General features: G+C 72.3%; 64 protein-coding genes (2 of these 64 only partly in view). 7 read left to right on the top strand and 57 right to left on the bottom strand.

What is annotated here, in order from left to right; genetic code table 11:
- The 20 genes from ACFQQJ_RS05695 to mraZ all read right to left on the bottom strand — a co-directional run.
- On the bottom strand, positions 1-766 hold the 5' portion of the coding sequence (locus tag ACFQQJ_RS05695; RefSeq protein WP_377104985.1) for an RluA family pseudouridine synthase. The gene continues 149 nt to the left of window position 1, outside the view; the window shows 766 of its 915 coding nt (coding positions 1-766); the start codon lies at positions 764-766; its stop codon lies beyond the left edge, outside the window.
- Positions 759-1301 carry a signal peptidase II gene (locus tag ACFQQJ_RS05690; protein WP_377104983.1) on the bottom strand — a complete coding sequence of 181 codons (543 nt, stop codon included), beginning with the start codon at positions 1299-1301 and terminating at the stop codon, positions 759-761. The genes ACFQQJ_RS05695 and ACFQQJ_RS05690 overlap by 8 nt, the downstream gene beginning before the upstream one ends.
- A gap of 17 nt (positions 1302-1318) precedes the next feature.
- Positions 1319-1759: a TraR/DksA family transcriptional regulator gene (locus ACFQQJ_RS05685; RefSeq protein ID WP_377104981.1), complete on the bottom strand. Its 441-nt coding sequence runs from the start codon at positions 1757-1759 to the stop codon at positions 1319-1321.
- A 103-nt stretch (positions 1760-1862) separates the two neighbouring features.
- On the bottom strand, positions 1863-2849 hold the full coding sequence (locus ACFQQJ_RS05680; RefSeq protein ID WP_377104979.1) for a DivIVA domain-containing protein: 987 nt from the start codon (positions 2847-2849) through the stop codon (positions 1863-1865).
- 133 nt (positions 2850-2982) lie between these two features.
- The gene (locus ACFQQJ_RS05675) at positions 2983-3264 is read right to left on the bottom strand and encodes a YggT family protein (RefSeq protein WP_377104977.1); all 282 of its coding nucleotides are present in this window, start codon (positions 3262-3264) and stop codon (positions 2983-2985) included.
- 12 nt (positions 3265-3276) lie between these two features.
- A complete protein-coding gene (locus tag ACFQQJ_RS05670; protein WP_377104975.1) occupies positions 3277-3750 on the bottom strand; it encodes a cell division protein SepF in 474 nt (157 codons plus the stop codon).
- Positions 3751-3852: 102 nt separating this feature from the next.
- Positions 3853-4560 (bottom strand): polyphenol oxidase family protein, encoded by a 708-nt coding sequence (locus ACFQQJ_RS05665; protein ID WP_377104973.1) that lies wholly within the window; start codon positions 4558-4560, stop codon positions 3853-3855.
- A gap of 9 nt (positions 4561-4569) precedes the next feature.
- Positions 4570-5718, bottom strand: a complete 1149-nt coding sequence (gene ftsZ / locus ACFQQJ_RS05660; RefSeq protein ID WP_377104971.1) for a cell division protein FtsZ — start codon at positions 5716-5718, stop codon at positions 4570-4572.
- 183 nt (positions 5719-5901) lie between these two features.
- Positions 5902-6618, bottom strand: coding sequence for a cell division protein FtsQ/DivIB (locus ACFQQJ_RS05655; protein ID WP_377104969.1), 717 nt, complete (start codon positions 6616-6618; stop codon positions 5902-5904).
- Complete coding sequence (gene murC / locus ACFQQJ_RS05650; RefSeq protein ID WP_377104967.1) at positions 6615-8024, bottom strand: UDP-N-acetylmuramate--L-alanine ligase; 1410 nt, start codon at positions 8022-8024, stop codon at positions 6615-6617. Before murC ends, ACFQQJ_RS05655 begins: the two co-directional genes overlap by 4 nt.
- Before the next feature lie 4 nt (positions 8025-8028).
- On the bottom strand, positions 8029-9129 hold the full coding sequence (locus tag ACFQQJ_RS05645; RefSeq protein WP_377104965.1) for a glycosyltransferase: 1101 nt from the start codon (positions 9127-9129) through the stop codon (positions 8029-8031).
- A complete protein-coding gene (ftsW, locus tag ACFQQJ_RS05640) occupies positions 9130-10395 on the bottom strand; it encodes a putative lipid II flippase FtsW (RefSeq protein ID WP_377104963.1) in 1266 nt (421 codons plus the stop codon).
- A 15-nt stretch (positions 10396-10410) separates the two neighbouring features.
- Entirely contained in the window at positions 10411-11901 is a 1491-nt protein-coding gene (gene murD / locus ACFQQJ_RS05635; protein WP_377104961.1) for a UDP-N-acetylmuramoyl-L-alanine--D-glutamate ligase, read from the bottom strand.
- A complete protein-coding gene (mraY, locus tag ACFQQJ_RS05630) occupies positions 11883-12950 on the bottom strand; it encodes a phospho-N-acetylmuramoyl-pentapeptide-transferase (protein WP_377104959.1) in 1068 nt (355 codons plus the stop codon). The genes murD and mraY overlap by 19 nt, the downstream gene beginning before the upstream one ends.
- On the bottom strand, positions 12947-14356 hold the full coding sequence (gene murF / locus ACFQQJ_RS05625; RefSeq protein WP_377104957.1) for a UDP-N-acetylmuramoyl-tripeptide--D-alanyl-D-alanine ligase: 1410 nt from the start codon (positions 14354-14356) through the stop codon (positions 12947-12949). The genes mraY and murF overlap by 4 nt, the downstream gene beginning before the upstream one ends.
- The gene (locus ACFQQJ_RS05620; protein ID WP_377104955.1) at positions 14349-15863 is read right to left on the bottom strand and encodes a UDP-N-acetylmuramoyl-L-alanyl-D-glutamate--2,6-diaminopimelate ligase; all 1515 of its coding nucleotides are present in this window, start codon (positions 15861-15863) and stop codon (positions 14349-14351) included. Before ACFQQJ_RS05620 ends, murF begins: the two co-directional genes overlap by 8 nt.
- Positions 15864-15869: 6 nt before the next feature.
- Entirely contained in the window at positions 15870-17672 is a 1803-nt protein-coding gene (locus ACFQQJ_RS05615) for a peptidoglycan D,D-transpeptidase FtsI family protein (protein ID WP_377104953.1), read from the bottom strand.
- 62 nt (positions 17673-17734) lie between these two features.
- On the bottom strand, positions 17735-18322 hold the full coding sequence (locus ACFQQJ_RS05610) for a hypothetical protein (RefSeq protein WP_377104951.1): 588 nt from the start codon (positions 18320-18322) through the stop codon (positions 17735-17737).
- On the bottom strand, positions 18319-19293 hold the full coding sequence (gene rsmH / locus ACFQQJ_RS05605) for a 16S rRNA (cytosine(1402)-N(4))-methyltransferase RsmH (RefSeq protein WP_377104949.1): 975 nt from the start codon (positions 19291-19293) through the stop codon (positions 18319-18321). Before rsmH ends, ACFQQJ_RS05610 begins: the two co-directional genes overlap by 4 nt.
- A 154-nt stretch (positions 19294-19447) precedes the next feature.
- Positions 19448-19876 (bottom strand): division/cell wall cluster transcriptional repressor MraZ, encoded by a 429-nt coding sequence (gene mraZ, locus ACFQQJ_RS05600; protein ID WP_377104947.1) that lies wholly within the window; start codon positions 19874-19876, stop codon positions 19448-19450.
- 132 nt (positions 19877-20008) lie between these two features.
- Between mraZ and ACFQQJ_RS05595 the strand changes: the two genes are divergently transcribed.
- Genes ACFQQJ_RS05595 through ACFQQJ_RS05585 form a run of 3 tightly spaced genes read left to right on the top strand, consistent with a single transcriptional unit; the run spans position 20009 to position 24325 of the window.
- On the top strand, positions 20009-21004 hold the full coding sequence (locus ACFQQJ_RS05595) for an AAA family ATPase (RefSeq protein ID WP_377104945.1): 996 nt from the start codon (positions 20009-20011) through the stop codon (positions 21002-21004).
- 1 nt (position 21005) lies between these two features.
- The gene (locus ACFQQJ_RS05590; protein ID WP_377104943.1) at positions 21006-22205 is read left to right on the top strand and encodes a DUF58 domain-containing protein; all 1200 of its coding nucleotides are present in this window, start codon (positions 21006-21008) and stop codon (positions 22203-22205) included.
- The gene (locus tag ACFQQJ_RS05585) at positions 22202-24325 is read left to right on the top strand and encodes a transglutaminaseTgpA domain-containing protein (protein ID WP_377104941.1); all 2124 of its coding nucleotides are present in this window, start codon (positions 22202-22204) and stop codon (positions 24323-24325) included. The genes ACFQQJ_RS05590 and ACFQQJ_RS05585 overlap by 4 nt, the downstream gene beginning before the upstream one ends.
- 3 nt (positions 24326-24328) lie before the next feature.
- Here the strand turns inward: ACFQQJ_RS05585 and ACFQQJ_RS05580 are convergent, their stop codons facing one another.
- The 3 genes from ACFQQJ_RS05580 to ACFQQJ_RS05570 all read right to left on the bottom strand — a co-directional run bounded on the left by ACFQQJ_RS05580 (position 24329) and on the right by ACFQQJ_RS05570 (position 26360).
- Positions 24329-24697, bottom strand: coding sequence for a DUF3040 domain-containing protein (locus tag ACFQQJ_RS05580; protein ID WP_377104939.1), 369 nt, complete (start codon positions 24695-24697; stop codon positions 24329-24331).
- A gap of 92 nt (positions 24698-24789) precedes the next feature.
- Complete coding sequence (gene dinB, locus ACFQQJ_RS05575) at positions 24790-25980, bottom strand: DNA polymerase IV (protein WP_377104937.1); 1191 nt, start codon at positions 25978-25980, stop codon at positions 24790-24792.
- Positions 25977-26360: an SAV_6107 family HEPN domain-containing protein gene (locus ACFQQJ_RS05570; RefSeq protein ID WP_377104935.1), complete on the bottom strand. Its 384-nt coding sequence runs from the start codon at positions 26358-26360 to the stop codon at positions 25977-25979. The genes dinB and ACFQQJ_RS05570 overlap by 4 nt, the downstream gene beginning before the upstream one ends.
- Before the next feature lie 288 nt (positions 26361-26648).
- Here ACFQQJ_RS05570 and ACFQQJ_RS05565 point away from each other — a divergent pair, with 288 nt between their 5' ends.
- Together ACFQQJ_RS05565 and ACFQQJ_RS05560 are read left to right on the top strand one after the other, a co-directional pair.
- A complete protein-coding gene (locus tag ACFQQJ_RS05565; RefSeq protein ID WP_377104933.1) occupies positions 26649-27230 on the top strand; it encodes a DUF4126 domain-containing protein in 582 nt (193 codons plus the stop codon).
- Entirely contained in the window at positions 27227-28330 is a 1104-nt protein-coding gene (locus ACFQQJ_RS05560; protein ID WP_377104931.1) for an FAD-dependent oxidoreductase, read from the top strand. The genes ACFQQJ_RS05565 and ACFQQJ_RS05560 overlap by 4 nt, the downstream gene beginning before the upstream one ends.
- Here ACFQQJ_RS05560 and ACFQQJ_RS05555 read toward each other — a convergent pair.
- From ACFQQJ_RS05555 to ACFQQJ_RS05530, 6 genes are all read right to left on the bottom strand, one after another.
- Positions 28314-29159: a transglutaminase N-terminal domain-containing protein gene (locus tag ACFQQJ_RS05555; RefSeq protein ID WP_377104929.1), complete on the bottom strand. Its 846-nt coding sequence runs from the start codon at positions 29157-29159 to the stop codon at positions 28314-28316. The genes ACFQQJ_RS05560 and ACFQQJ_RS05555 overlap by 17 nt on opposite strands.
- Positions 29159-30085: an alpha-E domain-containing protein gene (locus tag ACFQQJ_RS05550; protein ID WP_377104927.1), complete on the bottom strand. Its 927-nt coding sequence runs from the start codon at positions 30083-30085 to the stop codon at positions 29159-29161. Before ACFQQJ_RS05550 ends, ACFQQJ_RS05555 begins: the two co-directional genes overlap by 1 nt.
- Entirely contained in the window at positions 30079-31659 is a 1581-nt protein-coding gene (locus ACFQQJ_RS05545; protein WP_377104925.1) for a circularly permuted type 2 ATP-grasp protein, read from the bottom strand. Before ACFQQJ_RS05545 ends, ACFQQJ_RS05550 begins: the two co-directional genes overlap by 7 nt.
- 74 nt (positions 31660-31733) lie before the next feature.
- A complete protein-coding gene (locus ACFQQJ_RS05540; RefSeq protein WP_377104923.1) occupies positions 31734-32984 on the bottom strand; it encodes a DEAD/DEAH box helicase in 1251 nt (416 codons plus the stop codon).
- A 7-nt stretch (positions 32985-32991) separates the two neighbouring features.
- On the bottom strand, positions 32992-34710 hold the full coding sequence (locus ACFQQJ_RS05535; protein WP_377104921.1) for a DEAD/DEAH box helicase: 1719 nt from the start codon (positions 34708-34710) through the stop codon (positions 32992-32994).
- A gap of 42 nt (positions 34711-34752) precedes the next feature.
- Positions 34753-35280 (bottom strand): RDD family protein, encoded by a 528-nt coding sequence (locus ACFQQJ_RS05530; protein ID WP_377104919.1) that lies wholly within the window; start codon positions 35278-35280, stop codon positions 34753-34755.
- A 68-nt stretch (positions 35281-35348) separates the two neighbouring features.
- Between ACFQQJ_RS05530 and ACFQQJ_RS05525 the strand changes: the two genes are divergently transcribed.
- Positions 35349-36479 (top strand): GNAT family N-acetyltransferase, encoded by a 1131-nt coding sequence (locus tag ACFQQJ_RS05525; RefSeq protein WP_377104917.1) that lies wholly within the window; start codon positions 35349-35351, stop codon positions 36477-36479.
- A gap of 46 nt (positions 36480-36525) precedes the next feature.
- Here ACFQQJ_RS05525 and ACFQQJ_RS05520 read toward each other — a convergent pair whose 3' ends face one another.
- The 25 genes from ACFQQJ_RS05520 to rpsJ form a co-directional block, all read right to left on the bottom strand.
- Positions 36526-37452, bottom strand: coding sequence for a ketopantoate reductase family protein (locus tag ACFQQJ_RS05520; RefSeq protein ID WP_377104915.1), 927 nt, complete (start codon positions 37450-37452; stop codon positions 36526-36528).
- Entirely contained in the window at positions 37452-38294 is an 843-nt protein-coding gene (map, locus tag ACFQQJ_RS05515; protein ID WP_377104914.1) for a type I methionyl aminopeptidase, read from the bottom strand. The genes ACFQQJ_RS05520 and map overlap by 1 nt, the downstream gene beginning before the upstream one ends.
- Before the next feature lie 25 nt (positions 38295-38319).
- Positions 38320-38892, bottom strand: coding sequence for an adenylate kinase (locus ACFQQJ_RS05510; protein ID WP_377104912.1), 573 nt, complete (start codon positions 38890-38892; stop codon positions 38320-38322).
- Positions 38889-40211, bottom strand: coding sequence for a preprotein translocase subunit SecY (gene secY / locus ACFQQJ_RS05505; protein ID WP_377104910.1), 1323 nt, complete (start codon positions 40209-40211; stop codon positions 38889-38891). The genes ACFQQJ_RS05510 and secY overlap by 4 nt, the downstream gene beginning before the upstream one ends.
- Before the next feature lie 840 nt (positions 40212-41051).
- The gene (gene rplO, locus ACFQQJ_RS05500; RefSeq protein WP_377104908.1) at positions 41052-41492 is read right to left on the bottom strand and encodes a 50S ribosomal protein L15; all 441 of its coding nucleotides are present in this window, start codon (positions 41490-41492) and stop codon (positions 41052-41054) included.
- A 1-nt stretch (position 41493) separates the two neighbouring features.
- Complete coding sequence (gene rpmD / locus ACFQQJ_RS05495) at positions 41494-41676, bottom strand: 50S ribosomal protein L30 (RefSeq protein ID WP_377104906.1); 183 nt, start codon at positions 41674-41676, stop codon at positions 41494-41496.
- Positions 41676-42296, bottom strand: coding sequence for a 30S ribosomal protein S5 (gene rpsE / locus ACFQQJ_RS05490; protein ID WP_377104904.1), 621 nt, complete (start codon positions 42294-42296; stop codon positions 41676-41678). Before rpsE ends, rpmD begins: the two co-directional genes overlap by 1 nt.
- A 22-nt stretch (positions 42297-42318) precedes the next feature.
- A complete protein-coding gene (gene rplR / locus ACFQQJ_RS05485) occupies positions 42319-42696 on the bottom strand; it encodes a 50S ribosomal protein L18 (protein WP_377104902.1) in 378 nt (125 codons plus the stop codon).
- Positions 42696-43238: a 50S ribosomal protein L6 gene (rplF, locus tag ACFQQJ_RS05480; protein ID WP_377104900.1), complete on the bottom strand. Its 543-nt coding sequence runs from the start codon at positions 43236-43238 to the stop codon at positions 42696-42698. The genes rplR and rplF overlap by 1 nt, the downstream gene beginning before the upstream one ends.
- A gap of 18 nt (positions 43239-43256) precedes the next feature.
- Positions 43257-43664, bottom strand: a complete 408-nt coding sequence (gene rpsH, locus ACFQQJ_RS05475; protein ID WP_377104898.1) for a 30S ribosomal protein S8 — start codon at positions 43662-43664, stop codon at positions 43257-43259.
- Between the two features lie 82 nt (positions 43665-43746).
- Complete coding sequence (locus ACFQQJ_RS05470; protein WP_377104896.1) at positions 43747-43932, bottom strand: type Z 30S ribosomal protein S14; 186 nt, start codon at positions 43930-43932, stop codon at positions 43747-43749.
- Between the two features lie 8 nt (positions 43933-43940).
- The gene (gene rplE / locus ACFQQJ_RS05465; RefSeq protein WP_377104894.1) at positions 43941-44570 is read right to left on the bottom strand and encodes a 50S ribosomal protein L5; all 630 of its coding nucleotides are present in this window, start codon (positions 44568-44570) and stop codon (positions 43941-43943) included.
- On the bottom strand, positions 44570-44947 hold the full coding sequence (gene rplX, locus ACFQQJ_RS05460; RefSeq protein WP_377104892.1) for a 50S ribosomal protein L24: 378 nt from the start codon (positions 44945-44947) through the stop codon (positions 44570-44572). Before rplX ends, rplE begins: the two co-directional genes overlap by 1 nt.
- Positions 44948-44949: 2 nt before the next feature.
- Entirely contained in the window at positions 44950-45318 is a 369-nt protein-coding gene (gene rplN / locus ACFQQJ_RS05455; RefSeq protein WP_020488551.1) for a 50S ribosomal protein L14, read from the bottom strand.
- A 16-nt stretch (positions 45319-45334) separates the two neighbouring features.
- Positions 45335-45607, bottom strand: a complete 273-nt coding sequence (rpsQ, locus tag ACFQQJ_RS05450; RefSeq protein ID WP_377104889.1) for a 30S ribosomal protein S17 — start codon at positions 45605-45607, stop codon at positions 45335-45337.
- 5 nt (positions 45608-45612) lie between these two features.
- Positions 45613-45843, bottom strand: coding sequence for a 50S ribosomal protein L29 (gene rpmC, locus ACFQQJ_RS05445; protein WP_377104887.1), 231 nt, complete (start codon positions 45841-45843; stop codon positions 45613-45615).
- The gene (gene rplP / locus ACFQQJ_RS05440) at positions 45843-46262 is read right to left on the bottom strand and encodes a 50S ribosomal protein L16 (RefSeq protein ID WP_377104884.1); all 420 of its coding nucleotides are present in this window, start codon (positions 46260-46262) and stop codon (positions 45843-45845) included. The genes rpmC and rplP overlap by 1 nt, the downstream gene beginning before the upstream one ends.
- A gap of 2 nt (positions 46263-46264) precedes the next feature.
- Positions 46265-47083, bottom strand: coding sequence for a 30S ribosomal protein S3 (gene rpsC, locus ACFQQJ_RS05435; RefSeq protein WP_377104883.1), 819 nt, complete (start codon positions 47081-47083; stop codon positions 46265-46267).
- 2 nt (positions 47084-47085) lie between these two features.
- Positions 47086-47484 (bottom strand): 50S ribosomal protein L22, encoded by a 399-nt coding sequence (gene rplV / locus ACFQQJ_RS05430; RefSeq protein ID WP_377104881.1) that lies wholly within the window; start codon positions 47482-47484, stop codon positions 47086-47088.
- A 26-nt stretch (positions 47485-47510) separates the two neighbouring features.
- The gene (rpsS, locus tag ACFQQJ_RS05425) at positions 47511-47792 is read right to left on the bottom strand and encodes a 30S ribosomal protein S19 (protein ID WP_377104879.1); all 282 of its coding nucleotides are present in this window, start codon (positions 47790-47792) and stop codon (positions 47511-47513) included.
- Positions 47793-47812: 20 nt separating this feature from the next.
- Complete coding sequence (gene rplB / locus ACFQQJ_RS05420; RefSeq protein WP_377104877.1) at positions 47813-48649, bottom strand: 50S ribosomal protein L2; 837 nt, start codon at positions 48647-48649, stop codon at positions 47813-47815.
- Positions 48650-48676: 27 nt separating this feature from the next.
- Positions 48677-48985 (bottom strand): 50S ribosomal protein L23, encoded by a 309-nt coding sequence (rplW, locus tag ACFQQJ_RS05415; protein WP_377104875.1) that lies wholly within the window; start codon positions 48983-48985, stop codon positions 48677-48679.
- Positions 48982-49653 (bottom strand): 50S ribosomal protein L4, encoded by a 672-nt coding sequence (gene rplD / locus ACFQQJ_RS05410; protein ID WP_377104873.1) that lies wholly within the window; start codon positions 49651-49653, stop codon positions 48982-48984. Before rplD ends, rplW begins: the two co-directional genes overlap by 4 nt.
- The gene (rplC, locus tag ACFQQJ_RS05405) at positions 49650-50306 is read right to left on the bottom strand and encodes a 50S ribosomal protein L3 (protein ID WP_377104871.1); all 657 of its coding nucleotides are present in this window, start codon (positions 50304-50306) and stop codon (positions 49650-49652) included. Before rplC ends, rplD begins: the two co-directional genes overlap by 4 nt.
- An 11-nt stretch (positions 50307-50317) precedes the next feature.
- The gene (gene rpsJ / locus ACFQQJ_RS05400) at positions 50318-50629 is read right to left on the bottom strand and encodes a 30S ribosomal protein S10 (protein ID WP_020488540.1); all 312 of its coding nucleotides are present in this window, start codon (positions 50627-50629) and stop codon (positions 50318-50320) included.
- 261 nt (positions 50630-50890) lie between these two features.
- Here rpsJ and ACFQQJ_RS05395 point away from each other — a divergent pair, with 261 nt between their 5' ends.
- A complete protein-coding gene (locus ACFQQJ_RS05395; RefSeq protein ID WP_377104868.1) occupies positions 50891-51880 on the top strand; it encodes a DMT family transporter in 990 nt (329 codons plus the stop codon).
- An 8-nt stretch (positions 51881-51888) separates the two neighbouring features.
- Here ACFQQJ_RS05395 and ACFQQJ_RS05390 read toward each other — a convergent pair whose 3' ends face one another.
- The 3 genes in view from ACFQQJ_RS05390 to ACFQQJ_RS05380 are tightly spaced (each overlapping or abutting the next) and all read right to left on the bottom strand, a layout consistent with a single transcriptional unit that may run on beyond the window.
- Positions 51889-52083, bottom strand: coding sequence for a ferredoxin (locus ACFQQJ_RS05390; RefSeq protein WP_377104866.1), 195 nt, complete (start codon positions 52081-52083; stop codon positions 51889-51891).
- A complete protein-coding gene (locus tag ACFQQJ_RS05385) occupies positions 52058-53230 on the bottom strand; it encodes an NADH-ubiquinone oxidoreductase-F iron-sulfur binding region domain-containing protein (RefSeq protein WP_377104864.1) in 1173 nt (390 codons plus the stop codon). Before ACFQQJ_RS05385 ends, ACFQQJ_RS05390 begins: the two co-directional genes overlap by 26 nt.
- Positions 53227-53335 carry the final stretch of a ferric reductase-like transmembrane domain-containing protein gene (locus tag ACFQQJ_RS05380; RefSeq protein ID WP_377104862.1) on the bottom strand. The gene runs 434 nt beyond the window's last position, so the window shows 109 of its 543 coding nt (coding positions 435-543); its start codon lies off the right edge, out of view; it ends in the stop codon at positions 53227-53229. Before ACFQQJ_RS05380 ends, ACFQQJ_RS05385 begins: the two co-directional genes overlap by 4 nt.

Raw genomic sequence — 53335 nt, 5'->3', positions numbered from 1 at the left:
GGTCCCCGCCGTAGGTAGGATCGCCGACGCACGGGTGGCGGATGGCCTGCATGTGCACGCGGATCTGGTGCGTCCTGCCGGTCTCCAGGTGGATCTCCAGGAGGGTGACGGCCGGGAACGCCTCGAGCATGGTGTAGTGCGTCACGCTGTGCCGTCCGCCCGCGGTCACCGCCATCTTCCAGTCGGCGCCCGGGTGCCGCCCGATGGGCGCCTCGATCGTGCCCTCGAACGGGTCGGGATGACCCTGGACGAGTGTGTGGTAGGTCTTCTCGACCTCGCGGGACTTGAACGCCCGCTTCAGGGCGGTGTAGGCGGGCTCGCTCTTGGCCACGACCATCAGTCCGGACGTGCCCACGTCGAGGCGCTGGACGATGCCCTGCCGCTCCGCCGAGCCCGACGTGGAGATCCGGAAGCCGGCGGCGGCGAGGTGCTCGACGACCGACGGCCCGTCCCAGCCCAGGCTCGGGTGGGCGGCCACCCCTGCGGGCTTGTCGACGACGACGATGTCGGCGTCGTCGTGCACGATCCTGATGCCGGCCACCTCGCTGGGGACCACCTCCACGGCGGGTGCGGTGGTGATCTCGACCTCGAGCAGGTCGCCGCCGCGCACCCGGTGCGACTTGGGCACAGGGACGTGGTTGACCAGGACGCCGCCGGCGGCGGCGAGGTCCTCGATCCGGCTGCGCGACAGCCCCGTCATCCGGGCGGCCGCCGCGTCGACGCGGTCCCCGTCCAGGCCGTCGGGCACCAGCCAGACGCTACTCATCCGCCGCGCCGGCCCGCTCCTTGAGCCGGACGCCTCCGAGCGACACCTGGGTGATCATCGACAGCCAGATCACGAGCACGGCCGCGCCGGTGATGAAGATGTCCGCGACGTTGAAGATGGCGAAGTAGGGCAGCTGGATGAAGTCGATGACGTGGCCGTGGAACGGCGCCGGCTCACGGAACAGCCGGTCGGCCAGGTTGCCGGTGATGCCGGCGAGCAGCATCCCGATCGCGACAGCCCACCCGATGTGCCGGATCCGCGGGACGACCCAGCCGAGCACCCCGACCAGGGCGGTGATCGCGACGAGCGTGAGCACGACGGTGAAGTTCTCGCCCATGCTGAACGCCGCACCGGGGTTCCGGATGAGCTGGAGCGTGACCAGGCCACCCAGCAGCGGGATGGGCTTCTCCGGGTCGAGCGTGGCCAGCACCAGGTTCTTCGTGAGCAGGTCGGCGACGAAGCCGGCCACGGCGATCGCGAGGCACAGGGCCCGCAACCGCCGGACGTCGACGGTGCCGGTGGACGCGGTGTCCACCACGACCTCCTCCTCGGCTATCGCCGTTCCTCCCGCTGCTTGCAGGTGACGCACATCGTCGCGCGCGGGAACACCTGGAGCCGGTCCTTGCCGATCGGCTGGCCGCACGACTCGCAGGAGCCGTAGTTGCCGGCCTCGAACAGGCGGTAGGCCAGCTGGGCCTGCTCCAGCATGTCGCGCGCGTTCTGGGCCAGCGACATCTCCTGGTCCCGCTCGAAGTTGGACGAGCCCACGTCGGCCGGATCGCGGCCCGCTCCGTCGGAGCCCTCCTCGAAGAGGTCGGCCAGGCCGGCCTCGGCCACCTCGATCGCCCGCTCCATGCGCGCGATGTCGGCGAGGAGCTCCTGGCGGATCTCCTCGATCTCCTCCTCGGTCCAGGGATCCTCGCCCTCGGCAACCGGGAACGAGACGACCCTGCCTACGACTTTCTCGTTCTCACTGGTGCGTGCTGACGCCATCGCAACACTCCTCCTGCCGATGCTTGAGCAGGGAGAGTACCACCTGCCCACCGCGTGCCAGACCGAATCGCCGGACGCCACCGGCGGGCGCGGTCCGCCGGTGTCAGTTGCCTTCGTTGAGCAGCGCGTCGAGGCGCGGGGTCGCGGACTCCGGCGCCGGCTCGTCGAGGATGGCCGGGGTGTCGCCGGGCTCGATCGCCGCCTCGGTGAGGGCCTTGATCTGGCTCTGCAGGTGGCTCGCCATGTTGTTGCGGAAGGAGGCCTCGAAGCTGCGCAGGTGGTCGACCTTGCCGCGCAGCACGTCCCGCTCCTGCTCAAGGGCGGTGAACAGCTCGGCGCGACGGGCGTCGGCCTCGCCGTTGACGGCGTCCGCACGGGACTGGGCGTCGTTGGTGACCCTCTCTGCGTTCACGCGGGCCTCGGACTCGATCCGGTCGGCGCGCGTGCGGGCGTCGGTCAGGGTCTCGTGGGCCTTCTTGTTGGCGTTGTCGATGACGCTCTCCGCCTCGGCGCGCGCGGAGGACACGATGCGCTGGGCCTCGACCTGCGACTCGCCGACGAGGCGCTCGGCCTGCTCGGTGGCCATCTGCAGCAGCCGGGTGACCGCGGGCGACGCCTCTGCGGAGCTGGTGACGACGATGTTCTCGACCTTGCCCAGTGGCGTCGAGGGCGCCTCCTCTGGCGCGGCCGCCTGCTGCTGGAGCTGCGCGACCTGGCCGCGGAGCGCGTCCAGCTCGGCCTGGGCGGAGGCGAGTTCGCTCCGGGCCTGCTCGAGCTCCTGCGTGCGCTGGCCGAGTTCCTCGAGCTTGCCGGCGAGCTCGCCCTTGGCGCCCTCGAGCTCGGCCTGGCGGCCCCGCAGGTCGGACTTCAGCTGGTCGGCCTCCGCGGAGTCGCCGGGGACGAAGATGCTGGACGGCTCGCTCGAGCTGAGCGCCTCCACCTGCTGCTTGAGGGTGGCGTTCTCCTCGGTCAACTGGCTGAGCGTTGCCTCGACCTTGTCGACGAAGGCGTCGACGTCAACGGGTTCGTAGCCGTTCCGCCGGGCCAGGTGGAAGCGGGTCTGGCGGACCTGCTCGAGGGTCAGGGTCATTGCTCACCTCACGTGATCGGGACGGGGTCCGATTGCTCGGCCCCGACAGGGCGCTCTCAGGCTAATGGGAACAGTTTGCGGAGTCCAAGAACCACCACCGACGCGTCGGCAGGGGTAAACCAGAGGTCAAGACTCAACTCGGGAGCCATCGCAGCAGGACCAGCACCGCGATGTAGAGCACGCTGAAGGCGGTGTCGACCTGCACTCCGCCGAGCCGCACGGGCGGCAGGACGCGCTGCAGCAACCGCAGCGGCGGGTCGGTCAGCGTGAGCACGAACTCGGCCACCACGCGCACAACCCCTCGGGGCTCCCAGCCCCGGACGAACAGCGGGACCCACCCGAGGACGGCGCGCACGGTCAGCAGTGCGAGGAACGCCAGCAGGGCCCAGTGGATGAGGAAACCGACCAGGCCCATCCGGCACACCTTTCACGACTGGTTGAAGAAACCCCCGGCCAGGCGCTCCTTGTCCTCCGCGGCCACCGTGACGTTGTGAGGCGAGAGCAGGAACACCTTGCTGGTGATGCGTTCAATGCTGCCACGCAACCCGAAGATCAGGCCGGCGGAGAAGTCGACCAGCCTCTTGGCGTCGGCCTCCTCCATCTCGCCGAGGTTCATGATCACCGGCACGCCGTCGCGGAAGTTCTCCCCGATGGTGCGCGCCTCGTTGTAGGTGCGCGGGTGCACGGTGATGATCCGGTTGATGTCGGCGACCCGCGGGTGGTCGCGCTGCGGGCGGCGGGTCTCCAGCTCGGTCACGGTCGCCGCGGCCGGCTTCTGCTCGGCGTCCCTGCGGTCGAGCACCTGCTCGGTCACGTCCTCCGCGCCAGGCTCGACCTCGGCGTAGTCGTTGTCCGAGACCAGGCCGAGCCACACGGCAGCCTTCTTGAACCGATCAGCCATCGTTTCGCCTTTCTCACCAGTCCCGTCGATGCTAACCGCGGCCCGGCCCGGAATCCGGGAGCCACGCCCCGCGCCGCCCGGGTGTCTGGGCGTACGTCCGGGTCAGGGGAGCCAGACCAGCCCGGCCTGGCGGCCGGAGCCCTGCCCGTCACGACGGTAGGAGTGCAGGGACGGTGTCGTGCGCGTGCACGGGTCCACCCGGACGACGACGCACCCCCGACCGGCCAGCTGCTCGGAGGCCGCCGCGCCCAGGTCGATGCTCGGGGTGCCCCAGCTCGTGGTGGCCCTGGCCGCGGGGTGGGTGGCGGCGAAGCTGTCCCTCAACTCCTCGGGCACCTCGTAGCAGGCCCCGCAGATGTGCGGCCCGATCCAGGCCGTGATCCGGGTGGCCCCCAGCGCGGCCATCGCGTCCAGCGTGGCGTCGAGGACGCCCGCGCCCAGCCCCACCCGTCCGGCGTGGGCCGCCCCGGCGACCCCGGCGTCGGGGTCGGCGAACAACACCGGCAGGCAGTCGGCGGCGCGGACGGCGAGCGCGACGCCCCGCACGGTCGTGACCAGCGCGTCGGCGTGCTCCTCCGCGACCTGCCGGGGGTCCGAGGCGGGGCCGACGTGCACGACCCGCGTCCCGTGCACCTGGTAGGCGTTGAACGCGGGGACCCCCAGCTCGGCCTCGACCAGGTCCCAGCCGGCCGCTCGCCAGCCGTCGGGCACGCCGAGGCTCAGGTCGAGCGTCCCTCCGTCCGGCGCCACCGCGTCGCAGCACGCGACCCCGGCGCCGTCGGCGCCGGGGTCGTTGCGGAAGCTGAACAACGCGCGGGACTACTTCAGGAAGTCCGGCACGTCCAGTTCGTCGTCACCGGCTTCGGCCGGCGCCACCGGCCGCACGGCCGGGCGGGCCACCGGCTCCGGCGCAGCGACCGGCTCCTCCGCCGCGGGCGGCGCCGCCGGTGCCGGGGGCCGGGGAGCCGCGACCTCGGGACGACGCACCTCGGGACGGGCCTGGACCTTGCGCGGCGGCTGGCCGCCGTCGAACCCGGCGGCGATCACCGTGACGCGCACCTCGTCGCCGAGGGCGTCGTCGATCACCGTGCCGAAGATGATGTTGGCGTCCTCGTGGGCCGCGGCCTCGATGAGGTTCGCCGCGGCGGACACCTCGAACAGGCCGAGGTCGGAGCCGCCGGCGATCGACAGCAGCACGCCGTGCGCGCCGTCGATGCTCGCCTCGAGCAGGGGCGAGGAGACGGCCATCTCCGCGGCAGCCCGGGCACGGTCCTCCCCGCGGGCGGAGCCGATGCCCATCAGCGCTGAGCCGGCGTTGGACATGACCGCCTTCACGTCGGCGAAGTCGAGGTTGATCAGGCCGGGCGTCGTGATCAGGTCGGTGATACCGGACACGCCCTGCATCAGCACCTGGTCGGCCTGCCGGAACGCGTCGAGGATCGCCACGTGGTGGTCGGTCATCTCCAGCAGCTTGTCGTTGGGGATCACGATGAGGGTGTCGACCTCTTCGCGCAGGCCGGTGATCCCGTCCTCGGCCTGGCTCGCGCGGCGGCGTCCCTCGAAGCTGAACGGACGGGTGACCACACCGATCGTCAGGGCGCCCAGCGAGCGTGCGATCCGCGCGACGACGGGAGCGCCGCCGGTGCCGGTGCCGCCGCCCTCACCCGCGGTCACGAAGACCATGTCGGCGCCCTTGAGCACCTCCTCGATCTCGTCGGCGTGGTCCTCGGCGGCCTGGCGGCCCTTGGCCGGGTCGGCGCCAGCGCCGAGGCCCCGGGTGAGGTCACGGCCGATGTCGAGCTTGACGTCGGCGTCGCTCATCAGCAGCGCCTGCGCATCGGTGTTGACCGCGATGAACTCGACCCCGCGGAGGCCTGCCTCGATCATGCGGTTCACGGCGTTCACGCCACCGCCGCCGACGCCGACCACCTTGATGATGGCGAGATAGTTCTGGGACGCAGTTCCCACGAAACCCACCTTTATGCTCCGAGCCTGGGCCGCTCACACGGCATGAACCGACGAAGGTGAACGGGGAAGGGCACACTGCTTCGGCGTGAGCCCAAGGCTAGGCAACGGGTTTCGGGGTTGTCCAAGATTGCCCGGCCCCCCGGCGTGTCCCTCAAGTACGGGTTCAGGGTTGCCCGAGAAGGCCTAACGCCGTGTCGGGAAGGCGGGTGCGGACACGTTGAACTCCGTTCCGCCGAGCGGGAGCAGGGCGTCGAGCACCTGGCTCTTCAGCGCCGAGTCCTCCGCGCTCCCCCAGACCACCCGCACCCCGCCGTCCAGACGCAGCTCGATGCCGTCCCTGCTCGGCGCGGCCAGGCGGTTCACCGTGGCCGCGGTCTTCGGGCTGAGCGCGGAGAACACCGTGCCGACGTCGACGAGCACCTGCTGGTCCGCGGGGTCCGCGTCCACAACCACCAGCCCGGACGGGGCGGTGCGCACCGCCTCGAAGACCACCCCGGTGGCGTCGGCGACCAGGTAGCCCCCGCCCGCGGGGATCGCCAGCCGTGGCGCGCGTTCGGTGACGGCGATCCTCACCGTGCCCGGCCACTCGCGGGTCACCGTCACACCCGCGACCGGCGGCAGGCCCGCCACCCGCTCGGCCACAGCCCCGGTGTCGACGCGCACCAGCGGGGTGCCGATCCCGACACCCGCCGCGGCCACGACCTCGGCCTTGCTCAGCCGGTGCACGCCGGACACGCTCACCGCCCTGGCGGCGAGCACCGGGGAGAAACCGACCAGGTAGCCCGCGCCGACGACCAGCAGCAGGACGAGCGCCAGCACGAGCCAGCGCACCCACCGCCGGCGCCGGTCGCCCCTGCGGCGGAGCTCCAGCCGGGCGGTGGCGTCGCTGACCTGGCTCACCGCTGCGGCTCCAGGAGCCCGGCCAGCGCCGGGCCGACCCGGGTCACGTCACCCGCCCCGAGGGTCACGACGAGGTCACCGGGGCGTACCAGGGACGCCAGCGCGGGCGCGGCCCCTGCGAGCGCCTCGACGTAGTGGACCCGCCCGGGCGCCGAGTGCCCGGCGGCGTCGGCCACCAGCCGGCCGGTGACCCCGGGGAGGGGGTCCTCGCGCGCGGGATAGATGCCCAGGACGAGCACCTCGTCGGCCAGGGCGAGGGCGGCGCCGAACTCTGCGGCGAAGTCGCGGGTGCGGGTGAACAGGTGCGGCTGGAAGCAGGCGACCAGCCGACCGGTGCCGACCAGCCCGCGCGCGGCGGTGAGGGTGGCGGCCACCTCGGTCGGGTGGTGCGCGTAGTCGTCGAAGATGCGGACGCCGGCCACCTCACCGACGGGCTGGAAGCGCCGTGCGGTGCCGCGGAACGCCGCCGCCGCGGCGCGGAGGTCGGGGCCGGGCAGTCCCAGCGCCCGTCCGGCGGCGTACGCCGCTGCGACGTTGTGCAGGTTGTAGCGCCCGGGGACGGCGAGGACCACCTCGCCCACGTCCCCCGCCGCCTGGAGCACCGCCCTCGCGCCCGCCGGCGGGAACTCCGCAGACACCAGCCGCACGTCCGCCCCGGCCGACTCCCCGAAGGTGACCACGGTGCGCCCGGACGCCCTGATCGCCGGCGTGATCGCCACGGCTCCCGGGTCGTCGGCGCTGATCACCACTGTCTCCACCGCGCCGGAGGTGGCCAGCGCGACGAACCCGTCGGCGTAGGCCTGCGGCGTGCCCCAGTTGTCCAGGTGGTCGGCCTCGACATTGGTGATCACCACGACACCGGCCGGGTACTGGCGGAACGACCCGTCGCTCTCGTCGGCCTCGACGACGAACGGCGCGCCGGCGCCCAGGTGCCACGCCCGCCCGGTCGCGGCCAGCGGGGCGCCCACGACCCAGCTCGGGTCGGCGCCCGCGCCGGCGAGGATCGTCGCGGTCATCGCCGAGGTCGTGGTCTTGCCGTGCGTGCCGGTCACGGCGACGCCCGTCCGCCCCAGCATCAGGGCGGCCAGGGCCGCGCTGCGGTGCCACACCCGCAGGCCACGTCGCCGGGCCTCGGCGAGCTCGGGGTTGGTCTCGCGGACCGCGGACGACACCACGACGGTGCGCGCGTCCCCCAGCTGGGACGCGTCGTGGCCCACGAACGTGCCGATGCCCAGGGCCCGCAACTCTGCGAGCGTCGCGGAGTCGGCCTGGTCGCTCCCGGTCACCGGCACCCCCAGGCGGGCGTACATCGCGGCGACCCCGCTCATCCCGGCGCCGCCGATCGCGATGAAGTGCACGGCCCCCAGGTCGGCGACCGGCACCAGCGGCACGGGTTCGATCAGCATGGGTTCAGTGTCGCCGCTCGGCGACCTCGAGCACCAACCTGGCCAGCGCGGCGGACGCGTCCGCCGGGACGAGCCGCCGGCAGTCCGCCGACATGCGCGCCAGCCGATCGGGGTCGGTGAGCAGGGCGGTCGCCTCCCGGACCAGGCGGTCGGCGTCCAGGTCGGCGTCCGCGACGAGCAGCCCGGCCCCGGCCTCCACCAGGAAGGTCGCGTTGCGTGCCTGCTCGCCGTTGCCGTGGGGCAGCGGGACGAAGATCGTGGGCAGCCCGGTCATCGCCGTCTCCATCACCGTTCCCGCGCCGGCCCGGCCCACCATCAGGTCGGCGGCTGCGTAGGCGGTCTCCATCCCGTCCACGTAACCCACAGGGACGTACGCGGCACCGGTCGTCGGGTCGGTGCGGGGCACGGTCTGCTCGGTCAGGTTGGCCGGCCCGAGCACGTGCAGCACGGAGATGCCTGCGGCGAGCAGTCGTCCGGCCGCATCCGCCGTGGCGAGGTTCAGGCTGCGCGCCCCCTGCGAGCCGCCGCTGACCAGCAGAACCGGGCCGTCGGCGGGGAGCCCGAACCCGAGCCGCGCGCTGTCGCGCCGTGCCGCCCGGTCGAGGGTGGCGATCCCCGCACGCACGGGCAGCCCGAGGTGGACGGCGTGCGGCAGCCGGGTGTCGGCGAAGGTCGTGACCACGTGCGGGGTGAACCGGGCCGCGATGCGGTTAGCCAGGCCGGGCACGGCGTTCCCCTCGTGCAGCACGAGCGGGACACCGGCCCGCCGGGCGGCGAGGTAGACCGGGAGCGACACGTAGCCGCCGAAGCCGACGGCCACCTGGGCGGAGTGGGCGCGGAGGATCGCCCCGGCCTCGCGCACCGCGCGCACCAGGCGTCCGGGGACGGCGAGGAGTTCCGGGGTGAGCCGCCGGGGCAGGGGCACGGGCGGGATCATCTCCAGGCGCAGCCCCGCCTCCGGGATCACCCGGGACTCCAGGCCCTTCGGCGTACCGACGCAGGTGATGTCCACCTCGGCGAGCGAGGCCAGCGCGTTCGCCGTCGCGATCAGGGGCGAGGTGTGCCCGGCGGTCCCGCCGCCGGCCAGCACGATGCGGACGGCCATCTAGCCGCGCCCGGCAGCCGTGGTGACCAGCGCCTGTCCCCCGCGACGCGCGCGACGCCGCAGGAACGCACGCGACTGCGGCTCCTGGCGCGCGCAGGCCAGCAGGACGCCGAGGGCCATCAGGTTGGCCATCAGGGCGGAGCCCCCGTACGACAGCAGCGGCAGCGGGACGCCGAGGACCGGCATCATGCGCAGCACGACCGCGATGTTGACCAGCGCCTGGATCATGAACCAGCTGGTGATGCCGGCAGCGGTGTACCGGCAGAAGCGGATGTCGGAACGCATGGCGATCCGGAAGCCCGCGTAGCCGAGGATCAGGAACAGCGCGAGCACCATCAGGGTCCCCACCAGGCCGAGTTCCTCGCCGATGACCGCCAGCATGTAGTCGGTGTGGGACTCGACCAGACCGCCCCACTTCTGCCGGCTCGCGCCCAGTCCGAGGCCCCACCAGCCGCCCGAGGCGAGCGCGAAGATCGCCTTGATCGGCTGGTGGTTGACGCCGAGCGGGTCGATGTCCTGGTTGAAGAAGCCCAGGATGCGGGTCATGCGGTACGGGGTGGTGACGACGAGCCCGCCCACGACCACCGCGACCCCGCCGACGAGGCTGCCGATGACTTTCCACGACGCGCCGACGTACCACAGGGCCGCCATCACCAGGGCGCCCATGATGATGCCGGTGCCGAGGTCGGACTGGAGCACGACGAGGCCGATCAGCAGCAGCGACACCGGCAGGAACGGGATCAGCAGGTGGCGGGGGTCGCTGAGGCTCTTGTACTTGCGGGCGAAGATGTCCGCGCCCCACATCACGATGGCGAGCTTCGCCAGCTCCGAGGGCTGCACGCCGAACCACGAGACGCCGAACCGGACCCAGTTCGTGTTGCCGTTGTTGGAGAAGCCCAGCGGGCTGAAGGTGAGCATCTCCAGCACCAGGGACGCCACCACGAGCCCCCACGCGATCACCTTGAGCTGCTTCGGGGACCGCTGGGCGAGAACGAAGGCCGCGACGCCGCCGATGACGAGGAAGATCGCCTGGCGCTTCACGAAGTAGTAGGCGTCGTCGTACCGCACGAACGCGTAGACGCTGGAGGCGGAGAGCACCATCATCACGCCGAGGGCCATCAGCAGGACGGCCGGCACCAGCACGAGGAAGAAGCTCGCCTGGGGGTGCGCGAGCCACTCGACCACGAGACTGCGCCGGCGTCCCTGCACGGGGGTGTCCGGCTCAGTTCCGCGGCGATCCACGGCGGGGGAAGTCAGGATCGCCACTTGTTCTCATGCCTCCTATCCGGGGAGTGCCCGTGCCGCCGCGGCGAAGGCGTCGCCGCGGGCCGCGTAGTCGGTGAACATGTCCCTGCTGGCGCAGCCGGGAGCGAGCAGCACCACGTCGCCGGACACCGCCCGGGACGCCGCCCACTCGACCGCCTGCTGCATTGCTCCATGATCGCTGAGCTCGAGCACGTTCACCGGAACCTCGGGTGCGTGTCGGGCCAGCGCGTCGGCGATCACCCGTCGGTCCACGCCGAGCACGACGACGGCGCGCAGCTTGGGCGCGACGGCGGTGACGAGGTCGTCGAAGCTGGTCCCCTTCGCCTGCCCGCCGGCGATCCAGACCACGTGGTCGAAGGCGGCCAGCGAGGCCGCGGCGGCGTGCGGGTTGGTGGCCTTGGAGTCGTCCACGTACCGCACCCCGGCCACCTCCGCGACGGTCTGGATGCGGTGGTCGCCCAGCTTCAGGCGTCGCAGCCCGTCCGCCACGGCCGTCGGCGGCACCCCGAAGGAGCGTGCGAGCGCCGCCGCGGCGAGGGCGTTCGCCACGTTGTGGGGGGCGTGGGGGACGACGTCGGCGAGCTTGGCGATCTCGACGGCGGAGTCGCGCCGCTGCGGGATGAAGGCCCGGTCGACCAGCAGGTCGTCCACCACGCCGAGCATGGACGGCGCGGGGATGCCGAGGGTGAACCCGATGGCGCGGGCGCCCTCGACCACCTCCGCCTCCTCGACCATGTGCTCGGTCGCCGGGTCGGCGACGTTGTAGACGCAGGAGTGCGTCACGCCGGAGTAGATCCTGGCCTTGTCGGCGGCGTAGGCGGCCATCGGGTCGGACGCGCCGGGCGGCCAGCCGGCCGCGTCCGCGTACCACTCGAGGTGGTCGGGGGCGAGGTTCAGGACGGCGGCCGAGTGCAGCGAGAGGCTGTGGGTCCAGTGCAGCTGGAAGCTCGACAGCTCGACGGCCAGGACGTCGTAGGAGACCTCGTCGAGCACCGCCTCGACGATCGGCCGTCCGACGTTGCCGACGGCGCTGGTGCGGAGCCCCGCGGCCGTGAGCATCGACTCCAGCATGCCGACCGTTGTGGTCTTGCCGTTGGTGCCGGTGACGGCGAGCCAGGGGACGGTACGGTCGGGCCGGCTCATCCGCCAGGCGAGTTCGACCTCTCCCCACACCGGGACCCCCCGCAGCGCCGCCTGCGCCAGCAGGGGCGCGGACGGGCGCCAGCCGGGCGAGGTGACCACGAGGTCGACGTCGGCGGGGAGTTCGTCCGTGGCGCCGGGGCCCAGCCGCACCTCGGCGTCCAGCATCTCCAGCACGGTGGCCTTCTCGAGGTTGGCCGGGCTTTCCGACTCGTCGCGCACCAGCACCTGCGCGCCGAGGTCGAGCAACCCGTCCGCCGCGGCGAAGCCGGACGTGCCGAGCCCGGCGACCAGCACGCGGGCCTGCGGCCACGGCGAGAGTCGGTCCGCGGTCGCGAGCCAGGGCTTCACTGGCCCACCACCCATTCGGCGTAGAAGATGCCGATGCCCGCCGCGGCCGACAGGCCGGCGATGATCCAGAACCGGATGGTGATCGTGACCTCCGCCCAGCCGAGCAGCTCGAAGTGGTGCTGCAGCGGCGCCATCTTGAACAGTCGCTTGCCCTTGGTGAGCTTGAACCAGCCCACCTGGAGCACGACGGAGGCGGCGATGATCACGAACAGGCCGGCGATGATCGGCATCAGCAGCTCGGTGCGGGTGAGCACGGCCATGGCGGCCAGCGCGCCGCCGATCGCCAGCGACCCGGTGTCGCCCATGAAGATCTTGGCCGGGCTGGCGTTCCACCACAGGAAGCCGAAGCACGCGCCGGCCAGCGCCATCGAGACCACCGCCAGGTCGTGGGGGTTGCGCACCTCGTAGCACAGCGGGCCGGCGTCGGCCCACGCGCAGGACTGGTTGTACTGCCAGACGTTGACGAAGGTGTACGCGGCGAACGCCATCGCCGCAGCGCCGGTCGCCAGCCCGTCCAGCCCGTCGGTGAGGTTCGCGGCGTTCGACCAGGCGGCGACGAGGAAGACGATCCACAGCACGGCCAGCCACAGCGGGAGCTGGGTCCAGGGCAGGTCGCGCAGGAACGAGACGAACTGGCTCGCCGGGGTGATGCCCCTGGCGTCCGGGAACTGGAAGGACAGCACCGCGAAGGCCACGGCCATCACCGCCTGGAGGCTGAACTTCGCCCAGGCCCGCAGGCCCAGCGAGCGGGCCTTGCTGATCTTGATCCAGTCGTCCGCGAATCCCACCAGGCCCAGCCCGGTGAACAGCCCGAGGGCGAGCATGCTGGTGGCGGTCGGGACGGTCCAGGTGGCGAGGTGGGCGATCGTGTACGCGAGCAGGACGCTGATGATGATCACGATGCCGCCCATGGTGGGCGTGCCGCGCTTGGTGTGGTGGCTGGTCGGGCCGTCGTCCCGGATGAACTGCCCGTAGCCGCGGCTGACCAGGAAGCGGATCGCGTACCGGGTGCCGAGCAGGGTCCCCAGGAGCCCGATCCCGCCGGCGAGCAGGATGCTCCTCATCCGCGTCCGCCTTCCGGTGCTGACAGCTCTTCGGCCACGGACTCCAACGCTAGCCCCCGGGAGGCCTTCACGAGCACCACGTCCGCAGGACCCAGCCCTCGCGCCGCCTCGGCGGCGGCACCGGCCCGGTCGGGCAGGGTGACGGACGGGCCGCCGAACCCCGCCGCCAGGTCGGCGGCATGGGCACCGACCGCGACGAGCCGGTCGACGCCGAGCCCTGCGGCGAGCGCGCCGGCCTCACGGTGCCGCTCCGCGGCCGTCGGCCCGAGCTCCAGCATGTCGCCGAGCACGGCGACGAGGGCCCCGCCGGGGCGCCGCAGGGACGCCAGCGTCCGCAGGGCCGCTGCCATCGAGTCGGGGTTGGCGTTGTACGCGTCGTTGACCACGAGCACGCCGTCGGAGCGCTCGTGCAGTTCCATGCGCCAGCGCGAACGGGCCTCCGCCCGTCCCAGCGCCTCCGCGACGTCCGGCACGGCCAGACCCTGGGTGAGTCCGACGGCTGCGGCCAGGAGGGCGTTGCCCACCTGGTGGGAGCCGGAGACACGCAGCCGCACCGGTGCGGAACCGGCGGCCTCGCCGTCGGCGTGCAGGGTGAACGAGGGACGTTGGAGCCCGTCCGCGACCGCGCCGGAGGCCCAGACCCGCAGGTCGCCCCACCCCGGCTCGCCCGCGACGCTGACCGCAGCCGGGCGCGCGACGGTACGGCCGGCCATCGGCGTGACGAGCGGGTCGTCGGCGTTGAGCACCGCCCAGCCGTCGGCCGGGAGGGCCTCGACGAGCTCGCCCTTGGCCTGTGCGATCGCCTCCACGGAGCCGAACTCGCCCAGGTGCGCGTGGCCCACGTTCACCACCACGCCGACCCGGGGCGGGACGATGCCGCACAGCCAGGAGATGTGGCCCTGCCCGCGCGCACCCATCTCGCTGACAAGGAAGCGGGTCGAGGGACCCACGCGGGTGGCCGTGAGCGGGACGCCGATCTCGTTGTTGAAGGACCCCACGGGGGCGACGGTCTCGCCCGCGCCGGCCAGCACCTGGGCCACGAGGTCCTTGGTGCTGGTCTTGCCGGAGGACCCCGTGATGCCGATGGTCACCAGGCCGTGGCCGAGGGCCTCGGCCACCACGGACGTGCCGAGGACGGCCAGCGCTGCGGCGGCGTCGTCCGCGAGGAACTGCGGAACCGCGAGCGGGAGCTCTCGCGTGCCGAGCACGGCCGACGCGCCGGCGGCCACGGCCCGCGCGGCGTAGTCGTGCCCGTCCGCGTGCTCGCCGGGGAGCGCGACGAACAGGCTGCCGGGACCGGCGAGCCGGGAGTCAACGACCACCCCGGGCCCGACCACCACCTCCGGGTCGCCGACCAGCCGCGTCCCCGCCATCACCGCGAGTTCGCCGGCGCTCACCTCACGCATCCGTCCCCCTCACCTCGGCCCACGCCTGCGTCACCACACGGACATCGTCGAACGGGATCGTCCGGTCCGCCAACTGCTGGCCGCTCTCGTGCCCCTTACCCAGCACCGCCACCCAGTCCCCGGGACGTGCCAGGCCAAGGGCGAGCCGGATCGCGTCCGCACGGGACCCCCCGTCGTGGACCTGCGCACCCGAGGACGCCGCCACCTCCCGCGCACCGGCAAGGACGGCCCGGCGGATCGCCTCCGGCGACTCGCTGCGGGGGTTGTCGTCGGTCACGACCACCACGGACGCCGCCGCGGCCGCCGCGGCGCCCATCGGTCCGCGTTTGGCCTGGTCGCGGTCGCCGCCGCAGCCGAGCACCGCGATGCGCCGGCCGGGAGGGAGCCCCTCCAGGGCAGCGGTGACGGCCTCGGGGGTGTGCGCGAAGTCCACGACGACGCCCGGCGCCGCAGGGCCGAGGTCCACCCGCTGCATCCGGCCGGGGACGAAGGCCGTGGCCAGCCCCGGCAGGGCGACGTCGAGGTCGACGCCGGCCAGGTCGAGCATCGCGGCGGCGGTCGCGGCGTTGCGCGCGTTGAACTCCCCGAGCAGCCCGAGCACGAAGGTGCGCTCGCCGCCGGGGGTGGCGAGCGTGACCACGCTGGAGCCGTCCGCTGCCGGCTCCCTGCGGGTCACCCGGTAGTCGCCGGTGCTGCCGGTCGTGGCCAGCGGGACGGCGCCCGCTGCCAGCTCCGCGGCCAGCCGGCGCCCGTACTCGTCGTCGGTGTTGACCACGGCCGCCCGGCAGCGGCCGTCGCGGAACAGGCGGGCCTTGGCCTGGAAGTAGTCCTCCTGGCCGGCGTGGAAGTCGAGGTGGTCGCGGCCGAGGTTGGTGAACCCGGCCACGTCGAAGACGAGCTCGTCCACCCGGTGCAGGGCAAGGGCGTGGGAGGAGACCTCCATAGCGACGGTGTCCGCGCCGTGCTCGGCGAGGTACCCGAGCAGCGCCTGGAGGTCGGGCGACTCCGGCGTGGTGACCGTCGTGCGGCCGGAGGCGAGCGGGCGCCCGTCGAGGGCGAACCCGATCGTGCCGATCGTGCCGACGCTGTGGCCGGCGGCGGACAGCGCCGCGGCGAGCAGGAAGGTCGTGCTGGTCTTGCCCGCCGTCCCGGTGACGCCGAACAGGTCGAGCCGGTCCCCGGGTCGTCCGTAGAGGTCCGCGGCCACCCGCGCCATCTCCGTCCGCGGGTCGGGCACCACGGCCACGGGGACGCCGATGCCCGCCAGCAGCGCGGCGCCGTCGGTGTCGGTCAGGACGGCCGCGGCCCCGCCGGCGACGGCCTGGGCGGCGAAGGCCGCGCCGTGCACCGTCCGCCCGGGAAGGGCGACGTACAGGTCACCGGGGAGGACGCCCCGGGAGTCGAGCGTGATGCCGGTCACGACCGCACGACCGGATCCCGGCAGCAGGTCGTCGAGCAGGGTCCCCGGGGTGGCGGAGGGCCGCAGCACCGCGGGTGTGGTGGTCATGGACGGTCACCTTAACTTGTCCGGCGAGACCGGGAGGTGCGGCACCTTGCCGGTCGTCTGCGGGACGCCGTAGCGGGTCAGCGCGATGTTCATGATGTCCTGCCACGCCGGACCGGCCACCGAGGAGCCGGACGAGCCACGGGTCGGGTTGTCGACCACGACGTAGACCAGCAGCTGCGGGTCCTCGACGGGGGCGATGCCGATCGTGGAGGTGACCAGGCCCCGGAAGCAGTTGCAGGAGGTGTCGAACTTCTTGGAGGTACCGGTCTTCGCGCCCACGCGGTAGCCGGGAACGTCGAACGTGTGGCTGACGCTCTGCTGCGCCATCGTCTCCATCATCGACAGCATGGTCGAGGCCGTCTCCTCCGACACCACCCGGTGGGGCTCGGCCAGCGGCAGCGTGGCCACCGTGCCGTCGGCCTTCGTGGTGGAGGCGATCAGGGTCGGCTTGTTGTAGACGCCCTTGTTCGCGATGGCGGCCACCGCCGCGGCCTCCTGCACCATCGTGACCGCGACCGCGCTGCCGCCGAAGGCCGCGCCGTCACGGGCGTAGTCGGGCATGTCGGCCGCGGGCAGGATGCCCGAGGACTCGCCGGGGAGGCCGATGCCGGTCTTCTTCCCCAGCCCGAAGCTCACCCAGTAGTCGTGCAGCGCCTGCTTGCTGGCCTTGCGGGAGAGCAGGATCGTGCCGATGTTGGACGACTTCGCCAGGACGCCGCGCACGTAGAGGCGGATCTTGCCGTGATCCTCCGCGTCGCGGATGTACTGGTCGCCCGAGCGCACCTTCGCCGGCACCGTGACGATGTCGGTGTCCTTGATCAGCCCCATGTCGATGAGTGCGGACAGGGTCAGCGTCTTCTGCACGCTGCCGGGGGTGAACGGGTCGGTCACCGCCCGGTTCGGGACGTTGTTCTGGTCGGCCTTGCCGCCGTTGTTGGGGTCGAAGCTCGGGTACTGCGCGAGCGCGAGCACCTCCCCCGTCTTCGGGTTCATGACCATCGCCATCCCGGTCGTGGCGTTGGTCAGCCGCATCCGGTCGCCGAGCACCTGCTCGACCTGCCACTGCAGGCCGGCGTCGAGGGTGAGCCGGTAGTCCAGCCCGTTGACGGGCTCGACGAGGGCGTTGTCGCCCAGCGGGATCCGGCCGTTCGGGGAGTCCTCGTAGGCCTCCTTGCCGTCGACGCCGGACAGGGTCTTGTCGAGCGCGAACTCCAGGCCGCTCGCCCCGTCCCCGTTGTCGTTGACGAAGCCGAGGATGTTGGCGGCGAGGACGCCGTTGGGGTACACCCGCGTGGGCTGGTTCTCCGACCGCAGGCCGACGAGCTTCTGCTCCGCCATCGCGGCGATGATCTGGCGGTAGGTGGCGGCGGGCACCTTCTGCCGGATGGGCTGGTAGGACTCGCCCGTGCCGCTCGCGGTGAGGCGAGGCAGGTAATCCTCCGGGACGCCTCCGAGGTACTGCACGAGGATCGCGGCGATCTTCGCCGGCGCGGCGGCTGCGGCCTCGCGGTCGGCATCGCTGAGCGGGGCGCTGCCGCGTCCGTTCGTGCGGATCTGGCGGGCGTCCGCGATGACCTTCACCGTGTCCTGGGTCTGCGCGAGGACCTCGCCGTTGCGGTCGGTGATCGTCCCGCGGAACGCGGGCAGCACGTGGCTGACCGTCATCTGGTCCGCCGCTTCCGCCGCCACGTTGTTGGCGTCGATCGCCTGCACCTGCACGGCACGTCCCGCGGCGAGGGAGAACACCACGGCCACGACGATCAGCAGGCTGCGGACGCGTCCCACCGACCGCGCCAGCGGCAGCCTCACCCGACGCTTCCGGGAGCTGCCGGACCGCGCACGGTCGGCAAAGAAGCGGTCGAGGGGCCGGCTCACGGCTGCGTCCCCTGCTTCGCCGCGTCCTCCTTCGCCTTCTCGGCCTCGGCCTTCTTCCTCGCCTCAGCCTCCTTCTTCGCCTTGGCCTCCGCCTTCGCCTTCGCCTCGGCCTTCAGCCGCGCCTTGCGCTCGGCCTCCGCCTTGGCGAGCGCCTTCACCTGTGCGTCGGCCTGCTCGGGGGTGAGGTAGCGGACCCCGGGGATCTCCACGCCCGTCACCGCGGACGCCGTCCCGACCACGGTGCCGTCCGGCAGCTGGAGCTGGGCACCGTAGGGGTTCGGCCGCATGCCGAGGTGCTGCGCGGCGACCGCGAGGTTCTGCACAGAGCGGGTGTCGGCGAGCTGGGCCTGGAGCGCGGAGAGCTGGTCGGCCAGCCGCTCGGCCTCGCGCTGCTTGGCCTGCACCGAGAACGTCTGGTCCTGCAGGGCCGTGGTGAGCACCAGCAGCGCGACCATGCCGACGGCCAGCACGAGCGCCACCACCATCGCGAACGGGACGGTGGCCATCCGCCGGCGCCGGGGCTCGACCGGGCGCAGCGACGGGCGGGGCGATCGCTCGGGACGGGGGGCGAGCAGGGCGGTCATCGGGGCACCTCCTGGGGGTTGCGGGCGATCACGCGCAGGCGTGCGGATGCGGCCCGGGGGTTTGCCTGGATCTCCGCGGGCCCGGGGCGCTCCGCACCCCGGGTCAGCAGCGTGTACTGGGCCCGGTAGGCGGCCGGGACATCGGGGACGCCGGCCGGCACGCGGTCGGTCGAGGCTGCGGCGAAGGCGCGCTTGACCATCCGGTCCTCCCCGGAGTGGTAGGCCAGCACGGCCATCCGGCCGGAGGGCGCCAGTGCGTCGAGCGCGGCCGGCAGCACCGCGGCGAGGGCTTCGAGCTCCGCGTTGACGACGATCCGCAGCGCCTGGAACGTCCGCTTCGCCGGGTGGCCACCGGTGTTGCGGGCCGCGGCGGGGATCGCGTCCGCGATCACCTGCACCAGGCGCGCGGAACTGGTGAAGGGCGCGTCCGCACGGGCGGCGACGATGCGGTCCGCGATCCGCTCGGCGAACCGCTCCTCTCCGTGCACGCGGAGGATCCGCGCCAGGTCGGCGGCGGCCCAGGTGTTCACGATGGTGGCGGCGGTGAGCGGGGAGTCGGGGTCCATGCGCATGTCCAGCGGGGCGTCCACCGAGTAGGCGAAGCCGCGGTCGCGGCGGTCGATCTGGAGGGACGACAGCCCGAGGTCGAGCAGGACGGCCTGCACGGGGCGCCGGCCGGCGCGGGCCAGCACGTCGGGAAGCTCGGAGTAGACCGCGCGGAAGAGGGCGACGCGGTCGCCGAAGCGGGCCAGCCGCTCCCCCGCCACCGCCAGCGCGGCCGGGTCACGGTCGATGCCGACCAGCCGTGCCTGCGGGCACGCGTCCAGGATGAGGGCGGCGTGGCCGCCCAGCCCGAGGGTGCCGTCGACGTAGGTGGAACCGGGCGCGGCCAGCGCCGGGGCCAGCACCTCCACGATCCGCTCGGCGAGCACGGGTACGTGAGTAGCCCTCGCGTCGTCGGTGGGAACCATGCCTCGACCCTCGCCCTGCCTCGTGTGAACCGTACGGCTCGTGCGCCGTGGTTCCGAGCCGGACCGTCGTCGGCGCCTGGCACCGGGGAAGGTGCGCCAGGAACCCGACGGTCCGGATCGGAGCCGCAACCGCACGAGCCGGTACCCACAGCGGTCAGCCCACCGCAGGTGCTCCCTCGTCCAAGGCCGCGAAGGCCTCTTCCTGTGCTGCCGAGTAGTCCGCCCAGGTCGCCGCGTCCCACACCTCGAGGCGGTTGAACGCCCCGATCACGACGATCTCCTTCATCAGGCCCGCGTAGGCCCTCAGTGGTGGCGGGACGGTGACCCGTCCCTGGCTGTCCGGCAGCTCGTCCGAGGCGCCCGAGGCCACCATGCGCTGGTAGTCCCGCACCCCGCGGACCGTGGAGGGCCCGTTCGCCGAGTTGGCCACCTCGGCCATGAAGGCCTCGGTGGGCCAGATCGCCAGGCAGCGATCCTGCGCCCGGGTGATGACCAGGCCGGCCGACAACTGCTCACGGAACTTCGCGGGCAGGAAGAACCGTCCCTTGTCGTCGAGCTTGGGGGTGTAGGTGCCCAGGAACACGGGTCCTTCCCCCTTCACTCTCCTCCACTTGGCGCCACAGTACTCCACTTTGCTCCACTGCACACCCCATTCGTCCCCATTTCCCCCACCGCCCGCCACCGCCTCCTTGCCGGGCCTTCGGGGGCGCCGCCTATGGTTGAGCGGCAGAGGGGAGGCAACGTGGACGCCGAACGCGAGCGCGAGATCGCAGACGTGCTGGCGCTGGCCGGCGCCGTCCGCGGGGCCGTCGGCCAGGTCATCGAGGGCAAGCCCGAGGTGGTGGACCTCGCCATCACCGCGCTGCTCGCCGAGGGCCACCTGCTGATCGAGGACGTGCCGGGCGTCGGCAAGACCATGCTCGCCAAGTCGCTGGCCAAGGCCATCGACTGCACCGCGCGCCGCGTCCAGTTCACCCCCGACCTGCTCCCGACGGACATCACCGGGGTGTCGGTCTACAACCAGTCGACCCGCTCCTTCGAGTTCAAGCCCGGCGGCGTCTTCGCGAACCTCGTGATCGGCGACGAGATCAACCGCGCCTCGCCGAAGACCCAGTCGGCGCTGCTGGAGGCGATGGAGGAACGCCGGGTCAGCGTGGACGGCACCACCCACCTGCTGCCGCGGCCCTTCCTGGTGGTCGCCACCCAGAACCCGATCGAGATGGAGGGCACCTACCCCCTTCCCGAGGCGCAGCGCGACCGCTTCCTGCTGCGGATCTCGATGGGCTACCCGAGCCCCGCCGCCGAGGTGGCCATGCTCGACCACCACGGGGAGTCCGACCCGCTGGAGCCGCTCCAGCCGGTGACCGACGCGGAATCGGTGATGCGCGCCATCCGCATCGTCCGCTCGGTGTTCGTCCACCCGGCGGTCAAGGAGTACCTGGTCGCCATCGTGAACCAGACCCGCGCCCTCCCCCAGACACGCCTCGGCGCGTCCCCGCGCGCCGGCCTCCAGCTTCTCCGTGCCGCGAAGGCCCGCGCGGCGATGGACGGCCGGGCCTACGTCATCCCCGACGACGTCTCCGCTCTCGCCGCACCGACCCTCGCCCATCGGGTGCTGCTGAACACCCAGTCGCAGCTCTCCGGGCAGGACGGCTCCGACCTGGTCACCGCGGCCGTGCGGGCCGTTCCGGTACCGGCAGGGCGCGGGTGACATGAACCTGACCGCCCGCGGCTGGGCCCTGGTGGGGGCCGGGGTCGCGTGGTGCGCGGTGGCGTTCGTCGTCGGCCAGCGCGACCTGTGGTGGCCCGGCCTGTTCCTCGCGCTCCTGCCGGTGGCGAGCCTGCTCCTCCTCCTGCCCGGCACCGCGCGCCTCCGCGTACAGCGGCGGGTGAGTCCCGCCCGGCTGGGCGTCGGCGGGACCGCCCGGGTCGAGCTCCTCCTCGAGCCGGGCGGCATCGCCCTCGGCGGGGTGTCGCGGGTGCGCGACCTGCTGCCGGATGCGCTCGGGGACGCCCGGTGGTACGGCTTCGCCGCCGGCCTGGGCCGCTGGCGGCAGTCCGTCCGCTACGAGCTGCGTCCGCGCCGCCGGGGGCGGCACGCGATCGGGCCCGTGGAGCGCAGTGTCGCGGACGGCCTCGGGCTGGCCCGCGCACGGTTCACCGCACGCGGCAGCACCGAGGTCCTGGTGACCCCGCGGGTGGAGCCGCTGTCCAACCAGCGCGGGGCGTCCGGGGTCGGGCAGGCCACCGACACCACCCTGCTGCGCACCGGCCTCGGCAGCGCGGACGACGTGCTGGTCAGGGAGTACCAGCAGGGCGACGACGTGCGGCGGATCCACTGGCGCTCGAGCGCGCACACGGGCCAGCTGATGGTCCGTCGCGAGGAACGGGCCTGGGACCCCAGCGCCACCGTCGTGGTCGACAACCGCGCGCTGGCGTACTCGTCCCGTGCCCACGACGAGCGGCTGGAGTGGGTGGTCTCGGCCGCGGCCTCGGTCTCGATCCACCTCCTTCGCGACGGGTTCGACCTGGGCCTCGTCGCCGCGGACGGCCGCCTCCTCAGCCCGCACCGGCTGGGCTCCGGCCGCGAGGAGGTGGTGCTCGAGCACCTGGCGGAGCTCGCCACCGACCCTGCGCCCTCGCTGCGCGAGGCACTCGGCGCGAGCGGGCGCGGCGCGGAGGGCCAGCTGCTCGTGGCCGTCCTAGGCCGGGTGGACGCCGCGGATCTCGACGCGCTCGCCGACGCCGGACGCCACGGGCGCGCATGCTGGGCCGTCCTCGTCCCCCGGTCCCGTGAGGACGCGAACAGTGCGGACGCGGTGCGCGCGACGGGCTGGAAGTGCGTGGTCGCCGGTCCCGGCACGTCGATCGCCGCGGCCTGGCACGAGCTCGGCGTCGAGGACGAGCGGTGACCGCGGCCGGCCGGATGAGCGCCGCCTCGGCCGTCGCGGCGATGGCGGCGGGCGTCCCGATCGTCGCGCTCACCGAGGACCGCAGTTTCCTGGCCCTCGCCGGTGCCCTGGTCGCCCTCAGCGTCGCCCTCGGCCTGCTCGCGCGGCACGGCGGCTCCGGCGAGGTCGTCGTCCGCCTGGTGCAACTGCTGCCGGCAGCGCTGGTGCCGTGGCTCGCCCCGGCAGCGTCCGAGCCGCTCGCGCTCTACGCGGAGACCGCCGAGTTCGTGCGGGAGTCCTTCGCCCCGATGCCGTACCAGTCCGGCGTCGCCCTCTTCAGCGCGCTGCTGCTGTGGGTGCTGTACCTGCTGGTCGAGACACTGGCTGTCGGCCTTGCCTCCCCCGCGTGGACGTTCCCCGTGCTGGTGCTGCCCTACCTGGTGCCGACCCTGGCCATCTACGCGGAGACCAGCCCCGCGCTGTTCGCCTTCCCGGCCGCCGGCTACGCCCTGGTGCTCGCCACCGCGTCGCGCAACGCCGCAGCGGGCCCGCCCGGGACGCACGAGGCAACGGCCGCCGGCTGGCGCCGCGGCGTGCTGACCGCGGCCACGATCGCCACGACGCTCGCCCTGGCCGGGGCCGTGCTCGCCGCGCAACCGATCCCCGAGCGCTTCGGCGACCGGACCGACACCTTCGGTCAGGGCACCGTCCAGCTGGGCGACCCGAGCATCGACCTCATCCGCAACATCAACGCGACGGCCGACCGGACCGTCCTGACCTACCGGACCTCGGACGGGGAGGGCCAGTACCTGCGGCTGGCTGCGCTGTCGGCCTTCGACGAGAAGGGCTTCCACCTCGTGGCGACCGATCTCGTCGCGCTCCAGTTCGGCGGGGACCTGCCGCGGGTGGGTAGCGCGCAGGCGGTCGAGACCTCCGTCGAGGTCGGCGACCTGGCCAGCGAGTACCTGCCGATGCCGTGGTTCCCGGTCGCGGCGCAGGTGCCGGGCGACAACTGGCGCTACGACCCCCGCACCCTTGCCGTCGTGGCCGTCGGCGACGGTCGTGCGAGCGCCACCCGTGACCTCGCCTACACCGCCCGGACGGCGCGGCTGCCCGGCCTGGAGACGATGCTGCCGACGCTGGCCGAACCCGGCGAGCCGGGTGACGGCGGACTCACCCTCGCCCTGCCGCCGGAGCTGCCGGACTCCGTCCGCCGGCTCGCGGTGGAGGTGACGACCCGGGCGGGCGCGGAGACCGCGGGCGAGAAGGCGCTCGCGCTCGCGTCCTTCCTGCGCTCGGACGCGTTCCGCTACAACACCCGCGTCGCCCCGGGCACCACGCTGGGCACCCTCGAGGACTTCCTGCTGGGCAGTCGCACGGGCTACTGCGAGCAGTTCGCCGGCTCGCTGGCCGTGCTGGCCCGTGCGGTCGGCATCCCGTCGCGGGTCGTGGTCGGCTTCCTTCCCGGCACCGAACGGGGGGAACGGTGGGAGGTGTCCACCCGGAACATGCACGCCTGGGTGGAACTCTCCTTCGGCAACGGTGTGGGCTGGGTGCCCGTGGACCCGACCCCCGGTGGCGCCACCGCCGGTGGCGGCGGGACGTCGAGCGCGAGCGCCGTCCCCAGTTCTGCCCCGACGCCGACCGTCCCGACGGCTGCGCCGACCACCGTCGACGAGCCCGTGCTCCCCGGCGCCGGCGCGCAGGACGGCCTCGCGGCAGGAGGACCGGGCTGGCTGGCGGGCGCCGCGGGACTGGCGCTGGTGCTCGGTGCCGCCCCGCGGCTGGTGCGGGCCGCGCAGCGGCGCAGCCGGCTCAGGCCCGGCGCCGACCCGGCGAGGGCCGGAGAACGTGCGTGGCGGGAGGTGCGGGCGGTCGTGCTCGACCACGCCGGGCCGTGGCCGGACGGGACGAGCCGGCAGGTCGCCACCCTGCTGGGCTCCCGGCTGGACGAGGACGGCCGCGAGGCGCTGTGGGCCCTGGCGGTCACGGTGGAGCGCGGCCGCTACGACCGGGAGCCGGCCGCCGCTGACGCCCTCCCCGCGCTGGTCGGGAGGGTCAGTCGGTCAGTGGAAAGGCGGTGGGCAGTGCCCACCGCCGGGAAGTGGTGGCCGCGGTCGCTGTGGCGGCCGGGCCGGTGACGCTCAGGCGCCGTCGTCGGTGTTGCGGCGCCAGCGCTCGTCCATGCGGCCCAGGAACTCCGAGTGGTTCCCCGCACGGCCGCCCGCGCCCTGGCCTTCGGCCGCGTCCGCGGACTGCTGCCAGGCGGTGACGCCGAGAACCGCTGCCGCGAGCATGACGACGAAGCCGACCACGCTGATCGCCGGGTGCACCTGCATGCCCCCGATCAGGGCGGCGAGGCCGACGAGGAAGCCGAGCCCGGCGAGGATCGCGCGGCGGCGCTCCCAGCGATGGGTCGTGCCGCGGAGCGCGCTGGCGAGCTTGGGGTCTTCGGCCGCGAGCGCAGCTTCCAGCTGGTCGAGGAGCTTCTGCTCTTCGTCCGAGAGCGCCATGCTGCCTCCCTGGTTCACGGGTCCCGACGGGACAAGCCCAAGTTTAGGCGGGCACGAGGCAATTCGGAACCGAGCACCCCCGGATCCGGCCGTCAGGGCCGTTCCCGCCGGGTGAGCACCGCGCGACGCACCGCCCGCGGCCCGAACCGCAGGATCACGTCGTCTGCGGCCCGCTCGGCATCACTCCATCCGTGGTCAGGGGCATCAAGGGTGGGCTGGAGCGCGACCGTCCCTCGGTCGGCCAGTCCCGTCACCCGGATCCCCACCCGCCGGACGGGCCGCCCCGGACGCAGTTTTGCGTACAGCCGCACGGCGGCGCCGTACACGTCCCCGGTGAGGTCGGACGGGGCCGCGAGCGTGAGCGAGCGCGCCGTGGTCGTGAAGTCCGAGAACCTCAGGTGGAGGGTCACTGTCCGCCCGAGCACCTCCGCCGCCCGCATCCGCGAGGCCACCTTCACCGCGAGCCGGAGGAGCTCTGCCTGCACCTGGGCACTGTCGGTGAGGTCACGTCCGAAGGTCTCCTGGTTGCCGACGCCGCGCTCGCCGGGTCGGGCGACCACCCGGCTGGCATCCACCCCCCAGGCGAGGTCGGCCAGCAGCGCGCCGGCCCGCAGCCCGAACTCCCGCTGGAGCGCGGCGCGCGGCAGCGCGGCGAGGTCGGCCACGGTGACCACCCCGAGCGGCCGGAGGCGCGCGGCGGTGCTCTCCCCGACCCCGACCAGGTTCTCGACCGGCTGGGGATGGAGGAAGCCGAGCACCTCGTGCGGCGCCACCTCCCGAAGCCCGTCCGGCTTCGCGGCATTGGTGGCCATCTTCGCGACCAGCTTGTTGGGGCCAATGCCCACCGAGCAGGAGATGCCCTGCTCGTCGTGGACGATCGCGCGCAGCCGTTCACCGACGCGGACGGCGGTGCCGGTGCTGCGCTCCGCCCCGGTCAGGTCGAGGTAGGCCTCGTCGATCGACGCGCACTCCACGCGCGCGGTGAACGTCTCCAGGATGGCGACGATCCCGTCCGACACCTCCGTGTAGGCGTCGAAGTCGGGCGGCGCGCAGACGGCGTGCGGGCACAGCCGCCGCGCCTGGGCCGACGACATGCCGCCGCGGACGCCGTAGGCCCGCGCGGGGTAGTTGGCGGACAGCACGACGCCGCGTCCGGCTCCCCCGACCCACATCGGCACGTCGCGCCACTCCGGGTGCCGGCGCAGTTCCACGGACGCGTAGAACGCGTCCATGTCGACGCACATGACCACCCGCCCCGGCGCCGGCGCGGACGGCGCGCTCATCCGGCCTCCCTCGCGCCGCGGCGCCGACCGGCCGAGAGCCGGCGGGCGACCTCGTCGTGGAACGCCTGCGCGTCCCGGAGGAGGTCGTCGGCCTCCCGGTGCGCGACCAGGGCCACCGCCCCGGCCGCGACCGCCTGCCGCTTGTGCTGGCCGGCGGCGAAGTAGCCAGCCCACTCCGCGAATTCCGGAGCCACCTCCGCGACGAGCTGCCAGGCGTTGCGGAGGCGGGCGCCGGACGCCGCGTGTGCCCGCGCCGCGAGCACTGCTGCTGCCACCCGCAGGGCTGCGAGGTGGGCGAGAAGGTATCGCTCGGAGGCGGTCTCGGCCAGCTCCGCGCCGATCAGCGCCGACCTCGCGCCCTCCAGCCCGTCGCCGGCCATCCGTCCTCCTTCCACCCCTTGTCACCGGGCATGAGCGACCCCGGCACGGACGCCCCGCGAGCCGTCCCGGAGCGGGGGTCGAGTCCACCCCGGGAGGCACGCGGGAACTGTCGGCACCGGGGCCGGCCGGGCCGCCGTGACGACCCGGGGCGAGCTTCCCCCACTCGCGTTATCGAACAGGTATTCGATTGCTCCAATCATAGGCCCCCGCGCCGACACCGCGTCAACCCCCACGCGCCACCGTCCCCCGCCCCTTGCCGCAGGAAGGGCCCCGGCTACGATTCCGGCATGGACGTCGTGGCAATGACCTTCGCCAGCGGCTGGGCGAGCGGCATCAACGCGTACGCCACGGTGTTCCTCCTCGGCATGATCGGCCGTCTCGGCCACGTCGAAGGGATCCCCGAGGGGTTCCAGCGCACGGACGTCCTGGTGATCATGGGGGTGCTGGCCCTGGTCGAGTTCTTCGCCGACAAGGTGCCCTATCTCGACTCCGCCTGGGACGCGGTCTCCACCTTCATCCGTCCGGTCGCCGGCGCGCTGATCGGCGCGCTGCTCGCCGGCGCCAACGGCGACCTCCTGCCGATGACGATGGGGGCGCTGGGCGGCGTCGCCGCGCTCCTGAGCCACGTCGCGAAGTCGGGCGTCCGGCTCGCGGTCAACACCTCCCCGGAGCCCCTCAGCAACGTCGGCGCCTCCCTCGCCGGGGACGCGGCCCTGGTCACCGTCGTCGGCCTCGCCGTCGCCTACCCGGTGCAGGCGGCCGTCGTCGCCGCGATCCTGCTGATCCTCACCCTCACCCTCGCCGTGCTGCTGCTGGCCCAGATCCGCCGGGGCTTCACCGCGTTCCGGGCCTGGCTGGCCCGGAGTTGATCGCCGTCGTCGGCGGCGGGCTCGCGGGTCTCGCCGCGGCCGCCCGCCTCTCCCGTGCCGGCCACGAGGTGGTGGTGCTCGAGCGCGACGCGGCCCCCTGCGCCGGCGTCGAGGTGGCCACCGAGCCGGGCGGGACGGTGCTCACGCTGCCGGCCGCGTGGCGCGACCTGTTCCGCAAGTCCGGGCGCGTCCTTGCCTCCGACCTGCGGCGGCGCGACCTCCAGCTCGTCGCGGCCCCGCCGCGCCGCTACCGGCTGGCGGACGGCTCGATCCTGGACCTGCCGACCGACCGCGGCGCCCAGTGGACCACGCTCGCCGCCGCGTACGGCGAGCCGGTGGCGGCGTCCTGGCGGGACCTGCTCGACGAGCTCGACGGCGCGTGGCTGGTCCTGCGCCGATACGGGCTGGAGGAGGAGTTCAGCGGACGGGTGCGGGCGGCCGACCGGGCCGTGCTCGTGCCCAGGCGCAGCCTCGATGACCTCGCCCGGCGCGTGCCGGAACTGGCCGAGCTCGTCCTCGACGTGGCGGCCCGGCTCGGGCAGGACCCGCGCCGGCTGCCCGGGTGGCACGCCTACCGGCTGGGCCTGGAACGGACGTTCGGTCGCTGGCAGGTCGTCGACGCCGAGGGTGTGCCTCAGCCGGCGAGCGTGCTGCTCGACCTCCTCCTGGAGCGGCTGGGCACCCGTGGGGTCGAGGTGCGGACCGGGGTCGAGGTGCTGGCGATCCGTCCCGACCGGGACGGGCACCGGCTGGAGTCGACGGCCGGGTCGCTCCTCGCCGACGCCGTCGTGAGCACGGTCGACCCGGCGACCCACGCCGACCTGACCCACGAGCGGGCCGACTTCCGCGTGGCCCGGCACCTCCGCAGGGCACCCGGCGGCGGGCCGCGGTGGACGTCGTGGCGCACGCTGCTCGACCTGCCGCCCCTGCAGCCGGCCCGCGAGGGCGTGGTGGTGGCCTCGCCCTGGTCGCCCGGCGGCACCGACTCCTGGGCGCAGCTCCTCACCGGTGCCCTGGCCGCCTACCGCCTGCACGAGCAGCTGACCGGCGAGGACATCCGTCCGACCAACCGTGACTACCGGATCACGCCAGGACGGTGATCTCCACCTCGACGAAGAGCCGCGACGACTGGGAGCCCGAGTAGACGCCCTTCAGCGGGGTCACGTCGAAGTAGTCCCTGCCGACGCCGACCTCCACGTGGAAGTCGCCGGGCGCGGTGTCGTTGGTCGGGTCGAGGCCCACCCAGGCGCCGTCCCAGTACTGGAGCCAGGCGTGCGACTCCCCCGTCCGGGCCTCCCCCACCACGGCGGACGCGCTGGGCATCACGTAGCCGGAGACGTACCGGGCGGGGATGCCGACGCTGCGCAGGGCGCCGAGGCTCAGGTGGACGAGGTCCTGGCAGACGCCGGCCCTCGCGTCCCACACCCCGGTGGCCCTGGTGCTGACCTCCGTCGAGCCGGGCACGTAGGCCACTCGCTCGCGGATGCGGCCGATGATCGCCTCCACCGCGTCGACCGGGCGCTCGGCGCGCCGTGCGGCGTCCGCGGCGTACCGGCGCAGCTCCGAGGGCGACTCCACGTGCTCGGAGATCCCCAGGAACTCCACCTGCTGGTCGCACAGCGTCGGGTCCGACAGGTCCCGCCAGCTCACCCCGGGGCCGGCGGAGAGCCGGTCGCCGACATCGACGGTACTGGTGGCGACCACGTCCATCTGCTTGTGGGGCTCGGCGATCTCGAACGCGGTCACCGGCGTGCCCCAGTAGTCGACGAACGAGTGCGACCACGCCACCGGGCTGATGTCCAGGCGGGTCGCCAGGACGTACTGCTCCCTGGTCGCGCGCGGCGTCATCCGCGCCTCGTTGTGCGACGCGCTGACGAGCCCGGCGTACCGGTAGCCGGTGTGGTGGACGATGCGCAGCTGGCGTCCCATCACTTGCCCCCGCTCCACGTGGCGGCGGTCGCGCCGCTGAAGTACCGCTGGGTGACCGTCTCGCTCACCCGGTTGCAGGTGCGCTGGAGGTCGGTCATGCGCTGGGGCAGGTCCTCAAGGATCCGGGCGGGCGGACGGTACTCCAGCGCCGCGCGCGCCGTGCCCAGCAACCGGCGGGCCTCGTCGTCGAACCCGACCCGGCGGCCGCCCGCGTGGTCGAGGTCGGCCAGCGCGGCCTCCGCCGCGGCCAGGTTGTGCACCACGGAGCGCGGGAAGAGCCTGTCCAGCAGCAGGAACTCCGCCGCGTCGGAGTCGGTGGTCACACCCCCGTAGGTGCGCACGAACGCGTGGTGGGCACCGCACCCGCGCAGGACGTTGCTCCACGCGCTCTGGGCGCCGGAGGTGACGTGGGCCGTCGAGATCAGCCGGGCGGTCATGTCGACCCGCTCCAGGCTGCGGCCCAGCGTGAGGAAGTGCCAGCCCTCGTCGTGGCTCATCGTCTGGTCCGCGGTGCCGGAGATGACCGCGCACCGCTCCCGGACGTGGCGGAACGCCGAGGCGGGCCGCATCCGCTGGAGGCGTCCGCCCTTCACCGAGTTCCAGGTCGTGTTGATCGCCTCCCACATCTCGATCGAGACGGTCTCGCGCGCCCTGCGCGCCGCCTCGCGGGCACCGCCGAGCGCCGCGGCCACCGAGCTCGCCGACAGCGGGTCGTAGCACAACAGCCGGAGCACCTCCGAGGTGTCGGCGGCCTCGGTGTCCGGGGCCCCCATGACCGCCAGCAGGTTCAGCGCCGCGTCGTCCTGGTCGACCGACGGGTCGTCCAGCAGCAGCTGGAGGTGCACCTCGACGATCCGCGTGGTGTCCTCGGCCCGCTCGAGGTAGCGCCCGATCCAGAACAGCGACTCCGCGATCCGGCTCAGCACGGGGCACCGTCCTTCGCGACCGGGCCTGCCTGCTGTTGCTGCTGCGCCTGCTGCTGCTGCACCTTCTCCTCACCCAGGTCGGCCTGCGGGACACCGTCGATGGCCTCCCTCACGCGGCGCCGGCGGCGCTTGCCCCGTACGCCGTCGCTGGCCAGTACCCACGTGTCCTTGGACCCACCGCCCTGGCTGGAATTCACGATCAGCTCGCCCTCGGGAAGCGCGACCCGGGTGAGCCCGCCGGGGAGGACGTAGACCTCGTCGCCGGAGTTGACGGCGAAGGGCCGCAGGTCGACGTGCCGGGGAGCCATCCTCCCCTCGATCATCGTCGGCACCGTCGACAGCTGGACGACGGGCTGGGCGATCCAGCCGCGCGGGTCCTTCAGGATCCGCGCGCGGAGCGCGTCCAGCTGCTTGGCGCTGGCGCGCGGGCCGATCACGATGCCCTTGCCGCCCGAGCCGTCCACGGGCTTGAGCACGAGTTCTGCCAGCCGGTCGAGCACCTCCTCGCGGTGGTCGGCGTCCTCCAGCCGCCACGTGTCGACGCCGGCCAGCTTCGGCTCCTCGTGCAGGTAGTAGCGGATCAGGTCGGGGATGTAGGTGTAGACGAGCTTGTCGTCGGCAACGCCGTTGCCGATCGCGTTGGCGATCGTCACGTTGCCCGCGCGGGCGGCGGTCACCAGCCCCGCACAGCCCAGCATCGAGTCCGAGCGGAAGGAGGCGGGGTCGATGAACTCGTCGTCGACCCGGCGGTAGATCACGTGCACCGGGCGCAGGCCCTGGGTGGTGCGGATCGACACCCGGCCGTTGTGGCAGACCAGGTCGCGTCCCTCGACGAGCTCGACGCCCATCATCCGCGCCAGCAGCGCGTGCTCGAAGTACGCCGAGTTGTAGACGCCGGGGGTGAGCACCACGACGGTCGGGTCGGAGACCCCGCTCGGTGCCGCGGCGCGCAGCGCGGCGAGCAGGCGCAGCGGGTAGCCCTCGACCGGACGGATCCGGTGGCGGCTGGTCACCTCGGGCAGGGCGGAGAACATCGCCCTGCGGTTCGTCATCACGTACGACACCCCGGAGGGCACCCGGACGTTGTCCTCCAGGACGCGGAACCGGCCGACCTCGTCACGCACCAGGTCGATGCCGGCCACGTGGCAGCGGACGCCGTTGGGCATCCGCACCCCGGCCATCACCCGGTGGTAGTGGGGTGAGGACACCACGACGCGGCGCGGGATCACGCGGTCGCGGAACACCCGGCCCTCCCCGTAGACGTCGGAGAGGAAGGCCTCGAGCGCACGGACGCGCTGCGCGACACCCTGCTCGACCTCCGCCCACTCCGCGGCGAGCAGCACCCGCGGCACGATGTCGAGCGGAAAGGGGCGTTCCTCCCCGCCGATGTCGAAGGTCACTCCCTGGTCGAGGTAGGTCGACTTGAGGTACTCCGCGCGGGCACGGACCTCCTCGGCGTCGAGCTTGGCCAGTTGCCTCAGCACCGAGCCGTACGCCACCCGCACGCCCTCGGCGCCCACCACCTCGTCGAACGCCTTCGGGGTGCCGGCGTAGTCACGGAAGAGCAGGCTCACACCGGTCAGGCTAGGACGGACGTGTAACAGGCGGGTACCCCGGATTGTTTCAGGCGGGTGTCGAAACCCGTGCGTTACCTGCCCGTGCGCGAAGACGGGCGCCGCGGGCCGGTGCCGCGGGGGGCTGGGCGACGCTTCGGCGCGAAGTGGCGCTCGGGCTCGGGGGCGGGCGGCGGTGCCCACGGGCCCCGCACCTGGTCGATCAGCGGCGAGCCGGGCTCGACGACCTCACGCCGGGCGGGGGTGATGCCGGCGGCGGCGAGCAGCGCCTTCACCCTGCGGTTCTGGTCGCGCTGGCACAGCGTCACCACGATCCCGCCCGCGCCGGCCCGGGCGGTGCGTCCCGACCGGTGGAGGAACGACTTCGCCTCCGCGGGAGGGTCGGCGTGGACCACCAGCGCGACGTCGTCGACGTGGATGCCGCGGGCGGCCACGTCGGTCGCGACGAGCACGCGCACGCGTCCCCCGGAGAAGGCGGCGAGGTTGCGCTGGCGGGCGCCCTGGCCGAGGTCGCCGTGGAGTTCCGCAGCGGGGACGCCGGCCGCCGCCAGCTGGGCGGCGATCCGCGCCGCCCCGTGCTTGGTGCGCGCGAACACCAGGCTGCGGCCCGCCCCGGAGACGAGCTCGGCGAGCACCTCCGCCCGGTTCTGGAGCGTCACGAGGAAGACCAGGTGCTCCGGCTCGCCGGCATCGGCGCCGGTGACGTGGGTCACCGGGTCGTGCAGGTAGTCGGCGACGAGCCGGTCCACGTCGCCGTCGAGGGTGGCGGAGAACAGCAGCCTCTGCCCCCGCGGGGTCAGGTCGAGCAGGCGCCGGACCGGCGGAAGGAAGCCCATGTCGGCCATCAGGTCCGCCTCATCGAGCACGGTCACCCGCACATCGGCGAGGCTGCACGCCCCCTGGGCGACGAGGTCCTCCAGCCGTCCGGGCGTGGCGATCACCACGTCCACACCGGAAGCCAGGCGCTTCAGCTGCCCGGCGTAGCCCACCCCGCCGTGGACCGTCATGGTGCGCAGTCCGGCAGCCCGCGCGAGGAAGGACACCGTCCGCTCCACCTGCACGGCGAGCTCGCGCGTGGGCACGAGCACCAGCCCGCCGGGGCGTCCGCCGCGCCGGGAGCGCCCGGCGGCGGCGAGCCGGACGACCAGCGGCAGGGCGAACGCCACGGTCTTGCCCGAGCCTGTCGGGGCGCGGCCGAGCACGTCCCGGCCGGCGAGGGAGTCCGGCAGGGTGGCCGACTGGATGCCGAACGGGGTGGTGATGTCGTGGCGCGCCAGCGCCGTGACGAGGTCCTGTGGCAGGCCCAGCCCGGCGAAGGTCGTCACGGGCGCGTCAGCGCCGGGGCTGGCGGTCGTCGCGGGGGCCGCGCGCGCCGCGCCCCCGGTCACGCGCGGCGCCGGCGCCGTCCGCACGCTGCAGCTCGATGAGCTTGCCGGAGATCCGGGTGCCGGCCAGCGCCGACCAGGTGTCCGGCGACAGCGTGGCGGGCAGCTCGACCAGCGAGTGGTCGAGCCGGATGTCGATGTGGCCGAAGTCGTCGCGGTCCAGGCCGCCCTCGTTGGCGATCGCACCGACGATCTGGCGGGGCAGCACCCGGTGCCGCTTGCCCACGTTGATCCGGTAGGTGGCCAGCTCGGACTGCCCCCGTGACCGTGCCGGGCGCGGCGCGCCGGACGGGCCCTGCGCCGAGCGCTCCCTCGGGGCGCGGGTCTCGGGCACCTCTTCCAGCAGGAGCGGGACGTCGCCCTGGAGGACGATCGCCAGCGCGGCGGCGACGTCCACCTCGGGGACGTCGTGCTCGCGCACGTAGTGGCTCACGATGTCGCGGAAGGTGTCGACCGAGCCGGAGCCGAGGGCCTCGGTGATGGCGTCGTCGAACTTGCTCAGCCGGGAGCTGTTCACGTCGTCGATGGTCGGCAGCGGCATCGGGGCGATCTCCTGCCGGGTCGCCTTCTCGATGGCGTGCAGCAGGCGGAACTCCTTCGGGGTGACGAACGAGATCGCGTCGCCGCTGCGCCCCGCGCGGCCCGTCCGGCCGATCCGGTGCACGTAGGACTCGGTGTCGGTGGGGATGTCGTAGTTCACGACGTGCGTGATCCGGTCGACGTCCAGCCCGCGCGCGGCCACGTCCGTGGCGACGAGGATGTCGAGCTTCCCGTCCTTGAGCTGGTTGATGATGCGCTCGCGCTGCGCCTGCGCGACGTCGCCGTTGAGCGCGGTCGCGGCGAAGCCCCGCGCGCGGAGCCGCTCCGCCAGCTGCTCGGTCTCCTGTTTGGTGCGGGCGAAGATGATCATCGCCTCGAAGTTCTCCACCTCGAGGATCCGCGTCAGCGCGTCCAGCTTCTGGCTGTAGGAGACCTTCAGGTACCGCTGGGTGGTGGTCGCGACCGTGCTGGTGCGGCCCTTGATGTGCACCTCGACGGGATCGGTAAGGTACCGCTTGGCGATCTTGCGGATCGGCGCGGGCATGGTCGCGGAGAACAGCGCGACCTGCTTGTCCGCCGGGGTGTCGGCGAGGATCGTCTCCACGTCCTCCGCGAAACCCATCTTCAGCATCTCGTCCGCCTCGTCGAGCACGAGGAACCGCAGCTCGGTGAGGTCGAGCGTGCCCTTCTCGAGGTGGTCCATCACCCGTCCGGGCGTGCCCACGACCACGTGGACGCCCCGCTTCAGCGCGCTCAGCTGCACGCCGTAGCCCTGGCCGCCGTACACCGGCAGCACGTGGACGCCGGGCAGGTGCGCGCTGTAGCTGGCGAACGCCTCGCACACCTGGAGCGCCAGCTCGCGGGTGGGGCACAGCACGAGGGCCTCCGGCGCCTTCTGGGCGCGGGAGAGCTGGTTCAGCACCGGCAGAGCGAACGCCGCGGTCTTGCCGGTGCCGGTCTGCGCCCTGCCCACCACGTCATGACCGGCGAGCAGCGGCGGGATGGTGGCCGCCTGGATGGCGGTGGGGGTCTCGTACCCCAGCTCGCGGATCGCCTTCAGCACGCGGGCGTCGAGCCCGAGGTCGCTGAACTGGGTCTGGCTCTGACCGGTCTCTTGCTCGCTCACCGCCTGAGCCTACTTCAGCCGGGGCACGGACGCCCGCCGGGGTCAGTCGGCGGCGAAGCGGCGACCCGGCTCGGTGCTGATCACCATCGTCTGGGCGAGGTGGTCGTAGATCGTCCGGCCGTCGCCGCGCAGGAGGGAGACGACGTAGGCCACCGGCACGGCCACCCCGAGCAACGCGCCGAGCCACGCCGCCACGCCGCCGCCGGCGATCGCGGTCACCACCGCGAGGTGGATCAGGGTCCACGGCAGCCCCAGCTTGAGGAGGTTGCGCAGGAACGAACGTCCCCAGCCCAGACGCTCGCCCGTCGGGTCACGCCGCACCCGCAGGTTGTGCGCGAGCTTTCCCGGCGTGGCCTCGTAGCGCCCGCCCTCGAGCAGCGTGAGCCCGAGCGTGGACGGCAGCACGACGAGCGCGATCCCGGCGAGGTTGAGGCCCAGCGGCCCCACGCCACGCAGGGCGCCCCCTGCGGCCAGTCCCAGGACCGCGGCCCCCACCACCAGCGCCCAGGCCAGCATCAGGCCGAGGTCGATCAGCCCGGCGAGGAGTCGCCGGCGAGGGGTGCTGGTCACCGGACAAGGGTAACCGCCGGCGTCCCCGCCCCCTTCGCACGGCGCACCGATCGGGCTATCCTGCGCCGATGCCGGCTTTCCATCTGCGCGAGGCGCCGCCCGGCGCTGCCGCCTGGGTCTACGACGCGCTGCACGACCTCGAGGTCGCGAACACCACGGAGCTGATGGGCGAGGACCTCGCCATCGCCGCGGAGTGGAACCGCAACAACCACGCCGACGAGCGCACCGCGATCAAGGGCCTCCTGGTCGCCCTTCCCGGGCCGGCCCCCGAGCCGGCGCCGGTCGGGCGGTTCGGGTTGCCGGAGGTGCCTGCGGAACCGTCCCCGATCCTGGGGACGATCGAGTTCTCCCTGCCGCTGGCCGACAACCGGCACCTCGCCGACGACACCTACTGCCAGGTGGACGCCGGTGCGCGCCGCCAGGGCATCGGCACCGCGTTGTGGGAGGAGGCCGTGCGAATCGCCCTCCAACACGACCGGGACACGATCGTGGCCTGGTCGGACCACTTCGTCGGCCTGCCCGCCGACGGCCCCCGCCTGCGGGCGAGGGACGGCGACGACGAACTGCCGCGCGACCGCGCCTCCGAGTTCGCGCTCTCGCTCGGGCTCTCGCTGGCGCAGGTCGAGCGCCAGTCGCGCCTGCCGCTGCCCGTCCCGCCGGCACGGCTGGCGGCCCTGCGGGCCGAGGCCGAGGAACGCGCCCTGCCTGCCTACCGGATCGAGTCGTGGGTGGGGAACACCCCGCCGGAGCACCTCGACCGGCTGGCGGCGATGTACCGGACGCTGTCCTCGGACGCGCCGCTGGGCGAGGTCGACTGGGAGCCGGAGAACTGGGACGCCGAGCGCGTGCGCCACAACGACGAGCGCAAGCACCGCACCGGGCACTCGCTGTTCACCATCGCCATCGCCCGCGAGACCGGCGAGGTGGCGGGCCTGACCGAGCTCCACGTGCACGACGCGCACCCCCACCGCCCCGAGCAGTGGACGACGGTCGTCGCCGCGCCCCACCGCGGACACCGACTCGGCCTGCTGCTCAAGGCGGCGAACCTCCAGGCGCTGGCCATGGACCAGCCGGGTGCCCGCTACGTCGACACCTGGAACGCCGGCGAGAACGACCACATGCTCGCGATCAACACCCTGGTCGGCTTCCGGCCGCACTCCGCGCACGGCGCCTGGCAGTGGAAGGCCCCTCAGCAGTAGCGGCGGGGAGCGGCGCCGGGCAGGCGTCCGCAGCGGGCGCCGCGGGTCAGCCCCGTGTCGCGACTGCCGCCACGGCCTCCTGGCCCTTCAGCAACCCGTGGAGGACCGTGTTCACCGGCACCGGCACGCCGGTCCGGCGTCCGAGTTCGACGACCGTTCCCGCGAAGCTGTCCACCTCCGTGGGGCGTCCCGCGAGGGCGTCCTGTGCCATCGAGGTGTAGTTGTCCGGGCCGAGGCCGTCGAGCACGTCCAGCCAGCGCTCGAGATCGGCCTCGGTGAGCCGGACGCCGCTCGCGTTCGCGACGGCGATCACCTCCCGCTGCGCGGCGATCATCACCGCGCGCGCGGGCTGGTCCCGTTGCTGGAGCACCCGGTACGGCGCGCCGATGACCGCCGACACCTGGTTCACCCCCACGTTGATCAGGAACTTCCACCACAGCTCGTGCACCATGTCGGCCGGCACCTCGTGGGCGATCCCCGCTCGCCGCAGGATGGCAGCGACCCGCTCCACTTCGGCCGCCCTCGGCCCGGGGTTGGCCGGCTCGCCGAAGACGATGCGTCCCAGTGAGGAGAAGCGGACCTCGCGACCGGAGCGGACCGCGTCGATGCCGACGCTCATGGCGAGCAGGACGACCGCCTGCGGGAACGCGGCGGACAGCTCGTCCTCGCTGTCGATGCCGTTGAGCAGGCTCAGCACCACGGTGCCCGCGCCCACGTGGGGCCGGAGCAGCTCGATCGCCTCCGCGAGGGCCCCGCGCTTGACCGCGACGATGGCCACGTCCGCCGGGCCGTCGTCCGGGGCAGCGAGGGGGAAGTCGTACGGGCGCCCGTTGACGACCGTGGGCTGGGCGGCGTACCGGGCGGCACGCCCGGCATCGGCGACGACCCCCAGGTCCTCGCCCGCGTCCAGCAGCATGCTGCCGTAGCCGGCCCCGACCCCACCGAGGCCGACGACCACGATGCGGGGGCGCATCAGGAGCCCAGCGGGCCGAACGGCACTCCGCGGGCCGTGAGCTCGGCCTCCCCGCCGTCCTCGGCGGTGAGCACCCAGACACCGGAACCCGTGAGGGCGATGGTGTGCTCCCAGTGCGCGGCGATGGAGCCGTCCCTGGTGACCACCGTCCACTCGTCGTCCAGCGTCACGGTGGACGCCGAGCCGAGGGTGACCATCGGCTCCACCGCGAGGCAGATGCCCTTGGTGAGCAGTTCCCCGCGCCCGGGGCGGCCGAGGTTGGGGACGTCCGGCGGCTGGTGCATGGCCGTGCCGATCCCGTGGCCCGTGTACTCGGCGATGATGCCGTAGCGGCGACCGTGCGAGCGCACGGAGGTCTCCACCGCGTGGCCGATGTCGCCGACGTGCCCGCCGATGCGGGCGGCGGCGATGCCCGCCCACAGGGAGTCCCTCGTCGCCTCGCTGAGCGCGGCGACCTCGGGGCTGGGCGTGCCGACGGCGAAGGTGATCGCGGAGTCGCCGTGCCACCCGTCCAGGGAGACACCGAAGTCGACGCTGACGAGGTCGCCCTCGGCCAGCACCCGCGATCCCGGGATGCCGTGCACGATCTCGGCGTTCACCGAGATGCAGGTCACGGCCGGGTACGGCGGCAGCCCGAAGCCGCCGCCGTAGCCGAGGAAGGACGACACCGCGCCCGCGGAGGCGATCTGCTCGCGCGCGATCGCGTCCAGTTCCGCGGTGGTGACGCCGGGGCGGGCGCCGGCCCGCACGGCCTGGAGCGTCCGTGCGACGACGAGGCCGGCGGAGCGCATCCGAAGGATCTGCTCCGCCGACTTCAGCTCGATGGGCGAGCGTCGCGCCATGGTTCTCCCGTGTCCGTCGCCGCGCTCAGGCGCGTACGGCGTCGAGGGCCGTGGTGATCCGTCCGGCGACCTCGTCGATGCTGCCGATGCCGTCGACCTCGACCAGCAGGCCGCGCTCGCGGTAGGTGGCGAGCAGCGGGTCGGTGGCCTCGGTGTAGATCACCATGCGGTTGCGGATGGTCTCGGCGTTGTCGTCCGCGCGGCCCTCGAGCTCGGCACGCTTGAGCAGGCGCTCCACCAGCACGTCGGTGTCGGCGACCAGCGAGATGACCGCGTCGATGGCCTGCCCGGTCCGGGCGAGCTCGTCGTCGAGCGCAGCGACCTGGCCCGCGGTGCGCGGGTAGCCGTCGAGCAGCCAGCCCTCCGCCGCGTCCGCCTCGGTAAGCCGGTCGGCCACGATGGCGTTGGTGATCTCGTCGGGGACATAGCCACCTTCGGCCATGATCCGGGAGACCTCCTGGCCCAGCGGGGTCTGGTTCTTGACGTTGGCCCGGAAGATGTCTCCGGTGGAGATGGCAGGAATGCCGTAGTGGGCGGCGATGCCCACGGCCTGGGTTCCCTTCCCGACACCGGGGGGGCCCATGATGAGCAGTCTCATCTGAGGAATCCTTCGTAGTTTCGTTGCTGCAACTGGCTCTGGATCTGCTTCACAGTGTCCAGGCCCACTCCGACGATGATCAGGATCGATGTACCGCCGAAGGGGAACTTGTTGTGCGTCCCCAGCATGATGAACGCCACCGCCGGGATCAGCGAGATGATCGCCAGGTACAGGGCGCCGGGGGCCGTGAGCCGGGACAGGACGTGCGCGAGGTACCGCTCGGTGGGACCGCCGGCGCGGACGCCCGGGATGAAGCCGCCGTACTTCTTCATGTTGTCGCTGACCTCGACCGGGTCGAAGGTGATCGAGACGTAGAAGTAGGCGAAGAAGATGATCATCGCGAAGAACAGCAGCTCGTAGGCCCAGCTGCCGGTGGTCAGGTTGGTCGCGATCCAGTTGGAGACCGGGTTCGGGTTCTCCGCCGTCCCGGGCTGGAACTGCGCGTACAGCACGGGCAGGTACAGCATCGAGGAGGCGAAGATGACCGGGATGACGCCGGCCTGGTTCACCTTCAACGGGATGTAGGTCGTCGAGCCGCCGAGAAGCCGGCGCCCCACCATGCGCTTGGCGTACTGCACCGGGATGCGGCGCTGCGCCTGCTCCATGAAGATGACGCCCAGCATGACCGCCAGGCCGATCGCGAGCACGATGGCGAACACGAACCAGCCCTGCGCACCCTCACGGCTCATCTTGATGGCCCACAGGGACGCGGGGAACTGCGCGGCGATCTGGGTGAAGATCATCACCGACATGCCGTTGCCGACGCCACGGTCGGTGATCAGCTCGCCGAGCCACATGATCACGCCGGTGCCTGCCGTCATGGTCAGGATCATCGTGATGATCGGGAAGATGCTCTTGTCGTAGACCAGGTCGAGCGAGCAGCCCTGGAAGAGCTGGCCGTTGACGGCGAGCGTCACGAACGCCGTCGAGTTCAGGACGGCCAGCACCAGCGTGAGGTAGCGCGTGTACTGGGTGATCTTCTGCGTGCCGGACGCACCCTCCTTCTTCAGCGCCTCGAGCCGCGGGATCACCACGGTCAGCAGCTGGAGGATGATGCTCGCGGTGATGTAGGGCATGATCCCCAGCGCGAAGATGGCCAGCTGGAGCAGCGCGCCGCCGGAGAAGAGCTGGATCATCGAGTACAGGCCCGCAGCGTCGCCCGCCGTGGCCTGGGCCCGGCACTGGTCGACGTTGACGATGTTCACGTTCGGGGTCGGGATCGTCGAACCGAGCCGGAACACGGCGAGGATCATCAGCGTGAACAGGATCTTCCTGCGCAGGTCGGGCGTCCGTAGCGCGTTCGCGAATGCGGAGAGCATGTAGTGGACCTACTCCTTACCTCGAGGCGCTGCGGCACAGCACCGTCCAGTCGCCGCGGCAGTGCGCCCAGACAACCCGGCAAACTCTATCAAGGCGAGCGCCGGTTTCCCGCATCGCCGGACGCGGGCGTCCCGCCGTCCGTCCCCGCCCTCCCAGCGCCCCGCCGAGGGCCGCCCTTCCCACTCGAGCGCCAGCCCTCCCGCTCGAGCGCCAGCCTTCCCGCTCGAGCGCCAGCCTTCATGCCGAGGGCTAGGCCCCCGGTGCTGGCCCTCGGCCACAAGGCTGGCCCTCTGCGCAGACCGGACGCAGACGTGACGTCGGCGAGGCGCCGCCGTCCGCCCGGGGCTCCCTGACAACGAACGCAGGGAGCTTGGGCCACCTTCACCTCGGCGGCCGGCGCTCCCTCGTCGGCGGCCGGCACCCTACGTCGGCGGCCGGCACCCCACGTCGGCGGTTCACACGCTCGCCGAAGACGGTCCCACCCGGCAGGCACGCCCCCGTGCCCAGAGTCAGCCTGCCGGGTCGAAGGCCAGTCCGCCGAGGCGAAGGCCAGTCCTCACCATCGAGGGCCAGCCTTCACGCCGAGGGCTCGCCCCCCGGTGCTGGCCCTCGGCCACAAAGCTGGTCCTCGGCACAAGCGGGACGCAGGAAAGCGCGCCGCGGGCGTGATCGTGGAACACCTCGACCCATGATCGAGGGCCAGCCTTGACGCCGAGGGCTCGCCCCCCGGTGCTGGCCCTCGGCCATAAGGCTGGCCCTCGGCACAGGCGGGAGTCCGGCAACCCGGGAACGCAGAAGGCCCCCGGCAACTGCCGGGGGCCTTCGTTGACTGCGGTCGATCAGAGCTCGGTGGCGGTACCGCCGGCCTTCTCGATCTTCGCCTTGGCGGACGCGGAGAACGCGTGCGCGCTGACCTGCACGGCGACGGTGATCTCACCGTTGCCGAGCACCTTGACGAGCTGGCCGTCGCGGACGGCGCCCTTGGCCACGAGGTCGGCCGGGGTCACCGCACCGCCCTCGGGGAACAGCTCGGCGAGCCGGGCCACGTTGACGACCTGGTACTCGACGCGGAACGGGTTGGAGAAGCCACGGAGCTTCGGGAGCCGCATGTGCAGCGGCATCTGCCCGCCCTCGAAGTTCTCCGGCGTGTTCTTCCGCGCGCCGGTGCCCTTGGTGCCGCGGCCGGCGGTCTTGCCCTTGGAGCCCTCACCGCGACCCACGCGGGTCTTGGCGGTCTTGGCTCCCGGAGCCGGACGCAGGTGGTGGACCTTCAGTGCCATATCACTCGACCTCCTCGACGGAGACGAGGTGCGGGATCGTCTTGACCATGCCCACGAGCTCGGGCCGGTCCTCGATCACCACCACGTCGCCGATGCGCTTCAGACCCAGCGAGCGCAGGGTGTCGCGCTGGTTCTGCTTCCCACTGATCCCGGACTTCACCTGGGTGACCTTGAGTCGTGCCATCAGTGACGTCCCTCCTCACGGGCCCGAAGGATGGCGGCCGGGGTCACATCGGCCACCGGGAGACCGCGGCGCTTGGCCACCGCCTCCGGCTCCTCCAGGCTCTGCAGCGCAGCCACGGTGGCGTGCACCACGTTGATCGCGTTGTCCGAGCCGAGCGACTTGGCGAGCACGTCGTGCACGCCGGCGCACTCGAGCACCGCCCGGGCCGAGCCACCGGCGATGACGCCGGTACCCGGCGACGCCGGACGGAGCATCACGACACCGGCAGCCTTCTCGCCCTGCACGGGGTGGGGAATCGTTCCCTGCACCCGCGGCACGCGGAAGAAGTGCTTCTTGGCCTCCTCGACACCCTTGGCGATCGCCGCGGGCACCTCCTTGGCCTTGCCGTAGCCGACACCCACGGTGCCCTCGCCATCGCCCACCACGACCAGCGCGGTGAAGCTGAAGCGGCGACCGCCCTGGACGACCTTGGCGACGCGGTTGATCGCGACGACACGCTCCAGGTACTGGCTCTTTTCCTTCTCGGCGGCTGCATCGCGGCCACGACGGTCTTCACGGCCGCCGCGACGCTGCTCACCACCGGTACCTGCACCGCCACCGCGGCGCTGGGTTCCATTCATCGCTTGCTTACCTTTCGATCCGTCAGAATCCGAGACCGGCCTCGCGGGCGCTGTCAGCCAGCGCCGCGATCCGTCCGTGGTACTTGTTGCCCGCACGGTCGAAGACGACGTTCTCGACGCCCGCCTTCTTCGCGCGCTCGGCCACGAGCTTGCCGACGGCCTTGGCCTTCGCCGACTTGTCGCCGGAATCGGCACGCAGCTCCAGCGAGGACGCCGACGCCAGCGTGGAGCCGGTCGTGTCGTCGATCACCTGGGCGGCGATGTGCCGGCTGGACCGGAACACCACCAGGCGCGGACGCTCGGGCGAGCCGGCGATCTTCTTGCGAGCGCGGGCCTGACGGCGCAGCCGCGCCGCCTGGCGGTCGGCCATGCCCTTGTTCACCGACAGTGAGATAGCCATTACTTTCCAGCCTTTCCAACCTTGCGGCGAACCCGCTCACCGGCGTAGCGCACGCCCTTGCCCTTGTACGGCTCGGGCTTGCGGATCTTGCGGATGTTGGCGGCAACCTCGCCCACAGCCTGCTTGTCGATCCCGTAGACGGTGAACTTGGTGTTGCTCTCCACCGAGAACGTGATGCCCTCGGGGGCGTTGACGACCACCGGGTGCGAGAAGCCGAGGTTGAACTCCAGCTGCTCGGGGCTCTTGAAGATCACCCGGTAGCCGACGCCCACGATCTCGAGCTTCTTCTCGTAGCCCGCCGTCACGCCGGTGACCATGTTGGCCACGAGGGTGCGGGTCAGGCCGTGCAGGGAACGGCTCTCTCGCTCGTCGTCCGGACGGGTCACCTCGAGCTCGCCGGCATCGTTGCGGCCGACCTTGATCGGCTCGCGGACGACGTGCTGGAGAGAGCCCTTCGGGCCCTTCACCGACACCGTCTGCCCGTCGAGGGTGACGTCGACTCCGGCCGGGATGGCGATCGGAAGCCTGCCAATGCGTGACATCTGTTCAGCTCCTTTCGCTCACCAGACGTAGGCGAGGACTTCCCCGCCGACGCTTCGAGAGTTGGCCTCCTTGTCGGTCAGCAGACCTTGGGAGGTGGAAATGATGGCGATCCCCATGCCGCCCAGCACCTTGGGCAGGCCGGTGGACTTCGCGTAGACCCGCAGGCCCGGCTTGGAGATCCGGCGCACCCCGGCGATGGACCGCTCGCGGTTCGTGCCGTACTTGAGGGTGAGCTTGAGGGTCTTGCCGACCTCGCCGGCCGCCGGCTCGAGCACCTCGTACCCGGCGATGTAGCCCTGCTTGGTGAGGATCTCGGCGATACCGGCCTTGATCTTGCTGTGCGGCATGGACGCCGACTCGTGGTACGCCTGGTTGGCGTTCCGCAGCCGGGTCAGCATGTCCGCGATCGGATCGGTCATGGTCATGACGTGTGGTGCCTCTTTCTCGCCACGGTTTCCACCAGCGGGTGGACCTTCAGCGGGTTGATGGAAGGTAGGTGGTGATCGCTCACCAGGACGACTTGGTCACACCGGGCAGTTCACCCTTGTGGGCGAGCTCCCGGACACAGATCCGGCACAGGCCGAACTTGCGGAACACGGCCTTGGGCCGGCCGCAGCGGTTGCAGCGGGTGTAGGCGCGGACGGCGAACTTCGGCTTGCGAGCCTGCTTCACCTTCAGGGCGGTCTTGGCCATGGTTCAGTTCACCTCTTCTTCTTGCCCGTGAACGCCGGGCCCTTCTTCTTGACGACCTTGGCGACCTCGTCGGCCGGAGCCTTGAACGGGAAGCCGAGCGCCTTCAGCAGGGCGCGACCCTCGTCATCGTTGGTGGCGGTGGTCACGAACGTGATGTCCATGCCACGCAGCTTGTCGATGCGGTCCTGGTCGATCTCGTGGAACATGACCTGCTCGGTGAGACCGAAGGTGTAGTTGCCCTTGCCGTCGAACTGCCGGCCCGACAGGCCGCGGAAGTCGCGGATGCGGGGCAGGGCGAGGGTGAGCAGCCGGTCGGCGAACTCCCACATCCGGTCGCCACGAAGCGTGACGTGGCAGCCGATCGGCATGCCCTCGCGCAGCTTGAACTGAGCGATGGACTTGCGGGCCTTGGTCACGGTCGGCTTCTGGCCGGTGATCGCGGTGAGGTCGCGCACGGCGGCGTCGATCACCTTCGAGTCACGAGCGGCCTCGCCGACACCCATGTTCACCACGATCTTGGTCAGACCGGGGATCTGCATGACGTTGTCGTAGCCGAACTCGGAGTGGAGCGCCGGCGCGATCTCGGAGCGGTACTTCTCCTTGAGCCGCGGCAGGGTCTTGGTCGCGGTCGCGGCCATCAGATTTCCTTCCCGGTCTTGCGGGCGACCCGGACGCTGCGCTCGGCGGTGTACTCGGTCCCGTCGGGGCGGCGCTTGGTCACCTCCTGGCGTTCGTAGCCGACGCGGGTCACCACGTCCTTGCCGTCCACCTTGACCACCAGCTGCACGTTGGACGCGTCGATGGGGGCCTCGGTGGTGATGATCCCGGCGGCGTTGTTCTGCCGGGTCTGGTTGTTCTGGGTCTCGCGCTTGTGCTTCTTGACCAGGTTCACGCCCTGGACGACCACCCGGCCGGCCTTCGGGTCGACGGAGATGATCTCCCCGATGCGGCCCTTGTCCTTCCCGGCGATGACCTTGACGCGGTCACCCTTCTTCACGTGGAGCGAATTCGCCATGCTCACAACACCTCCGGCGCGAGCGAGATGATTCGCATGTACTTCTTCTCGCGCAGCTCACGGCCGACCGGACCGAAGATGCGGGTGCCGCGGGGCTCCCCGTCGTTCTTCAGGATCACGGCGGCGTTCTCGTCGAACTTGATGTAGGAACCGTCGGGACGACGGGTCTCCTTCACCGTACGGACGACGACCGCCTTCACGACCTCGCCCTTCTTCACGTTGCCACCGGGGATGGCGTCCTTGACCGTGGCGACGATGCGGTCGCCGAGGCCGGCGTAGCGACGCTTGGAGCCACCCAGCACGCGGATGCAAAGGAGTTCCTTGGCACCGGTGTTGTCGGCGACCTTCAGTCGCGTCTCCTGCTGGATCATCTGCAATCTCTCCTGGTCACTTGGCCTTTTCGAGGATCTCGACCAGACGCCACCGCTTGGTCGCGGAGCTCGGTCGGGTCTCCATCACCCGGACGCGGTCGCCGACGCCGGCCTCGTTGGCCTCGTCGTGCGCCTTGAGGCGCTCGGACTTCGTCATGACCTTGCCGTACAGCGGGTGCTTGACCCGCTGCTCGACGGCCACGACCACGGTCTTGTCCATCTTGTCGGACACGACGATGCCCTCGCGCACCTTGCGGGCGCCGCTGCGGACGTTCTCGTTATCGCTCATCCTGCTCACTTGTCCTCATCCGGGTCGGGCACGATGCCGAGGTTGCGCTCCTGGATCACCGTGTAGATGCGGGCGATGTCCTTGCGGGCCTCGCGCAGCCGTCCGTGGGACTCGAGCTGGCCGGTCGCTGCGGCGAAGCGGAGCCCGAACAGCTCCTCCTTCAGCTCGACCACCTTGGCGTTGAGCTCCTCGCGGGACAGCCCGCGCAGCTCGTTGGCCGTCACAGTCTTGGCCATCAGATGTCACCTGCTTCCCGCTTGATGAAGCGAGCCTTGAACGGCAGCTTGTGGATGGCCAGGCGCATGGCCTCGCGGGCCACGTCCTCGCCGACGCCGGACAGCTCGAAGAGCACGCGACCGGGCTTGATGTTCGCGATCCACCACTCGGGGGAACCCTTGCCGGAACCCATGCGGGTCTCGGCCGGCTTCTTGGTGAGCGGACGGTCGGGGTAGACGTTGATCCACACCTTGCCGCCACGCTTGATGTGGCGGGTCATGGCGATACGGGCGCTCTCGATCTGACGGTTGGTCAGGTACGAGGACTCCAGGGCCTGGATGCCGTAGTCACCGAAGGCGAGCTTCGTACCACCCTTGGCAGCACCCGACCGGTTCGGGTGGTGCTGCTTGCGGTGCTTGACGCGACGGGGAATCAACATGATCAGGCTCCTGCGGTCTCAACGGCCTCGGGCGCGGCAGCACCCTCGGCGACACCTTCGGCGCGACGGCGTCCGCCACGCTCGGGACGATCACCGCGGCCGGCACCGGCGCCATCGCGACGGGGGCCACGGGCCGGACGACGCTGGCCGCCGGCGGCCTGGCGGGCCGCCTTCTGCGCGGCACGCTCGGCGCGGTTGCCGGAGACGTCGCCCTTGTAGATCCAGACCTTCACGCCGATCCGGCCGAAGGTCGTGCGGGCCTCGTAGAAGCCGTAGTCGATGTCCGCGCGCAGGGTGTGCAGCGGCACGCGGCCCTCGCGGTAGAACTCCGAACGGCTCATCTCGGCGCCGCCAAGACGGCCGGAGCACTGGATCCGGATGCCGAGCGCACCGGCCCGCATCGCGCTCTGCTGCGCCTTGCGCATCGCGCGGCGGAAGGCCACGCGGGCGCCGAGCTGCTCGGCGATGCCCTGGGCGACGAGCTGCGCATCGGTCTCGGGGTTCTTCACCTCGAGGATGTTCAGCTGCACCTGCTTGCCGGTGAGCTTCTCCAGCTCGGCGCGGACACGCTCGGCCTCGGCACCGTTACGGCCGATGACGATGCCCGGACGCGCGGCGTACAGGAAGATCGTCACCCGCTCGCTGCGGCGCTCGATCTCCACGCTGGAGATGCCGGCCCGCTCGAGGGTCTTGGCCAGGTAGCGGCGGATCTTGACGTCCTCGGCCACCAGGTCGGAGTAGTTCTTGTCCGCGTACCAACGGGTCTTGTGGTCCGTGGTGATCCCGAGGCGGAAGCCATGGGGGTTGATCTTCTGGCCCATGCTCAGGCTCCCTTCTCGCTCTTGGGTTCGACGACGACGGTGATGTGGCTGGCGCGCTTCAGGATCCGGCTGGCCGAACCCTTCGCCCGCGGGCGGATGCGACGCAGGGTCATGCCCTCGTCCACGAACGCCTGGGAGACGAACAGCTCGTCCGCGCGAAGGCCCTCGGTGTTCTCCGCGTTGGCGGTCGCGCTCGCGACCACCTTGTAGACCGGCTCGGAAGCAGCCTGCGGGGCGAACTTGAGCACGTTCAGCGCATCGGTGACGGGAAGGCCGCGGACCAGGTCGACGACACGGCGAACCTTCATCGGGCTCATCCGGACGTGACGCGCGATCGCGTACGAGCCAGGCCGATCCCCGAGCAGGGCCGCGCGACGGCTGGGTCGCTCTTTGTTGCTCACTTGAATCAGTTCCTCTTCTCGCTGCCTCAGCGGCGGCGCGACTTCTTGTCTTCCTTGATGTGCCCGCGGTAGGTGCGGGTGGGGGCGAACTCGCCCAGCTTGTGGCCGATCATCGACTCGGTCACGAACACCGGCACGTGCTTGCGGCCGTCGTGCACGGCGATCGTGTGCCCGATCATGTCGGGGGTGATCATCGAGCGCCGGGACCAGGTCTTGATGACCTGCTTGGTGCCCTTCTCGTTCTGGGCGTCGACCTTCTTGACCAGGTGGTCATCGACGAAGGGGCCCTTCTTCAGGCTGCGTGGCATTGGTTACCTCACTCGTCCAATCAGCGCTTCTTGCCGGACTTCCGGCGACGGATGATCAGGCGAGAACTCGCCTTGTTCTTGTCCCGGGTGCGGCCCTCGGGCTTGCCCCACGGGCTCACCGGGTGACGGCCACCGGAGGTCTTGCCCTCGCCACCACCGTGCGGGTGGTCGATCGGGTTCATCGCCACACCGCGGACGGTCGGGCGGATGCCCTTCCAGCGGTTGCGGCCGGCCTTGCCCCAGTTGATGTTCGACTGCTCGGCGTTGCCGACCTCGCCGACCGTGGCGCGGCAGCGCACGTCGACGAGCCGCATCTCACCGGACGGGAGCCGCAGCGTGGCCATCTTTCCCTCACGGGCGACCAGCTGGATCTTGGCCCCGGCCGACCGGCCGAGCTTGGCCCCGCCGCCGGGACGCATCTCCACCGCGTGCACCGTGGTGCCGACGGGGATGTTGCGCAGCGGGAGGTTGTTGCCCGGCTTGATGTCGGCGGCCTCGCCGGCCTCGACCGTCGCACCCTGGGCCAAGCCGTTGGGGGCGATGATGTAGCGCTTCTCGCCGTCCGCGTAGTGCAGCAGCGCGATCCGCGCGGTGCGGTTCGGGTCGTACTCGATGTGCGCGACCTTCGCCGGGACGCCGTCCTTGTCGTAGCGACGGAAGTCGATGATGCGGTAGGCCTGCTTGTGGCCGCCGCCGATGTGGCGGGTGGTGATCCGGCCGGAGTTGTTCCGGCCGCCCGTCTTCGGCTTCGGCGCGAGCAGGGACTTCTCCGGCGTGGAGCGAGTCAGTTCGACGAAGTCGGCCACGCTCGAGCCGCGGCGGCCCGGGGTGGTCGGCTTGTACTTACGGATACCCATGAGTTCGTTGTCCTATCTCGGCTCAGCTCAGGCCAGGGGCCCGGAGAAGATGTCGATGCGCTGGCCCTCGGCGACACTCACCACGGCCCGCTTGGTGTCGGGGCGCTTGCCCCAGCCGGCGCGGGTGCGCTTGCGCTTGCCCTGCCGGTTGCTGGTGTTCACGCCGGTCACCTTGACGCCGAACACCTTCTCGACCGCGATCTTGATCTCGGTCTTGTTGGCGTCCGGGGAGACCAGGAACGTGTACTTGTTCTCGTCCAGGAGGCCGTAGCTCTTCTCGCTGACCACGGGGGCCAGCAGGACGTCGCGGTGGTCGCGGATCTTCAGCTCGCTCACTTGGCGGCCTCCTCGGTCTCGGTCGCCACGACGGTGACGGCACCCTTCACGGGGCCGGCAACGAAGGTGGCCAGGGCTGCGGTGGTGAAGACCACGTCGTCGCTGACCAGCACGTCGTAGGCGTTCAGCTGGTCGACGGCCAGCGCGTGCACGGTCGGCACGTTGCGCAGGCTCAGCCACGCCACGTCCTCCTCGCGGTCGAGGACGACCAGCAGCTTGGTGCTGCCGACCTCTGCGAGGGCCTTCAGCGCGGCCTTGGTGGACGGGGTCTCGCCGGTCACGATGCTCTCGACAACGTGGACGCGGCCGTCGCGGGCCCGGTCGGACAGCGCACCGCGCAGGGCGGCGGCGATCATCTTCTTGGGCGTCCGCTGGCTGTAGTCGCGCGGCTGCGGGCCGTGCACGACGCCGCCACCGGTCCACTGGGGGGCGCGACGCGAACCCTGGCGGGCGCGGCCGGTGCCCTTCTGGCGCCACGGCTTGGCGCCACCGCCGGAGACCTGGCCCCGGGTCTTGGTGGCGTGCGTGCCCTGGCGGGCGGCGGCCTGCTGGGCCACCACGACCTGGTGGATCAGCGGGACGTTGGTCTGGACGTCGAACAGCTCGGCGGGCAGTTCAGCGGTCGCGGCCTTGCTGCCCAGGACCTTGACGGTCTTGGCCTCGCTCATGCCTGGACTCCCTTCTTGGCCGCCGTGCGCAGCACGACGAGGGCGCCCTTGGGACCGGGCACGGAGCCCTTCACCAGGATCAGCCCACGCTCGGCGTCGACGGCGTGGATGGTCAGGTTCTGCACGGTCACCTTCTCGACACCCATCCGGCCGGCCATCCGGGTGCCCTTGAACACGTGGCCCGGGGTGGCGCAGGCGCCGATGGAACCCGGGGACCGGTGCTTGCGGTGCACACCGTGGCTGGCGCGCAGGCCGTGGAAGCCGTGGCGCTTCATGACGCCCGCGGTGCCCTTGCCCTTGGTGACGCCGGTGACGTCGACCACCTCGGCCTCGGCGAACACCTCAGCGGTGAGCTCCTGGCCGAGGGTGTAGGTGCTGGCGTCGCCGGTGCGCAGCTCGACGAGGTGCTTGCGGGGGGTGACCCCGGCCCTCTCGAAGTGCCCGGCCGCCGGCTTGGTGACGTTCTTCGCCTTCACCGCGCCGAAGCCCAGCTGCACGGCGGAGTAGCCGTCGTTGTCCGGCGTGCGGACCTGCGTGACCACGCAGGGGCCCGCCTGGATGACGGTCACGGGGACGACCTTGTTGTCGGCGTCCCACACCTGGGTCATGCCGAGCTTCGTGCCCAGCAGTCCCTTCACGTTCTTGTCGCTCATCTCGCCTGGCCTCACGGAAGCTTGATCTCGATGTCGACACCGGCCGGAAGGTCGAGTCGCATGAGCGAGTCGACGGTCTTCGGCGTCGGGTCGAGGATGTCGATGAGCCGCTTGTGGGTGCGCATCTCGAAGTGCTCGCGGCTGTCCTTGTACTTGTGCGGAGAACGGATCACGCAGAACACGTTCTTCTCGGTCGGCAGGGGCACGGGGCCCGCGACCTTGGCGCCGGTACGGGTCACGGTGTCGACGATCTTCTTCGCCGAGCTGTCGATGACCTCGTGGTCGTAAGCCCGGAGTCGGATCCGGATCTTCTGTCCCGCCACTGGTTCGTCCTTCTTCTCGTCTTTCCCCCTCCGGCTGCATCTACCGATGGAGGTGTCTCTCCGACCCCCGGGGTCGGGCGTGTCGGGCCGTCTCTGGGCCGCACATGACCGATCTTTGAAGGGTCGTGGTAGGGCCCGGCACACGAGCGCCAGACTTGCCGGGAGGCCGCCAGTGCAGGCGTCCTCGTCGGAGCAACCTGTCGATTCTTTCATGCTGGGCGCTGCCTTGCCAAATCTGCGGACTCGGGCAGCATTGCGCGGGTGACCAGCTCCTCGCACGGCCTCGCGGCGCCCGTTCAGCCTAGCCGCATCGGGCTGGGGGTGCTGCTCGGGCTGGGGGCCTCACTGGCCTTCGCGACCTCCGGCGCGTTCGCGCGTCCCCTGCTCGACGCCGGATGGACGCCGGGTGGCGCCGTGTTCTGGCGGGTGGTCGGCGCGGCGGTGCTGATGCTCCCGATCGGGCTGTGGGTGATGCGGGGACGTCTGCGCGAGGTCGTCGCCGAGTGGCGGACGATCACCGCCTTCGGCGCCCTCGCCGTCGCCACGGCCCAGCTGATGTACTTCGCCGCCGTCGACCGGGTGAGCGTGGGCGTGGCGCTGCTGCTGGAGTACATGGCTCCCGTGGCGCTCGTGCTGCTGGCCTGGGTGCGCCAGCGGCACGCTCCGTCCCGCCTCGTGCTGGCCGGGACGCTGACCAGTGTGCTCGGCCTGTTCTGCGTCCTCGACCTGGCCGGGGCGAGCCTCGACCCGCTCGGCGTCCTGTTCGGGTTCCTGGCGATGTTCGGCGCGGCAGCCTACTTCGTGCTCGGCGCGCGGCCGACGAGGCTGCACCCGCTGGCACTGCCCGCGTTCGGGCTGCCCGTCGGGGCCGCGGTGCTCGGCATCGCCGTGCTCACCGGCGTCCTGCCGTACGCCGCTCCGCTGGTGGACGTGTCGCTGATGGGCGCGAGCGTGCCCTGGTGGGTTCCGCTGGCCGTGGTGGTGCTGTGCGCGACGGCGCTGGCGTACGGGCTGGGCGTGGCCGGCATCGCCCTGATGGGCGAGCGCCTGTCGTCGTTCGTGAGCCTGTCGGAGGTGCTGTTCGCGTCGCTGCTGGCCGCGATCGTGCTGGGCGAGCTGCCCACCGGGCTCCAACTCGCCGGCGGGGGGCTGATCATCACCGGGGTCGTGCTGATCCGGGCGGCGAGCGGCCGGGCACCGGCGGGGCTGCCGACCTTCGTCGACGAGCTCGAGGCCGCCGAGAGCGACTGAGGGCCGGATCAGACCAGCCTCAGGGCGAGCCGCGGGCACCCGGCCACCGTGCGCCGGGCAGCCGGCAGGAGTTCCTCGGGGACCTCGCCGCCGATGACCGGGAAGCCCCACCGGTCGAGCGAGATCAACTCGGGCAGGAGCTCGTGGCAGAGCCCGCGCCCCTCGCACGAGGGCCAGTCAACCCGCAGCCGCGAGGACGCCATGTCCGCACTCCTGTCGTTCGTGGAGGGCGAGCTCGTCGCCGAACCAGCGCCGCAGCGAGACCACGAGGCGCGCGGTGCCGTCCGGGTGTGCGCACGCGCCACGCCCGCTCACGGTGGCGGCGAGATCGTCCACGAGCTCGCCGGAGCCGACGCCGCGATCGATGTCGTCCAGCGCTCGCGCCAGGGCGGGAAGGCCGAGCCGGCACGGGCCGCAGCGCCCGGCCGACTGGCCGGCGAGGTAGTCGACGATCCGGACGGTCTCGCGCACAGGGCAGGACCCCTCGGGCAGGGGCAGCACCACGCCGGCACCGAGCGTGGCGCCCAGCCCGGCGAGGTCCTCGCCGGCGATGCGGCGGTTCGCCAGCGCCCCACCCGGAACCCAGACGCCGTGGTAGCCCCCCAGCAGCACCGGGCGGGCGAGCTCGGCCGGGCTGAGCACCGCGTCCCACCGGTCGCCCAGCACGGCCTCGAGGACCCTGGGCCGGTCCGTGTCGCCGGCGCGGGTGATCAGCATGGTCGCCGGGTCCGGGCCGTGCGCCCAGATGCCGGCCAGCTGGGCGAAGGTCTCCGCGTTCGACAGCAGCGTCGGACGGCCACGGTAGCCCGAAACGGCTTCCGGGACCCAGGCGGTGACCGGGAGGTTGGGCCGGCCCGACATGAGTTCGATGACCGCGCGCGCCTGCCCGCTGACGAAGCCCGCCGCGGCGGTGTGGACCTGCCAGGACACCCGGTCGGACGACCCGCGCTCGGCCAGGGCGGCGCCGATGCGCTCGCCCACCGCCGGGGTCTCTCCGGGCAGGACGAGGTGCACCTGGCGCGTCCCCAGCGCCCGGGCGGCCAGCACGGCCCCGTCGAGCACCAGGTGCGGGCGCAACTGCCCGAGGGCCTCGTCCTTGTGGCTGGCAGGTTCGCCCTCGCTCAGGTTGACCACCACGACGGCGCGCCGCCGCGCAGCGGTGCGCAGCTTGGTGGCGAAGGGGAAGCCCGCACCACCACGCCCGCGCAGGTCCGCGGCCTCGGCCGCCGCCGCCAGCCGGTCGAGCGTCACGTCCGCCGGCGCCGGATGGCGGCGACGGTGGTGCACCAGCTGAGGGCCCTCGTCCAGGTGCGCGAGCAGGCGCGGGCCCTCCTCGACCAGCACGCTCATGCGCGCACCGCCCGGACGACCGCCCCGCCGACCCGGACGGTGCCCGCCACGACGACGGCGGCGATGCACAGGCCGGTCACCACCAGCGACCACCCGGCGGCGCGG

This window comes from Propionicimonas sp. T2.31MG-18 (assembly GCF_964266745.1).
Taxonomy (GTDB): Bacteria; Actinomycetota; Actinomycetes; order Propionibacteriales; family Propionibacteriaceae; genus Propionicimonas.
This window is presented reverse-complemented; position numbering and strand designations above follow the sequence as displayed.

Coding starts and splice junctions, on each gene's coding strand:
- ACFQQJ_RS05610 (WP_377104951.1), bottom strand. CDS start 18,322: ATGACCGCCCTGCTCGCCCCCCGTCCCGAGCGATCGCCCCGCCCGTCG.
- ACFQQJ_RS05680 (WP_377104979.1), bottom strand. CDS start 2,849: ATGACCCTGACCCTCGAGCAGGTCCGCCAGACCCGCTTCCACCTGGCC.
- ACFQQJ_RS05580 (WP_377104939.1), bottom strand. CDS start 24,697: ATGGCGCTCTCGGACGAAGAGCAGAAGCTCCTCGACCAGCTGGAAGCT.
- rpsH (WP_377104898.1), bottom strand. CDS start 43,664: ATGACCATGACCGATCCGATCGCGGACATGCTGACCCGGCTGCGGAAC.
- rpsS (WP_377104879.1), bottom strand. CDS start 47,792: ATGCCACGCAGCCTGAAGAAGGGCCCCTTCGTCGATGACCACCTGGTC.
- rplX (WP_377104892.1), bottom strand. CDS start 44,947: ATGGCGAATTCGCTCCACGTGAAGAAGGGTGACCGCGTCAAGGTCATC.
- rpsC (WP_377104883.1), bottom strand. CDS start 47,083: ATGGGCCAGAAGATCAACCCCCATGGCTTCCGCCTCGGGATCACCACG.
- ACFQQJ_RS05685 (WP_377104981.1), bottom strand. CDS start 1,759: ATGGCGTCAGCACGCACCAGTGAGAACGAGAAAGTCGTAGGCAGGGTC.
- ACFQQJ_RS05670 (WP_377104975.1), bottom strand. CDS start 3,750: ATGGCTGATCGGTTCAAGAAGGCTGCCGTGTGGCTCGGCCTGGTCTCG.
- ACFQQJ_RS05570 (WP_377104935.1), bottom strand. CDS start 26,360: ATGGCCGGCGACGGGCTGGAGGGCGCGAGGTCGGCGCTGATCGGCGCG.
- dinB (WP_377104937.1), bottom strand. CDS start 25,980: ATGAGCGCGCCGTCCGCGCCGGCGCCGGGGCGGGTGGTCATGTGCGTC.
- secY (WP_377104910.1), bottom strand. CDS start 40,211: ATGCTCTCCGCATTCGCGAACGCGCTACGGACGCCCGACCTGCGCAGG.
- map (WP_377104914.1), bottom strand. CDS start 38,294: ATGGCGCGACGCTCGCCCATCGAGCTGAAGTCGGCGGAGCAGATCCTT.
- murD (WP_377104961.1), bottom strand. CDS start 11,901: ATGGGTGGTGGGCCAGTGAAGCCCTGGCTCGCGACCGCGGACCGACTC.
- rsmH (WP_377104949.1), bottom strand. CDS start 19,293: ATGGTTCCCACCGACGACGCGAGGGCTACTCACGTACCCGTGCTCGCC.
- rplN (WP_020488551.1), bottom strand. CDS start 45,318: ATGATCCAGCAGGAGACGCGACTGAAGGTCGCCGACAACACCGGTGCC.
- ACFQQJ_RS05645 (WP_377104965.1), bottom strand. CDS start 9,129: ATGGCCGTCCGCATCGTGCTGGCCGGCGGCGGGACCGCCGGGCACACC.
- ACFQQJ_RS05390 (WP_377104866.1), bottom strand. CDS start 52,083: ATGGCGTCCTCGCGGCTGCGGGTTGACTGGCCCTCGTGCGAGGGGCGC.
- rpmD (WP_377104906.1), bottom strand. CDS start 41,676: ATGGCACGACTCAAGGTCACCCAGGTGAAGTCCGGGATCAGTGGGAAG.
- ACFQQJ_RS05595 (WP_377104945.1), top strand. CDS start 20,009: ATGGTTGAGCGGCAGAGGGGAGGCAACGTGGACGCCGAACGCGAGCGC.
- rplD (WP_377104873.1), bottom strand. CDS start 49,653: ATGAGCGAGGCCAAGACCGTCAAGGTCCTGGGCAGCAAGGCCGCGACC.
- ACFQQJ_RS05385 (WP_377104864.1), bottom strand. CDS start 53,230: ATGAGCGTGCTGGTCGAGGAGGGCCCGCGCCTGCTCGCGCACCTGGAC.
- rpsQ (WP_377104889.1), bottom strand. CDS start 45,607: ATGAGCGATAACGAGAACGTCCGCAGCGGCGCCCGCAAGGTGCGCGAG.
- ACFQQJ_RS05510 (WP_377104912.1), bottom strand. CDS start 38,892: ATGAGACTGCTCATCATGGGCCCCCCCGGTGTCGGGAAGGGAACCCAG.
- murC (WP_377104967.1), bottom strand. CDS start 8,024: ATGCTGATCGAACCCGTGCCGCTGGTGCCGGTCGCCGACCTGGGGGCC.
- ACFQQJ_RS05675 (WP_377104977.1), bottom strand. CDS start 3,264: ATGGGCCTGGTCGGTTTCCTCATCCACTGGGCCCTGCTGGCGTTCCTC.
- mraY (WP_377104959.1), bottom strand. CDS start 12,950: ATGAGGAGCATCCTGCTCGCCGGCGGGATCGGGCTCCTGGGGACCCTG.
- rplP (WP_377104884.1), bottom strand. CDS start 46,262: ATGTTGATTCCCCGTCGCGTCAAGCACCGCAAGCAGCACCACCCGAAC.
- ACFQQJ_RS05520 (WP_377104915.1), bottom strand. CDS start 37,452: ATGCGCCCCCGCATCGTGGTCGTCGGCCTCGGTGGGGTCGGGGCCGGC.
- rplO (WP_377104908.1), bottom strand. CDS start 41,492: ATGGCACTGAAGGTCCACCACCTGCGTCCGGCTCCGGGAGCCAAGACC.
- rplE (WP_377104894.1), bottom strand. CDS start 44,570: ATGGCCGCGACCGCGACCAAGACCCTGCCGCGGCTCAAGGAGAAGTAC.
- ACFQQJ_RS05555 (WP_377104929.1), bottom strand. CDS start 29,159: ATGGGACGCCAGCTGCGCATCGTCCACCACACCGGCTACCGGTACGCC.
- rplC (WP_377104871.1), bottom strand. CDS start 50,306: ATGAGCGACAAGAACGTGAAGGGACTGCTGGGCACGAAGCTCGGCATG.
- rplR (WP_377104902.1), bottom strand. CDS start 42,696: ATGGCTATCTCACTGTCGGTGAACAAGGGCATGGCCGACCGCCAGGCG.
- rplF (WP_377104900.1), bottom strand. CDS start 43,238: ATGTCACGCATTGGCAGGCTTCCGATCGCCATCCCGGCCGGAGTCGAC.
- ACFQQJ_RS05525 (WP_377104917.1), top strand. CDS start 35,349: ATGCCGGCTTTCCATCTGCGCGAGGCGCCGCCCGGCGCTGCCGCCTGG.
- rpsE (WP_377104904.1), bottom strand. CDS start 42,296: ATGAATGGAACCCAGCGCCGCGGTGGCGGTGCAGGTACCGGTGGTGAG.
- ACFQQJ_RS05470 (WP_377104896.1), bottom strand. CDS start 43,932: ATGGCCAAGACCGCCCTGAAGGTGAAGCAGGCTCGCAAGCCGAAGTTC.
- rplB (WP_377104877.1), bottom strand. CDS start 48,649: ATGGGTATCCGTAAGTACAAGCCGACCACCCCGGGCCGCCGCGGCTCG.
- murF (WP_377104957.1), bottom strand. CDS start 14,356: ATGCGTGAGGTGAGCGCCGGCGAACTCGCGGTGATGGCGGGGACGCGG.
- ACFQQJ_RS05565 (WP_377104933.1), top strand. CDS start 26,649: ATGGACGTCGTGGCAATGACCTTCGCCAGCGGCTGGGCGAGCGGCATC.
- ACFQQJ_RS05620 (WP_377104955.1), bottom strand. CDS start 15,863: ATGACCACCACACCCGCGGTGCTGCGGCCCTCCGCCACCCCGGGGACC.
- rpmC (WP_377104887.1), bottom strand. CDS start 45,843: ATGGCCAAGACTGTGACGGCCAACGAGCTGCGCGGGCTGTCCCGCGAG.
- ACFQQJ_RS05590 (WP_377104943.1), top strand. CDS start 21,006: ATGAACCTGACCGCCCGCGGCTGGGCCCTGGTGGGGGCCGGGGTCGCG.